The 56,467-nt window shown below is 63.2% G+C and carries 50 protein-coding genes, 2 tRNA genes and 1 pseudogene (2 of these 53 cut by a window edge); 16 read left to right on the forward strand and 37 right to left on the reverse strand.

Going from position 1 to position 56,467, the window contains the following annotated elements; genetic code table 11:
- The 4 genes in view from GGR23_RS10735 to yajC are tightly spaced (at most 51 nt apart) and all read right to left on the reverse strand, a layout consistent with a single transcriptional unit that may run on beyond the window.
- A protein-coding gene (locus tag GGR23_RS10735) for a phytoene/squalene synthase family protein (RefSeq protein WP_183366260.1) crosses the window boundary here: on the reverse strand, positions 1-521 show its 5' portion. Its footprint begins 334 nt before the window's first position; the window shows 521 of its 855 coding nt (coding positions 1-521); the start codon lies at positions 519-521; its stop codon lies off the left edge, out of view.
- Positions 522-524: 3 nt separating this feature from the next.
- Positions 525-911 carry an Mth938-like domain-containing protein gene (locus GGR23_RS10740; protein WP_183366261.1) on the reverse strand — a complete coding sequence of 129 codons (387 nt, stop codon included), beginning with the start codon at positions 909-911 and terminating at the stop codon, positions 525-527.
- The gene (gene secDF / locus GGR23_RS10745) at positions 911-3,463 is read right to left on the reverse strand and encodes a protein translocase subunit SecDF (RefSeq protein ID WP_183366262.1); all 2,553 of its coding nucleotides are present in this window, start codon (positions 3,461-3,463) and stop codon (positions 911-913) included. Before secDF ends, GGR23_RS10740 begins: the two co-directional genes overlap by 1 nt.
- Before the next feature lie 51 nt (positions 3,464-3,514).
- Positions 3,515-3,859, reverse strand: a complete 345-nt coding sequence (yajC, locus tag GGR23_RS10750; protein WP_183366263.1) for a preprotein translocase subunit YajC — start codon at positions 3,857-3,859, stop codon at positions 3,515-3,517.
- A gap of 218 nt (positions 3,860-4,077) precedes the next feature.
- Between yajC and GGR23_RS10755 the strand changes: the two genes are divergently transcribed.
- Positions 4,078-4,950 (forward strand): ATP-binding protein, encoded by an 873-nt coding sequence (locus GGR23_RS10755; protein WP_183366264.1) that lies wholly within the window; start codon positions 4,078-4,080, stop codon positions 4,948-4,950.
- A gap of 61 nt (positions 4,951-5,011) precedes the next feature.
- On the opposite strand, the gene GGR23_RS10760 is transcribed toward GGR23_RS10755, so the two are convergent.
- The 14 genes from GGR23_RS10760 to GGR23_RS10825 all read right to left on the reverse strand — a co-directional run bounded on the left by GGR23_RS10760 (position 5,012) and on the right by GGR23_RS10825 (position 21,618).
- Positions 5,012-6,577 (reverse strand): peptidoglycan DD-metalloendopeptidase family protein, encoded by a 1,566-nt coding sequence (locus tag GGR23_RS10760; protein WP_183366265.1) that lies wholly within the window; start codon positions 6,575-6,577, stop codon positions 5,012-5,014.
- 234 nt (positions 6,578-6,811) lie between these two features.
- Positions 6,812-7,465 carry a protein-L-isoaspartate(D-aspartate) O-methyltransferase gene (locus tag GGR23_RS10765; RefSeq protein ID WP_183366266.1) on the reverse strand — a complete coding sequence of 218 codons (654 nt, stop codon included), beginning with the start codon at positions 7,463-7,465 and terminating at the stop codon, positions 6,812-6,814.
- A complete protein-coding gene (gene surE, locus GGR23_RS10770; protein WP_183366267.1) occupies positions 7,462-8,232 on the reverse strand; it encodes a 5'/3'-nucleotidase SurE in 771 nt (256 codons plus the stop codon). Before surE ends, GGR23_RS10765 begins: the two co-directional genes overlap by 4 nt.
- Positions 8,233-8,256: 24 nt before the next feature.
- A complete protein-coding gene (serS, locus tag GGR23_RS10775; protein WP_183366268.1) occupies positions 8,257-9,540 on the reverse strand; it encodes a serine--tRNA ligase in 1,284 nt (427 codons plus the stop codon).
- A 111-nt stretch (positions 9,541-9,651) separates the two neighbouring features.
- On the reverse strand, positions 9,652-10,467 hold the full coding sequence (gene tatC, locus GGR23_RS10780; protein ID WP_183366269.1) for a twin-arginine translocase subunit TatC: 816 nt from the start codon (positions 10,465-10,467) through the stop codon (positions 9,652-9,654).
- A complete protein-coding gene (tatB, locus tag GGR23_RS10785; RefSeq protein ID WP_183366270.1) occupies positions 10,464-11,126 on the reverse strand; it encodes a Sec-independent protein translocase protein TatB in 663 nt (220 codons plus the stop codon). The genes tatC and tatB overlap by 4 nt, the downstream gene beginning before the upstream one ends.
- 135 nt (positions 11,127-11,261) lie before the next feature.
- The gene (locus GGR23_RS10790; RefSeq protein WP_183366271.1) at positions 11,262-11,456 is read right to left on the reverse strand and encodes a twin-arginine translocase TatA/TatE family subunit; all 195 of its coding nucleotides are present in this window, start codon (positions 11,454-11,456) and stop codon (positions 11,262-11,264) included.
- Between the two features lie 13 nt (positions 11,457-11,469).
- Positions 11,470-12,600 (reverse strand): ABC transporter ATP-binding protein, encoded by a 1,131-nt coding sequence (locus tag GGR23_RS10795; protein ID WP_183366272.1) that lies wholly within the window; start codon positions 12,598-12,600, stop codon positions 11,470-11,472.
- Positions 12,601-12,673: 73 nt separating this feature from the next.
- Positions 12,674-13,396 (reverse strand): SMC-Scp complex subunit ScpB, encoded by a 723-nt coding sequence (gene scpB, locus GGR23_RS10800; RefSeq protein WP_246365210.1) that lies wholly within the window; start codon positions 13,394-13,396, stop codon positions 12,674-12,676.
- The gene (locus GGR23_RS10805; RefSeq protein WP_183366273.1) at positions 13,380-14,240 is read right to left on the reverse strand and encodes a segregation and condensation protein A; all 861 of its coding nucleotides are present in this window, start codon (positions 14,238-14,240) and stop codon (positions 13,380-13,382) included. Before GGR23_RS10805 ends, scpB begins: the two co-directional genes overlap by 17 nt.
- A gap of 12 nt (positions 14,241-14,252) precedes the next feature.
- A complete protein-coding gene (nagZ, locus tag GGR23_RS10810) occupies positions 14,253-15,266 on the reverse strand; it encodes a beta-N-acetylhexosaminidase (protein ID WP_183366274.1) in 1,014 nt (337 codons plus the stop codon).
- 129 nt (positions 15,267-15,395) lie between these two features.
- The gene (locus GGR23_RS10815) at positions 15,396-18,515 is read right to left on the reverse strand and encodes an SPOR domain-containing protein (protein WP_183366275.1); all 3,120 of its coding nucleotides are present in this window, start codon (positions 18,513-18,515) and stop codon (positions 15,396-15,398) included.
- Between the two features lie 60 nt (positions 18,516-18,575).
- Entirely contained in the window at positions 18,576-20,336 is a 1,761-nt protein-coding gene (gene argS / locus GGR23_RS10820) for an arginine--tRNA ligase (protein ID WP_183366276.1), read from the reverse strand.
- Positions 20,337-20,400: 64 nt separating this feature from the next.
- A complete protein-coding gene (locus GGR23_RS10825; protein ID WP_183366277.1) occupies positions 20,401-21,618 on the reverse strand; it encodes a deoxyguanosinetriphosphate triphosphohydrolase in 1,218 nt (405 codons plus the stop codon).
- Positions 21,619-21,824: 206 nt separating this feature from the next.
- Between GGR23_RS10825 and erpA the strand changes: the two genes are divergently transcribed.
- Together erpA and xth are read left to right on the forward strand one after the other, a co-directional pair.
- Positions 21,825-22,160, forward strand: a complete 336-nt coding sequence (gene erpA, locus GGR23_RS10830) for an iron-sulfur cluster insertion protein ErpA (RefSeq protein ID WP_183366278.1) — start codon at positions 21,825-21,827, stop codon at positions 22,158-22,160.
- Between the two features lie 113 nt (positions 22,161-22,273).
- Positions 22,274-23,056 carry an exodeoxyribonuclease III gene (gene xth, locus GGR23_RS10835; protein ID WP_183366391.1) on the forward strand — a complete coding sequence of 261 codons (783 nt, stop codon included), beginning with the start codon at positions 22,274-22,276 and terminating at the stop codon, positions 23,054-23,056.
- 201 nt (positions 23,057-23,257) lie between these two features.
- Here the strand turns inward: xth and exoR are convergent.
- From exoR to GGR23_RS10875, 8 genes and pseudogenes are all read right to left on the reverse strand, one after another.
- Positions 23,258-24,034, reverse strand: a pseudogene (gene exoR, locus GGR23_RS10840) (exopolysaccharide production regulator ExoR); the annotation flags it as partial.
- A 462-nt stretch (positions 24,035-24,496) separates the two neighbouring features.
- Positions 24,497-25,675 (reverse strand): OmpP1/FadL family transporter, encoded by a 1,179-nt coding sequence (locus GGR23_RS10845; RefSeq protein WP_343066671.1) that lies wholly within the window; start codon positions 25,673-25,675, stop codon positions 24,497-24,499.
- Between the two features lie 143 nt (positions 25,676-25,818).
- Complete coding sequence (locus tag GGR23_RS10850) at positions 25,819-26,085, reverse strand: hypothetical protein (protein WP_183366280.1); 267 nt, start codon at positions 26,083-26,085, stop codon at positions 25,819-25,821.
- 20 nt (positions 26,086-26,105) lie between these two features.
- Complete coding sequence (locus tag GGR23_RS10855) at positions 26,106-28,946, reverse strand: valine--tRNA ligase (protein WP_183366281.1); 2,841 nt, start codon at positions 28,944-28,946, stop codon at positions 26,106-26,108.
- A 97-nt stretch (positions 28,947-29,043) separates the two neighbouring features.
- Positions 29,044-29,220 (reverse strand): hypothetical protein, encoded by a 177-nt coding sequence (locus tag GGR23_RS10860; RefSeq protein WP_183366282.1) that lies wholly within the window; start codon positions 29,218-29,220, stop codon positions 29,044-29,046.
- A gap of 340 nt (positions 29,221-29,560) precedes the next feature.
- A complete protein-coding gene (locus GGR23_RS10865) occupies positions 29,561-30,454 on the reverse strand; it encodes a DUF2497 domain-containing protein (protein ID WP_343066672.1) in 894 nt (297 codons plus the stop codon).
- Between the two features lie 270 nt (positions 30,455-30,724).
- The gene (locus GGR23_RS10870) at positions 30,725-32,113 is read right to left on the reverse strand and encodes a TolC family outer membrane protein (protein ID WP_343066673.1); all 1,389 of its coding nucleotides are present in this window, start codon (positions 32,111-32,113) and stop codon (positions 30,725-30,727) included.
- A 200-nt stretch (positions 32,114-32,313) separates the two neighbouring features.
- Positions 32,314-32,958, reverse strand: a complete 645-nt coding sequence (locus GGR23_RS10875; RefSeq protein WP_183366393.1) for a protein-L-isoaspartate O-methyltransferase family protein — start codon at positions 32,956-32,958, stop codon at positions 32,314-32,316.
- A gap of 341 nt (positions 32,959-33,299) precedes the next feature.
- Here GGR23_RS10875 and GGR23_RS10880 point away from each other — a divergent pair, with 341 nt between their 5' ends.
- Positions 33,300-33,836 carry a heme NO-binding domain-containing protein gene (locus GGR23_RS10880; RefSeq protein WP_183366285.1) on the forward strand — a complete coding sequence of 179 codons (537 nt, stop codon included), beginning with the start codon at positions 33,300-33,302 and terminating at the stop codon, positions 33,834-33,836.
- Complete coding sequence (locus GGR23_RS10885; protein ID WP_183366286.1) at positions 33,833-35,854, forward strand: putative bifunctional diguanylate cyclase/phosphodiesterase; 2,022 nt, start codon at positions 33,833-33,835, stop codon at positions 35,852-35,854. The genes GGR23_RS10880 and GGR23_RS10885 overlap by 4 nt, the downstream gene beginning before the upstream one ends.
- A 114-nt stretch (positions 35,855-35,968) precedes the next feature.
- Here GGR23_RS10885 and GGR23_RS10890 read toward each other — a convergent pair whose 3' ends face one another.
- The 3 genes from GGR23_RS10890 to GGR23_RS10900 all read right to left on the reverse strand — a co-directional run bounded on the left by GGR23_RS10890 (position 35,969) and on the right by GGR23_RS10900 (position 37,013).
- The gene (locus GGR23_RS10890; RefSeq protein ID WP_183366287.1) at positions 35,969-36,319 is read right to left on the reverse strand and encodes a hypothetical protein; all 351 of its coding nucleotides are present in this window, start codon (positions 36,317-36,319) and stop codon (positions 35,969-35,971) included.
- A gap of 263 nt (positions 36,320-36,582) precedes the next feature.
- Positions 36,583-36,656 (reverse strand) — tRNA-Cys (locus tag GGR23_RS10895).
- Positions 36,657-36,779: 123 nt separating this feature from the next.
- Positions 36,780-37,013: a hypothetical protein gene (locus GGR23_RS10900; RefSeq protein ID WP_183366394.1), complete on the reverse strand. Its 234-nt coding sequence runs from the start codon at positions 37,011-37,013 to the stop codon at positions 36,780-36,782.
- A gap of 202 nt (positions 37,014-37,215) precedes the next feature.
- Between GGR23_RS10900 and GGR23_RS10905 the strand changes: the two genes are divergently transcribed.
- A tRNA-Asn gene (locus GGR23_RS10905) sits at positions 37,216-37,290 on the forward strand.
- Between the two features lie 64 nt (positions 37,291-37,354).
- Here GGR23_RS10905 and GGR23_RS10910 read toward each other — a convergent pair.
- Together GGR23_RS10910 and GGR23_RS23205 are read right to left on the reverse strand one after the other, a co-directional pair.
- Positions 37,355-40,102 carry a cadherin-like domain-containing protein gene (locus GGR23_RS10910; protein ID WP_343066676.1) on the reverse strand — a complete coding sequence of 916 codons (2,748 nt, stop codon included), beginning with the start codon at positions 40,100-40,102 and terminating at the stop codon, positions 37,355-37,357.
- 10 nt (positions 40,103-40,112) lie between these two features.
- Complete coding sequence (locus GGR23_RS23205; RefSeq protein ID WP_246365213.1) at positions 40,113-40,826, reverse strand: cadherin-like domain-containing protein; 714 nt, start codon at positions 40,824-40,826, stop codon at positions 40,113-40,115.
- 187 nt (positions 40,827-41,013) lie between these two features.
- On the opposite strand from GGR23_RS23205, the gene GGR23_RS10915 reads away from it, so the two are divergent.
- The 4 genes from GGR23_RS10915 to GGR23_RS10930 all read left to right on the forward strand — a co-directional run bounded on the left by GGR23_RS10915 (position 41,014) and on the right by GGR23_RS10930 (position 46,129).
- The gene (locus GGR23_RS10915) at positions 41,014-42,489 is read left to right on the forward strand and encodes a cryptochrome/photolyase family protein (protein ID WP_183366289.1); all 1,476 of its coding nucleotides are present in this window, start codon (positions 41,014-41,016) and stop codon (positions 42,487-42,489) included.
- Between the two features lie 89 nt (positions 42,490-42,578).
- On the forward strand, positions 42,579-43,928 hold the full coding sequence (locus GGR23_RS10920; protein WP_183366290.1) for an NAD(P)/FAD-dependent oxidoreductase: 1,350 nt from the start codon (positions 42,579-42,581) through the stop codon (positions 43,926-43,928).
- A complete protein-coding gene (locus GGR23_RS10925; RefSeq protein ID WP_183366291.1) occupies positions 43,925-44,851 on the forward strand; it encodes a DUF1365 domain-containing protein in 927 nt (308 codons plus the stop codon). Before GGR23_RS10920 ends, GGR23_RS10925 begins: the two co-directional genes overlap by 4 nt.
- An 18-nt stretch (positions 44,852-44,869) precedes the next feature.
- The gene (locus GGR23_RS10930) at positions 44,870-46,129 is read left to right on the forward strand and encodes an SAM-dependent methyltransferase (RefSeq protein WP_183366292.1); all 1,260 of its coding nucleotides are present in this window, start codon (positions 44,870-44,872) and stop codon (positions 46,127-46,129) included.
- A gap of 60 nt (positions 46,130-46,189) precedes the next feature.
- Here GGR23_RS10930 and GGR23_RS10935 read toward each other — a convergent pair whose 3' ends face one another.
- A complete protein-coding gene (locus tag GGR23_RS10935; protein WP_183366293.1) occupies positions 46,190-46,969 on the reverse strand; it encodes an SDR family NAD(P)-dependent oxidoreductase in 780 nt (259 codons plus the stop codon).
- A 239-nt stretch (positions 46,970-47,208) separates the two neighbouring features.
- Between GGR23_RS10935 and GGR23_RS10940 the strand changes: the two genes are divergently transcribed.
- Genes GGR23_RS10940 through GGR23_RS10955 form a run of 4 tightly spaced genes read left to right on the forward strand, consistent with a single transcriptional unit; the run spans position 47,209 to position 50,479 of the window.
- Positions 47,209-48,246: a cysteine synthase A gene (locus GGR23_RS10940; RefSeq protein ID WP_183366294.1), complete on the forward strand. Its 1,038-nt coding sequence runs from the start codon at positions 47,209-47,211 to the stop codon at positions 48,244-48,246.
- Between the two features lie 14 nt (positions 48,247-48,260).
- Positions 48,261-48,992, forward strand: coding sequence for an alanyl-tRNA editing protein (locus tag GGR23_RS10945; protein ID WP_183366295.1), 732 nt, complete (start codon positions 48,261-48,263; stop codon positions 48,990-48,992).
- A 36-nt stretch (positions 48,993-49,028) separates the two neighbouring features.
- Positions 49,029-49,880 carry a 3-mercaptopyruvate sulfurtransferase gene (gene sseA, locus GGR23_RS10950; protein WP_246365217.1) on the forward strand — a complete coding sequence of 284 codons (852 nt, stop codon included), beginning with the start codon at positions 49,029-49,031 and terminating at the stop codon, positions 49,878-49,880.
- A gap of 8 nt (positions 49,881-49,888) precedes the next feature.
- Complete coding sequence (locus GGR23_RS10955; RefSeq protein WP_183366297.1) at positions 49,889-50,479, forward strand: GNAT family N-acetyltransferase; 591 nt, start codon at positions 49,889-49,891, stop codon at positions 50,477-50,479.
- A gap of 18 nt (positions 50,480-50,497) precedes the next feature.
- Here the strand turns inward: GGR23_RS10955 and GGR23_RS10960 are convergent, their stop codons facing one another.
- On the reverse strand, positions 50,498-51,418 hold the full coding sequence (locus tag GGR23_RS10960) for a DUF4344 domain-containing metallopeptidase (RefSeq protein ID WP_183366298.1): 921 nt from the start codon (positions 51,416-51,418) through the stop codon (positions 50,498-50,500).
- A 185-nt stretch (positions 51,419-51,603) separates the two neighbouring features.
- Between GGR23_RS10960 and GGR23_RS10965 the strand changes: the two genes are divergently transcribed.
- Positions 51,604-52,635, forward strand: coding sequence for a trans-3-hydroxy-L-proline dehydratase (locus GGR23_RS10965; RefSeq protein WP_183366299.1), 1,032 nt, complete (start codon positions 51,604-51,606; stop codon positions 52,633-52,635).
- A 56-nt stretch (positions 52,636-52,691) separates the two neighbouring features.
- Here GGR23_RS10965 and GGR23_RS10970 read toward each other — a convergent pair whose 3' ends face one another.
- Both GGR23_RS10970 and ald read right to left on the reverse strand, forming a co-directional pair.
- Positions 52,692-53,552, reverse strand: a complete 861-nt coding sequence (locus GGR23_RS10970) for a DUF4344 domain-containing metallopeptidase (protein ID WP_183366300.1) — start codon at positions 53,550-53,552, stop codon at positions 52,692-52,694.
- Positions 53,553-53,697: 145 nt separating this feature from the next.
- The gene (gene ald, locus GGR23_RS10975; RefSeq protein ID WP_183366301.1) at positions 53,698-54,807 is read right to left on the reverse strand and encodes an alanine dehydrogenase; all 1,110 of its coding nucleotides are present in this window, start codon (positions 54,805-54,807) and stop codon (positions 53,698-53,700) included.
- Between the two features lie 159 nt (positions 54,808-54,966).
- Here ald and GGR23_RS10980 point away from each other — a divergent pair, with 159 nt between their 5' ends.
- Positions 54,967-55,428 (forward strand): Lrp/AsnC family transcriptional regulator, encoded by a 462-nt coding sequence (locus GGR23_RS10980; protein ID WP_183366302.1) that lies wholly within the window; start codon positions 54,967-54,969, stop codon positions 55,426-55,428.
- A gap of 3 nt (positions 55,429-55,431) precedes the next feature.
- Here GGR23_RS10980 and GGR23_RS10985 read toward each other — a convergent pair whose 3' ends face one another.
- Together GGR23_RS10985 and ilvA are read right to left on the reverse strand one after the other, a co-directional pair.
- Entirely contained in the window at positions 55,432-55,755 is a 324-nt protein-coding gene (locus GGR23_RS10985; protein ID WP_183366303.1) for an HlyU family transcriptional regulator, read from the reverse strand.
- 98 nt (positions 55,756-55,853) lie between these two features.
- Positions 55,854-56,467, reverse strand: the 3' portion of a protein-coding gene (gene ilvA / locus GGR23_RS10990; protein WP_183366304.1) for a threonine ammonia-lyase. 631 nt of this gene lie beyond the right edge of the window; the window shows 614 of its 1,245 coding nt (coding positions 632-1,245); its start codon lies off the right edge, out of view — the gene reads right to left on this strand; its stop codon occupies positions 55,854-55,856.

A 56,467-nucleotide genomic window follows, 5' to 3' on the forward strand; every position in this document is an offset into this window, starting at 1 on the left:
TGAACCGGCAGCAGCAGCAGGGCGCCGGCCACCGCCTGTGCGACCCCCGCATGCCCGGCCGTTTCCGCCTGACCCAGAGCCGCTTCCGGATCGAGGACCAGGCTTACCAGCTGGATGAGCGCCGAAGCCGTTTCCCCCGCATAGCCTTCGAAGGCCTGAACGCTTTCCATCGGGTCGTCGTAGAGGTCGAAGATGCGCGCCTCGCTCATGGCAACCAGCGGGGCGACGGGAAGCTTGTAGGTGCGGACGGCTTCGAGAAGTTCGGCTGCGAGGGGGTTCGCCTCGCTGGAGCCATGGGCGCTGCCCTCGAGCAGATCGCGCCAGTATTGCAGGCGCACCTCTCCCGGAAGAGGTTCCCGGACCAGATCCCTCACCCGCGCCAGTTCGGCATGATAGGCATAGAGTGCGGCGAGCGGCCGTCTCTTGTCCTCCGGCGACAGGAGAACCGCCAGATAGCGGTCGACATCCGTCTCCCTGAGACCGGCAAGGGTGATGGCGGCGTTGTCCGATGGCTCTGCCATCGCTCACACCGCAATCAGCGCGGCGGCCACCGCGCGGGATTCGGCCAGCATGATGTTGTAGGTGCGCACCGCCGCCCCCGTGCTCATGGGGTCGCTGCCGATGCCCTTTTCCCGCAGCGCCGCCTTCAGCGCCGCAGGAAGAGGCACGAGGCTCCTGCCGGTTCCCACCAGCAGCACCTCGATGCCCTCGGCTTCCGCAATCACGCGGGCGAAAAGGTCCGGTGTCAGAGCGGCCCCCTCCTCGGCGTCCCAGCCATGGATGCCGGACGGCAGGCACAGGATCGATCCCCGGTGCGACATGTCGGCAAAGCGGAAACCGCCATTGCCATAGGCATCTATCGGTGCACGGCCCGGAAAGTGAGCCTGCCGGATTTCGATCCCCCGCGCCATCAGACCGCCGCTTCGCCGACATCGGGCGTCTTGGCGTCCTCTTCCTTCTGGAAGACATCAGGACGGAGCCGGAAGGCGATGAGCACCGGCGCCGCGATGTAGATGGAGGAGAAAGTGCCAACGGCCACGCCGAAGAGCATTGCGAAGGTGAACGAGCGGATAACCTCGCCGCCGAAGAGATAGAGCCCCAGAAGAGCGATCAGGGTCGTTGCCGACGTGAGGATGGTACGCGACAGCGTGGTGTTGATCGACGTGTCGATCAGCACCGGAAGCGGCATCTTCTTGAACCGGCGCAGGTTCTCGCGCATGCGGTCATACACCACCACCGTGTCGTTCAGCGAATAGCCGACGATGGTCAGGATGGCCGCGATACTGGTGAGATTGAATTCCGCGCCCGTGAAGACGAAGAGGCCGAGGGTCAGGATCACGTCGTGCAGCGTGGCGATGATCGCGCCCAGCGCAAACTGCCACTCGAAGCGCACCCAGATGTAGATCAGGATGGCCGCCAGCGACGCCAGAACGCCCAGCGTTGCCATGGTGGTCAGCTCGCCCGAAACGGACGGTCCGACGACCTCCACGCGACGGAACTCGTAGGTATCCTCGAGTTCGCTGCGGATCAGGTTCACGGCCGATTGCTCGGCGTTCTCCCCGCCCTCCTGGGCCTGGACGCGAACCAGCGCACTTGCCGGATCGCCGAAACCCTGGGCCTGGATTTCGCCGAGGTTGAGCTCGCTCAGGCGCTCGCGGATGTCGCCCAGATCGGCGTCGCCCTGCTTCGCCTTCAGCTCGATGATCGAACCGCCCTTGAAGTCGATGCCGAGATTGAGGCCAATCGTTGCAAAGCCCACGACCGAGGCCAGCGAGAGCACCGCCGTCACGATGAAGGTGTAGCGGCGGAAGCCCATGAAGCCGATGTTGGTTCCGTCGAACATGCCGGTGCGTACGCCCTTCGGCAGGTGCTTGGGACGGCTGCGCCGAACCCAGAAGGCCACCATGCCGCGGCTGAGGCTGTAAGCGGCGAAAACGGTCGTGATGATACCGATGGACAGCGTCACGGCAAAGCCGCGGACGGGGCCGGTGCCCATGTAGAACAGGATCACGGCAGCAATCAGCGTGGTGACGTTGGCGTCGATGATGGTGCCCCAGGCACGTTCGAAGCCGATGTCGAGAGCCTGGACGAAACTGCGGCCATTGCGCACTTCTTCGCGAACGCGCTCGTAGATCAGAACGTTGGAGTCCACCGCCTGACCCATGGTCAGAACGATGCCGGCGATGCCTGGCAGCGTCAGCGTCGCTCCGATCATGCTCAGCAGGGCCATGATCAGCAGCAGGTTCGCGATGAGCGCGATGTTGGCGATCAGGCCGAGGAAGCCATAGAAGAAGAACATGAAGAGGAATACGGCAACCGCCGAGATGATCGACGCCACGAGCCCTGCCGAAATGGAGTCGGCGCCGAGGCTCGGGCCAACGGTGCGTTCTTCCACGACGGTCAGCGTGGCCGGGAGTGCACCCGCGCGCAGAAGCACGGCGAGGTCGTTGGCGGTTTCAACCGTGAAGTTGCCCGAGATCTGGCCCGAGCCGCCGATGATCGGTTCGTTGATGCGCGGAGCGGAAATGACCTGGTTGTCGAGAATGATGGCGAAGGGCTTGCCGACATTCTGCTGAGTCGCCTCGGCAAAGCGCAGTGCCCCCTTCGAGTTGAAGCGGAAGCTGACGACCGGTTCGCTGTTCTGCTGGTTGATGCTGGCCTGCGCATCGACAAGATCTTCGCCCGAGACCAGGACCCGCTTCTCGACCACATAGGGCACCGGCGGATCGTCCTGAGAGTAAAGCACCTCGGTTCCGGCCGGCGGGCGGCCATTGATGGCCTCCTGCACCGGGACGGAGAGGTCCACCATGCGGAAGGTCAGCTTGGCCGTCTGGTTCAGCAGCGCCTTGAGGCGCTGGGGATCCTGAAGGCCGGGCACCTGAACGATGATGCGGTCCTGACCCTGCCGCTGGATCAGGGGCTCGGTCGTGCCGAGTTCGTCGACGCGGCGGCGCACCACTTCGATGGACTGCGTGACGGCGGAGGTGATGCGATAATTGATGCCGTCATCGGTGATGTTGATCTTGAGAAGACCGTCCTGGCCCTCCTCGAGCGTCGCCTCCTGAATGGACCCGCCGGTGAGGCCACCGACGCTCACCAGCGCGGTCAGGGGCTTCAGGGCCTCCTTCGCGGCCTCCACCTGGTTCACGTCGCTGATCCGCACCTGGACCGCCTGCCCCACACCGGCAAGCCCGGTGTAGCGGATGTTGGCCTGCCGAAGGTTCTGACGCACATCGCCTACCGTCTGCTCAAGGCGCTCCTTGATGATGTCGGCGCGCTCGAGCTTGAGCATGATGTGCGATCCGCCCTGCAGATCGAGACCCAGCGTAACGCGCTTGTGCGGCAGGAAGGACGGGAAGCGCGCCAGGAAATCGTCGCTGACCATGTTGGGCAGCACGACAACCAGGCTGGCAATCATCGTGAGCCAAATGGCGATGGTTTTCCACCGGGAGAAGTAAAGCATGTGTGTCTCGATTTCTTGACGCGTACGAAGGCCGACCGGAGGAGCGGCCCGTTATTCCGACTTGACGGGTTCGCCCTTGACGCGGACGTCGGCGACGAAGGAGCGCACGATGCGCACGCGGACGCCATCGGCGATCTCGACTTCCAGTTCGTTGTCGTCGACGACCTTGGTGACCTTGCCCACCACGCCGCCGCCGGTGACGACCTGATCGCCGCGGCGGATGTTCTTCAGCGTTTCCTCGCGGCGCTTGCGCTGCTGGGTCTGCGGCCGGATGAGAAGGAAGTACCATACGACCATCAGCGGCACGAAGAGCACAAACATTTCCATGCCCGAGCCGAATACGCTCGAGGTGGCATCGCCGGCTGCAGTCTGGGCATAGGCTTCGGTGATAAACATCAAAAAGCTCCTGAATTCTTCCATTGGCGCGTGGCTGCCGCACCCGCGCGGGACCGGCGGAATATAGCTGCGAACGCCGTGAATACAACTGGGGACGCCCCGCAGCCGTACCGTTTCCAGCGCTCTTAGCCTTTTCGCTTCGGAAAGATCATGGTAGCGGGGTTCGAAGTGGCGAAATAAATCGCCTTTTCCCTGCATATCCGCCCGGAGAACGCGCCATGGACGAAGGCAAACTGGACCTGTTGCTGAAAGAACTTCGCCGTCTGGCGGAAGCGACCGAACGCCTGGCAGGACCTGCGCCCGCCGAAAACGACCTGTCGGCCGCCGACTGTTTCGTCTGGTCTCCCGCAACCCGCTTTCTGCAGCCGGTTCCCCGGCCGAACCGCATCGCCCTCAAGCTGATCCGCGGTGTCGATCACGTGCGCGACATCCTCCACGAAAACACCATCCGCTTTGCGGAGGGTTTCGCGGCAAACAATGTCCTTCTCTGGGGTGCCCGCGGCATGGGCAAGTCGTCTCTGGTCAAGTCGGTCCATGCCGATGTGCGCAGCGCAGTCGCGCCGGACCTGAAGCTGGTCGAGGTTCACCGGGAGGACATCTCCACCCTCCCCGCCTTCCTCGACATCCTGAAGTCGAGGCCGGAGCGGTTCATCCTGTTCTGCGACGACCTGTCCTTCGACCATGACGATACGGCCTACAAGTCGCTCAAGGCCGCGCTCGACGGCGGCGTTGAAGGCCGGCCCGACAATGTGGTCTTTTACGCCACGTCCAACAGGCGCCACCTGCTTCCACGCAACATGATCGAGAACGAGCAATCGACCGCCATCAATCCCTCGGAGGCGGTTGAGGAAAAGGTCTCCCTGTCGGATCGTTTCGGCCTGTGGCTCGGCTTCCACAAGTGCAGCCAGGACGACTATCTCGCCATGATCGACGGCTATGCAGCCCACTATGCACTCGAGCTTGCGCCGGATGAGCTCCACCGCGAAGCGCTGGAATGGGCAACGACGCGTGGCGGTCGCTCCGGACGCGTGGCCTGGCAGTATATTCAGGACCTCGCCGGGCGGCAGAGAAAGCCGATGAATCGGGATTGATCCCGTCACAGCAAAAACCCGGCCTGGAGCCGGGTTTTTTTTGTTTCGGGCGGCTAGCCTGTCAGTTGAGATAGGTCATCGGGTTGACCGGGGTCGCATCCTTGCGAACCTCGAAGTGGACCTGCGGACGCTTGGCGTTGCCGCTCATGCCGGACGAGGCCAGCGTCTGGCCGCGCTGTACCTTCTGGCCGCGGGTTACGTTGAGACTGTCAGCATTGCCGTAGACGGTCACCGTGCCGTCGTCGTGGCGGACGAGGACAGTGTTGCCGAGCTCCTTCAGGCCGTTGCCGGCATAGATGACCACGCCGTTTTCGGCTGCCTTGATCGGCGTTCCGGCCGGCACCGAGATGTCGATGCCGTCGTTGCGGTTGCCCTCGACGTTGCTGCCGTAACCGGCAATCACGGCGCCGCGAACCGGCCAGCGATATTTGCCGATGCCGGTCTGGTCCGGCGCTTCCGTATCGTCCGCCTTGGCGGCGGCCTCGGTTACGGTTTCCTTCGCAACCGGCGGCTTGTAGGCCTCCGGCTGGGCAGCGGGCTTGGCAATGGCTGCGGTTGCCGCGGGAGCAGCGGCCTCCTTCGCGGAGATGGATGCCGTCTTCACGGAATCGGCGGCCTCGGCCGGTGCACCGCCCTTGCCGGGCAGCTTCAGCACCTGGCCGACGCGAATAGCGGAGGCGGTCAGGCCGTTGGCGGCCTTGAGCTCGTCGATATGGGTCCCGGTTACGCGTGCAATCTTGGCCAGCGAATCGCCGGGCTTCACGGTGTAGGTACCGCCTTCACCGCCGCCGGCAGCAGGCTGGGGAAGCTTCGTCCCGTCTGCAAGCTGCTTGTTGCGCAGCGTGCCGCCGGAAGGCAGCGTTGCCACCTCGTTTGTGGGCTCCTTGGCCGGCATGGGCAGCTTGCCCGTGGGAAGATCCGCAACCTGGGCGGAACCCTTGGCGGCATTCGGCGCACGGCCGAAGGTAGGAATGATGATCTGCTGACCGACGGTTACCTGACCGGCGGAGGCAAGGCCGTTCACCCGCAGGATTTCCTTCTCCGGAACGCCGTAGCGGCGGGAAAGACCGGCGATGGTTTCGCCGGGGCGCAGCGTCACCGAAGGCGCGCCGTTGGCGCTCCATCCGGACTTCGAAGGAAGCTCGGCGAGCTTGGGTGCAGACGGGATCTTCGCGGGCATCGGCTGGGCAAGCGCGACCTTGCCAGCGGCAGAACCGGGGGCGGACAGCGTGGAGCGTTCGACGGCAACGGGCGTGGAGGCAAGACGGGCCTGGGAAACCGAGGTCGTGCCGGTGGTCACGCCGTCATAGGGTTTGCCGGGGAATGGCTGATTGAGGGCGGCGGTGCGGGTTGCTGCCGCGTTCGCGGGCTGCTGATAGACACCCGCATTCGCAGTCTGCGCGCCATAGCCGCCGATGTCCTGCTGCGGAATGGGGGCATCGCCTGCGAGACCCGTAATGTTCCGGTGAGGAATGGAGTTCGTGGTCATCTGGTCCGTGTTGGACGAAAACAACCCGCCAAACCGGCTTACGTCAGAACTGCAGCCTGCCGCAGATCCGGCCAGCAACATGGCAAACAACGCTTTTGCGGTCGATTTGCCGACCCTTCCCGATACCCAAACACGCATGACTCGCACCCACCAATAACGCGAACTCTTGGATATGATTAAAGCGCGTTAGTGTTACCATGCGGTTAAGGAGGCGTCGCGAAAGCCCGGTTTTTGGGCAAGTTTTTGATTATGAGCCATACCCAACCCCCTGAAACGCAACGGAAACCGGGCAGGATGCGGTTAAGGAAGCGTTGCCTCGTGCAGCGAATATTAGCAAGAACCTGCGCACGGAAGACGCGAGTGCACGCTCTGCTAAAGATAGGACGAGAGACGGGGTACGATCGGGAGATAAGGCGCGTCGAACAGGATTTCCGTTTCGAAGCGGCTGCCCACCTTTGTCAGCCTCGCCATCTGGCAACGGTCCTCTCCGACGAGAAGCGGCGCGATCATCGAACCGCCGGAAACCAGCTGCTCCGCATAGAACCGCGGCATGGAGGGAAAGGCATTGGTGACCAGAATGCGGTCGAAGGTGCCGTCTCCCTGAAGCCCGGCGCTGCCATCCGCGTGACGGACGATGATGTTCCGCAGGCCCAGCTGGTCGAAGCGTTTCTGTGCTTCGGTGGTCAGGGTCCTGTAGCGGTCTATCGTCAGCACGCGCTCGACGAGCCGTGCCATGACGGCAGCCGTAAAGCCGCTGCCCGTGCCGACCTCCAGAATGCGGTGGCCGGACTTGAGCTTGAGGCGGTCGATGATGCGCACCGCAAGATCCACACCCTCCATGAACGCGCCGCACTCGATCGGGATCGTACGTGACGAATAGGCGGAGGCGGCATACTGGGACGGAACGAACTGGGTTCGCGGCGTCTGCTCGACGGCGGTCAGAAGGTCGATGTCGTTGATGCCCTCTGCCCGCAGCCGCAGGACCAGACCGGCAAAACCTTCCTTCTCGCCGAGACGGGCATTCATGCATGCCCTCCCAGATCCAGCGCCTTCACGATTTTCGCCTGCGCTTCGTAATCGGTCAGGTCAAGCTTGAGCGGGGTGACGGAAATCTTGCCATTCCGCAGCGCATGAATGTCCGTGCCCTCCTCGAAGGCGCCACGACGCTCACCGAAGCGCAGCCAGTAGTAGGGAAATCCGCGCCCGTCTGCCCGCTCCTCGATGACAAGGCCGTGGTCGAGCTTGCCCTGTCGGGTTACGGCGACGCCCTTCACCTCATCCGGCGGGCAATAGGGGAAATTGATGTTCACGAGCGTACCCGGGCTGGGGCCGGCATCCAGAAGCTGCTGGAGGATCTCGGGCGCAAACTTCTCGGTCGTTTTCCAGGAAATCGTGCGTCCGGAGTTCGGAATATAGGCTTGCGACAACGCAAACGAGGGAATGCCAAGCAGGGTCCCCTCGATGGCGCCGGCAACCGTGCCGGAATAGGTGACATCATCAGCCACGTTGGAGCCGCAGTTGACACCGGAGAGGATGAGATCGGGTGGGCTGTCGAGCACCTCCCGGACGCCCATGATGACGCAGTCGGTGGGCGTACCCTTGAGGGCGAACCGCGTGGGGCCTGCCTTGCGCAGCCGCAGCGGCTCGGAAAGCGTCAGCGAGTGGGCAAGGCCGCTCTGATCGGTTTCCGGTGCCACCACCCAGACGTCGTCGGTGAACTGACGGGCAATCCGCTCCAGAACGGCGAGGCCCTCCGCATGGATTCCGTCATCGTTCGTCAGAAGAATTCTCATCCGCCAGTCCTCGACACGCCGCCATCAGACGGCTTTGGTGATCACCTTCATGCCGCCCATGTAGGGCACCAGAACATCGGGAACAGTCACGGAGCCATCGGGGTTCTGGTAGTTTTCCAGCACGGCGATCAGCGCCCGGCCGACGGCCACGCCGGAGCCGTTGAGGGTATGGACGAAGCGCGTTGCCTTGTCGTCCTTCCCGCGGTAGCGCGCATTCATGCGGCGGCCCTGGAAGTCTCCGCAAACCGAGCAGGAGGAAATCTCGCGGTAAGCATCCTGCCCCGGAAGCCACACCTCGATATCGTAGGTCTTGCGCGCGCCGAAGCCCATGTCGCCGGTGCAAAGGGTCATGGTGCGGAAATGCAGGCCGAGGCGCTTGAGAACTTCTTCCGCGGCCGCCGTCATGCGCTCATGCTCCGCAATCGCGGTGTCCGCATCGGTGATCGACACGAGCTCGCACTTCATGAACTGGTGCTGACGAAGCATGCCACGCGTATCGCGGCCCGCAGAGCCGGCTTCCGAACGGAAGCAGGGCGTGAGCGCGGTGAAGCGGAGCGGCAGCTTGTCCTGATCCAGGATATCGCCCGAAACCAGGTTGGTCAGCGGCACCTCGGCCGTCGGAATGAGCCAGCGTCCGTCGGTGGTCTGGAAGAGGTCCTCCGAGAATTTCGGCAGCTGGCCGGTCCCGTACATCGCATCGTCGCGCACCATCAGAGGCGGATTGACCTCGGTATAGCCGTGCTCGGTGGTGTGAACATCGACCATGAACTGGCCGAGCGCGCGCTCGAGCCGCGCGAGCGGCCCCATCAGGACGGTGAAGCGGGCCCCGGAGAGCTTTGCCGCCCCCTCGAAGTTCATGTAACCGAGCCCCTCGCCGATCTCGAAGTGCTCGAGTGGCTTGTAGGCGAAGCCGGGCTTCTCGCCGTGGGTACGGGCAACGACGTTGTCGTGCTCGTCCTTGCCGACAGGCACATCGTCCAGCGGCACGTTGGGGATGCGCGAAAGAGCATCGTTGAGCGCTGCCGTCAGCTGCCGCTCTTCCTCTTCCATGGCCGGCATGGAGGTCTTGAACTCCGCGACCTCCGCCTTCAGGGCTTCGGCCCGCGCGGCGTCCTTCTGCGCCATTGCCAACCCGATTTCCTTCGAGGCGGCATTGCGGCGGGACTGCATGTCCTGGAGACCCTGCACGGCGGCGCGGCGCTTCTCGTCAAGCGCAATCAGCTCCGCCGCCTGCGGCTCGGCACCCCGCTTTGCCAGCGCGGCATCCAGTTCGGCAGCGTTTTCGCGAATCCATTTGATATCAAGCATGGTCGTTCCAGATAGTTCGACTGTGGGCCGGACACGGCAAAGGCGGCGCCAGCATGGGAGACCGCCTCGCACTGTGCAGGACAGGTGGGAAAAGCCACGCCGAACGCGGCTTCAGGGGGTCTCTTCCGCCTCGGCGGCCGCCTTGGCGAGGGCTTCCCTGCTCCTGTTCCGCTCGATGAGTCGGGCGGTATAGATGGAGATTTCGTAGAGAAGGATCGCAGGCAGTGCAAGACCGATCTGGGACATCGGATCCGGCGGGGTGAGGACTGCGGCGACAACGAAGGCGATGACGACCGCATACTTCCGCTTCTCGGCAAGCCCCTGTGCCGTCACGATGCCGACGCGCGCCAGCAGCGATGTGACGACCGGCAGCTGGAAGACCAACCCGAAGGAAAAGACCAGCGTCATGATGAGGCTGAGATATTCCGAGACCTTCGGCATCAGCGAGATCGCGACCTGGCCCTGCTCCGGCGCCTGCTGCATGGCGAGGAAGAACCACATCACCATCGGCGTGAAGAAGAAATAGACCAGTGCCCCGCCGAGCAGGAACAGCAGGGGCGACGCTATCAGAAAGGGCAGGAAGGCCGCGCGTTCGTTCTTGTAGAGGCCCGGAGCCACGAACTTGTAGATCTGCGAGGCAATCACCGGAAAGGCAATGACCATCGCCGAGAACATCGCAACCTTCACCTGCGTGAAGAAGAATTCCTGCGGCGCGGTGTAGATCAGCTCGGATTTCGCGATGTCGAGCCCGGCCCACTGGACTGCCCATTTGTAGGGATAGACCAGATAATTGAAGATGTGCTTGGCAAAGTAGAAGCTCACCAGGAAGGCAAGGAAAAACGCGCCGAGCGACCAGATCAGGCGACGGCGGAGCTCGATCAGATGCTCAAGCAGCGGCTGGGGCTTGTCCTCGTAGTCGCCGATCATGCCTTGTCCTTCTTCGTGGCGGTGGTCTTCTTGCGGGGCTTCTCGGCGGGCATCGCAACCTCTGCCGCCGGGGCCGCCTTCTTGCGGGAGGCCGGCTTCGGCGCATCGGCGGAAACTTCGGCCTTCGCGCTACGCTTGGCGCGGGGCTTCGGCGTAACCACCTCTGCGACTGGAGCCACCGGCAGGGATGCGGCAAGCGCTGCAGTCGAAACCACAGGCGCCGCCTCGCCGGGGACGACGGTCTTGCCCGGTTCCGGCACGACGGCAGGCGGTGCTGCATCGAGCGCGACCGGTGGAGCCGGTATGGTTACGGCGGAGGCATCGGCAGAAGGCGCGGCAGCCGAGGCGGGATTGGCCTCGACCGTCTTCTTGATATCGGAGCGGATGTCCTCGGCGGCCTGGCGCAGAGGAGTCATGGCTTCCCGTATGGTGTTGACGGGATGCAGACGCTGAACATCGGTGATCGTCTGACGCAGATCGCCCATGTCTGCCTCGTTGAGGGCGTCATCGAACTGCTTGCGGAACTCGCCTGCCATGGACGAGAACTTGCGGGACATGCGCCCGAATGCGCGAAGCATGGGCGGGAGGTCCTTCGGACCCACCACCACAATCAGAACAACCGCGATAACGAGCAGTTCGGACCAGCCGACATCAAGCATGGAATGAGGCTCCTGAGGCCCTTGATGCTTTAGGCCGCGCGCCAGAAGGGCGCGCATTGCCTGACCGGAGTATGAATATGCCGACCCTTCCCGCCCCGGCCATGGGAAAGGAGCCCGCCGCCCGGATCCGGCGCCTTACTTGACCTCGTCGGCCTTGTGCTCGACGGTCTTCGACGGCTCTGCCGGAGCGTCGTCGTCCGCCATGCCCTTCTTGAAGCTCTTGATGCCCTTCGCAACGTCGCCCATGAGTTCCGGGATCTTGCCGCGGCCGAACATGAGCAACACGATCGCCAGCACGATCAACCAATGCCAAATGCTGAAAGAACCCATGATGCACTCCCTCTTATGACGTAGATTTCATGTATGATGTTTGGGTGTCTTTTTCAAACACCAAAATGGCCTGCGGATTTACATCCACTGTCACGTCCCGGATGCCCTGCGGCAGGAGGTCCGCGCGGATGCGTGCGCGCACCGGCTGCTCGCTGCCCGGAACTGCCAGACTGAGCAGCTCGACGACACCCAGAAAGCGCCTTGCCAGAATGCGGGCCGGAATGGCACCGCCCTCCTCGCGCACCGAAACGCCGGAAAGCCGGACCGCGACGGAGACGGCCGCCCCTTCAGGCAGATGGCCGGCCTCGGCGGGACCAAGCGGGGTCTCGACCACGCCTCGCTTCACCGCGCCTTCGAACTCGTTGATCTCCGAGAAGAAGGCAGCCGTGAAGAGATCCCTCGGGCGACGGTAGAGATCATCCGCCGTTCCGGCCTGAACCAGTCGTCCATCCTTCAGCAGGGCAATCCGGTCCCCCATCCGCATCGCCTCCTCGGCATCATGCGTCACGACGATGGCGGTTGCGCGGGTTTCCCGCAGGATGGCCAGCGTATCGGCCCTGATCGTATCCTTTAGACGGGAATCAAGGCCTGAAAATGGCTCGTCCATCAGGAGAACGCCGGGTCGCGGGGCCAGAGCACGGGCCAGCGCCACGCGCTGCTGTTCGCCGCCGGACAGCACGTGCGGGTAGCTCTCGGCATATCGTGACAGACCGACGCGCTCGAGCGCCGCCATGGCCTCCTGTACCGCCTCGCGGGCCGGAAGCGCCGTCAGGCCGAAGCGGACATTGTCGAGAATGGTCATGTGCGGGAACAGCGCGAAATCCTGGAACATCAGGCCGATGCCGCGCTTCTCCGGAGGAAGGAACTGGTTTGGTCCCGCCACCTCCTGACCGTTCAGCACGAGACGTCCGTGGCTCTGTGCCTCGATGCCTGCGGCAATGCGAAGCAGGGTGGTCTTTCCCGAACCCGATGGCCCGAGAAGACAAAGCACCTCGCCCGGCTCTGCCGTCAGCGACACGCCCTTGATGGTCTCCTTGCCGTGATAGCTGTGCCTGATGTCCTCGAAGGACAGGCGTGCGGCGAATGTGACACCCGCAGTCCTCTTCGACTGGGTGCCTTGCGCCATCTGTCCGTCAGGAACCATTCCCGCTTGCTCACTCATACAGGCCGCGACACGCCAGCGGCATGATGAAAGCGGCAAATCAAAAAACCTGAATTTATTGGTCCGGTTCTCCACCCGGTGTCAAGAGCCCCAGCTCTTCCAGATCCAGTTGAGTGATGGGATCCTCGTCTTCGGTGAGTTCTTCCTGCATCAGCGGCAGCGGCACCTGGAAATTGGCCGGTATGCGGCTGGAGAGCAGCCCTGCCCCGCGCAGCTCTTCGAGGCCGGGCAGATCCTTGAGCTCCTCCAGTCCGAAATGATCCAGAAAATCCGTTGTGGTGCCAAGGGTCACGGGCCGACCGGGCGTGCGGCGACGGCCCCGGAACCGTATCCAGCCCGCCTCGAGAAGCACGTCCAGCGTTCCGCGCGAGGTCGCGACCCCGCGGATCTCCTCGATCTCCGCCCGGGTCACCGGCTGGTGATAGGCGATGATGGCGAGCACTTCCAGCGCTGCGCGCGACAGCTTCCTCGGCTCTTCCTGATCCGTGCGGATGTAGAAGGACAGATCGCCCGCTGTGCGAAAGGCCCAGTTGTCGCCCACCTGAACCAGGTTGACGCCCCGTCCCGCATAATCCGCCTTCAGCGACCCCATCACGACGCGCACGTCGAGGTCGCGCGGAAGACGGTCCTGGAGGTAGGCTTCCGAAACGGGCTGGGCGGAGGCGAAGACCAGCGCCTCGGCGATGCGCCTGGCCTCCGCCAGGGCAGGATGAATGCGGGGCGTTTCCGGACGAACCGGACCTTCGGCGGAAGAGCTGTCGTCAGCCGACATCGCCATCTCCCTCCTCCGGAAGCACGCCCGAGCGCTGGCCTCGGCGCATGTAGATCGGCTGGAAGGCGCCCTCTTGCCGGATTTCCAGGCTCCCCTCCCGGACCATTTCCAGCGAGGCGGCGAAGGCACTGGCAATCGCCGTCACCCGGTCTGCCGGCTGCACGAGATACTTCAGCAGATAGGTATCGAGTGCCGTCCAGTCCGCCATCTCGCCCACAAGCCGGTTCAGAATGCCGCGCGCATCGGCGAGCGACCAGACCCGCCGCTTCTCGATGGTCACCTGCGTGATGGCCTGCCGCTGGCGCAGCGCCGCATAGGCCGTCAGCAGGTCGTAGAGCGAGGCATCGTAGGAGGACCGACGCACTTCGGGAATGTGCTCGGGCGCTCCCCGGGCAAAGACATCGCGGCCCAGCCTGTCGCGATTGATGAGGCGTTCGGCGGCATGACGCATGGCCTCGAGCCGTTTCAGACGGAAGGCGAGCGTTGCCGCCATCTCCTCGCCGCTCGGTCCATCGTCCTTTGCCTGTTGCGGGATGAGCAGCCGGGACTTCAGGAAGGCGAGCCAGGCGGCCATGACGAGATAGTCCGCCGCCAGTTCGATGCGCACCTTGCGGGCGCTCTCGACGAATTCGAGATATTGCTCGGCCAGTGCCAGAACGGAAATCCGTGCCAGATCGACCTTCTGGCTCCGGGCCAGATGGAGCAGCAGGTCGAGCGGCCCCTCGAACCCCGCCACATCGATGATCAGCGCCGGGTCTCCCGTCGCGCGGTCGTCTTCGGCATCCGTCCAGAAGCGCTCCAGCGGAGCGCTGGCCGTTGCCGCATCCGTCCTGCCCTTCGAGACCACCATGGCTTTTCCCCGTCAGGCGACCGGCAACATTGCATTGAATTCGGCGCGCAACATCTCCTCGGAAGAGCCGTCCGGCGCCTTCAGCGAAGCCAGCGCGTTCGCCGCACGTTCGGCAGACTTGCCCGCAAGCGGCCTTGCCTCCGCAACCACGGCCTTCATTTCTTCCATAAGTCCGTTGCAGTGCAGGACGATGTCGATGCCGCTTGCCGCAATGGCGCGGGCGCGCTCCGCGAGATTGCCCTTGAGCGCATTCATGGAGCTGTCGTCCGAGATCAGCAGACCGTCGAACCCGATATGTCCGCGGATCACCTCCTCGATGACGGTGCGGGAGGTGGTCGCCGGATTTTCCGCGTCATAGGCGGAGAAAACCACATGGCAGCTCATGCCGCAGGCTTCGTCCTTCAGTGCCCGGAAAGGCGCGAAGTCGTGTGCCTCGAGTTCCGCCCGGGAAGCATTGACCACCGGCAATTCATGATGGGAATCCGCCATGCCGCGCCCGTGTCCCGGCATGTGCTTCATGCAGGGCAGCATGCCGCCCGCCTTCAGGCCCTCTGCCGCGGCCCGGCCCATTTCAGTTACAGTAACCGGGTCGAAGCCATAGGCACGGTTGCCGATCACGTTGCTGGCGCCTTCCACCGGCACGTCGAGAACCGGGAGGCAATCCATGGTGAAGCCAAGCTTCCGCAGGTCGAAGGCGTGCAGGCGGGACATCAGCCAGGCGGCGCGCAAGCCCCTCTCCCGGTCCTGACGGTAGATGTCGCCCAGCACCTGCGCAGAGGGATAGGCCTGCAGGATCGGCGGCTTGATGCGCTGGACGCGTCCGCCTTCCTGGTCGATCAGCACCGGTGCTTCCCAACCCACGCAGTCGCGCATGGAAGCGATCAGGTCCGAGATCTGGCCGGCATCGCCGATGTTGCGGCCGAACAAGATGAAGCCCCAGGGGCGATGGTCGCGGTAGAAGGCTTTCTCGTCCGCGGTGAGGGTCAGGCCGGAACAGCCCAGGATCAGTGCTTTTGATTCGCTCATGGTCGAATCATACGGCCGGTTTCGCCAATGGCGATAAGGTCAAGGCGCATTTCACAGTTTTCCTTCCCATAAACGCGAAAGCGGCGGGATCGACCCGCCGCATTCCTGTTCCTGTTGCAGTGACGGAAATCACTTCGAGACGAGGCAGCTGCCGCCCGCAGCCTTCAGCTTGGTGCAGAGGGCAATGGCGTCTTCCTTGGAGCCGACATCCACGCGCAGGCGGTAATAGGTGCCCTTGTTCGGAATGTTGGCCTGGCGGATGCCGATCGGCCGGCCACCGAGAACATTGCCGAACTTTGCCGCCATCTTCGGGATGGATGCCTTTGCATCGGCCTCGCTCGGCAGCGATGCAATCTGGACACCGTAGCTGCCGGCCGGCGGCTGGGGAGCGGCGGCGGCCTGATCGATGGACGCAGTCTCCTGCTGCGGCTGCGCTTCTTCGGGCTGACCCGGCTTCACCTTGCCGTTTTCCGTCACTGTGCTGGTCACGTTCACCGGCTGATCCGCCGGGCGGGCCGCCGGAACGGGCGTCGGGCTCGCGAGCTTGCTGGTCTTCACCGGATTGACGGGCACTTCGCTGGCAACCGGCGTGTTCGCCACCGTCGCGAGCGCATCTGCCGAAGCGGGTGTCTCGGCGTTCGACGGAGCGGCCGCCTCCCCGGCGGGCGTCAGCCGATCGGACGGAAGGGCAGCGGTCGTTTCCTGGGCAGGCGCCTGTGTTGCGGCGGCAGCCGTTGCGGGCTGCGCTGCCTGTTCTGCAACGGCAGGCTCTTCCTCCCGCGGCACCAGCGTGCCATCGGGCTTCACGATCATCGTGCGGACCTTGCGGACCTGCACGCCGCCGGGCGCATTCGCGACCGCGTCGCTGTTGCCCTGGGCCTGCGCCGTCGGCAGAAGCCGTGCGTCCTGCGTGTCCTCGACGGGCGTGGGCGTTGCTGCCGGCAGGCCGGCAGGCATGTCATCGCCGCTCTCGGGCATCAGGGTCTTCTGCACCACATCGACCGGTTCCTCTTCGGAGGTCACGAGAGCCCCCTGCTTGACCACATCCGCCTCGTTTCCAGCGACGCGATCATAAACTGCCTTGTCCTGGTTGGGCACGGTCACGCCGCCCTTGTTTTCGGGGACGACCTTCACCGGACCCTTGTCGGCCAGGATGATCTTCGGCTCGCCGGAGGCGATCACGCCGCCCTTGCCGGTGAGCACCATGTAGCCGCCGAAGCCGACCAGCGCCACAACACCCGTCGCACAGGCGGCAAGCAGAATGGAACGCAGATTGTTGCGGCGAGGCGCCTGTACCGAAAGCACCTGCGGATGAAGATGCGGCTCGTCGGCCTGCCCCAGGGGCTGGGTGAGCATCGAGCGGAAATCTTCTTCGAGTGCCTTTTCGAACTCGTCGAAGGTGTCCACCGGCGCCGGGGCCTTCTGGCGCGGCGGCTGGGATGCGGGCGCAAAGGCGTAGCCTGCAGGCTCCGCGGGCCGAGCGGGCTGGGCCGGCTGAGCTGCTACGGGCGGCAGGTTTCCGAAGAGGTTCGCCATCTCTGCATCGATATCCAGATCGTAATCCGGAACGACGACGGCGGGCTCCTCGGGCTCGGGCATCTTCAGCTCGGGAACATCGATTTCGGCGACGGCCTCGACAGGATCCTCCGCCTCCGAAAGGAGGGCGGGATCGAAGACGCCGTTGTCGGCCGGAACCGCCTCGGCTGCATAGGAAGGCGTTGCCGGCTGGTAGGTTTCCTCGACGGGAACGCGCGGCATCTGCGGAGCGGCGGCCTCGACGGAGGGGCTGCGCATTTCGTGATCAGGCTCCGGCTGCCGGAAGACCGGCATCTCGAAGACCGGTTCACGGGGAGCGGCCGGCGCTTCCATCCGCACAGGCTGGGCAGCGGTTTCAGGCACGAAGTCGGCAAAGGGACGCTTCGGTTCGGCAATCGCTGCCGCCTTCGGAGCCTGGGCGACAGCGGGCTCGTCAAAATTCAGCTCCGTCAGCTGCTGCTCGAACTCCTCGATATCGAGCTCGAAATCACCGGCGCCGAAGAGGTCGTCGAAGTCCGGCTCATCCGCATCGGCCGAAGACGCAGGAGCGGCCTTCACTTCCGGGAACGCGGGATGGGCCATTTCCTGGCGGGCAGGCTGCGCGGAGACATCGACCGCAGGCGCACGCTCGAACGGAGTGGCCACCGTGGACAGGGCCGCGATGGCCGCGTCGAAAGCCGGCTCCTGCCGGGACGCAGACGCCGTGCGGGCCACGGGAAGCTCATAGCGGGAAACGCCGTCCAGCAGATCGTCCATCGACGCATCCGCCTTGCGGGGCGGTTGCGGAGCCGCTGCGACCGGAGGCTCGAGCGCCACAACATCTTCCGAACCGACGCCGGGAAGTTCCCAGTTGATCTCGGGCTCATGCGACACGGGCGCGGCGGCGGGCTCGATGGCTGCGGGTGCAGCGGCAACGGGCTCTGTCCTTGGCGGCTCCTGGCGCTGCGCCACGTGGAAATTGGCGAGAGGCATGCGGAAACCGGTACGTGCAGCAGCGCCGACGGCCTCTGCAGGGCGCGGAGCCTCAGCGGGTGCAGGCGCGGCAACTGGGGCCCGAACCATGGAGGCGGCAGACATGGGTGCTTCGGCAGCCCAATCCAGCTCTGCCTCGTCAAGCGACTGAATGAGTTCGGCCTCGAGAAGCTCGACCGAGAAATCCGGACCTTCGGGCGCGGCAGCCTCGACGGCAGGAGCGGCCGGCTCGATGCGCTCGGAAGCGGGCCGGGCGGCCGGGCTGATGCCGGATGCGGGCGGAGAAACGGGCGCAGGCCGGGCCGCCGGCGCCATCACGCTTTCGGAACGCGCAACCACGGCGGCCAGTGCCGCGAAGGGATCCTGATCCTCATCGATATCGGAAACGGGAGCGGATGCCGGGACGGGCTCGACCCTGACAGTCTCCGCCCTCACTTCGCCGGAGACCTCCGCAGCCGCAGCTTCCGCACGCGGGCTATCGTAGGTCTCGAAAGCACGAAGCAATTCATCCTCGAGGTCGGCCACGGGATTGGCACCGGCAGGTGCTGCAGGGCTCGCCTGAGCGGCGGGCCCCGGGAATTCTGCGACGACAGGTTCGCGACGGTCTTCATCCCGAGACGGGGAGCGGACGTCCGGCCGATCCTGGAAACCGACGATCCGGGCAAGCTCCGCCAAGGGATCATCGTCCTCCTGGAAGCCTGCGCTACGCGAAGCGCCGAGGGCGAACTGTTTTTCTGCCATTACGTTCCACTCACAACTGTCAACGGTTCATTGCCAGTGCATTGTGGGTAATTGGTGGCGCTACCGCATTTCTTCCTTGGCTTCCGCTCCAACGATCAGGAGACCAGACTTCAGCACCGAAGCGACAGCGTACACCAGCCCAAGTCTGGCAAGGCTCAATTCTCGGTTTTTATCGTTAACAAAGCGTAACTCAGGCTGATCCTTACCTTTATTCCAGTGCGCATGGAAGGCACTGGCCAGGTCATACAGATAAAATGCCAGCCGATGCGGCTCCTGGGCCTGTGCCGACTGCTCGATCACACGCGGATATTCCGCAAGCTTCGCCGCCAGCTGCATTTCGCTGGGGTCCTCCAGCCGTCCGGCCACTGCATCCGCAAGGATTTTCGAATCAGTGTCGAGGTCGGTGAAGGCCTCCCTCGCCTGCCGGAAGACGGACATGCAGCGGGCGTGGGCGTACTGCACGTAGAAGACCGGGTTATCCTTCGACTGCTCCGTCACCTTGGCAAAATCGAAATCGAGCGGCTCGGAATTCTTCCGGTAGAGCATCATGAAGCGGACCGGGTCCCGACCGACTTCCTCCACCACGTCGCGCAGCGTGACGAAATCGCCGGAGCGCTTCGACATCTTCACGGGTTCGCCGTTGCGGTACAGCTTCACCAGCTGGCACAGCAGCACCGTCAGCTTCGCCTTGCCGCCGGAGACCGCACGCGCCACGGCCTCAAGCCGCTTGACGTAGCCACCGTGGTCGGCGCCGAGCACATAGATCATCTCGTCGAAGCCGCGATCGAACTTGTCCTTGAAGTAGGCGACGTCGGCCGCGAAATAGGTGTAGCTCCCGTCCGACTTGATCAGCGGCCGGTCGATGTCGTCGCCCACTTCCGTGGAGCGGAACAGCACCTGCTCGCGGTCTTCCCAGTCCTCCGGCAGCTGCCCCTTCGGCGGCGGCAGCGTGCCCTTGTAGACATGGCCCTTGAAGGTGAGGTCATTGATGGCGGTGCGGATGGCGGTTGCGCCATCGGCGTGCAGGCTCCGCTCGGAGTAGAACACCTCGTGTGTCACGTTGAGGGCGGCAAGATCCTCGCGGATCATGCCCATCATTGCGTCGATGGCGCGATCCTTGACGATCGGCAGCCACTGGTCTTCCGGCATGGCACGGAGCCGGGTGCCGAATTCCGCCTTCAGCGCCTCGCCCACGGGCACGAGATAATCGCCCGGATAGAGACCGGCCGGGATGTCCCCGATGCTCTCGCCGAGTGCCTCGCGGTAACGCAGGAACACCGAGCGCGCGAGAACGTCGATCTGCGAGCCGGCATCGTTGATGTAGTATTCCTTGGTGACCTCATAGCCCGCAAATCCGAGGAGATTGGCGAGCGCATCGCCCACCACGGCGCCGCGGCAATGCCCCACATGCATGGGGCCGGTCGGATTGGCCGATACGTATTCGACATTCACCTTGCGCCCGCCACCGACGTCGGAACGACCGAAATCCGTCCCGAGCTCGATCATCCGCGCGATCAGCCGCTGCCAGTAGGCTTTCGAGAGGCGCACGTTGATGAACCCGGGACCGGCGACCGACACGTCGCTGATATCGGGGTCCTGGCGCAGTTTTTCGCAGATGAGCTCGGCAAGCGCACGGGGATTGGTACCCAGCGGCTTGCTGAGAACCATGGCGGCATTGGTGGCCACATCACCGTGGGCGCTGTCGCGGGGCGGCTCGGCATTCACGCGTCCGAAATCCAGCTCGGATCGCTTTTCCTTGACGATTTCAAGGCTTTCCAAAGCGTTCTTAATTCTGTCTTCGAAATCGGTGAAGAGGTTCATCGCTACCATCCAGGCAAGGGAAAGGGGCCGCTGCAGGCGCAAACGGCCATGTCAAGGGCGCTGCCTAGCGCAATTCGGGTGTACGGTCAAACAGGCGCTGGTGGGCGCGGATGGCATAGGTGTCCGTCATACCGGCCAGAAAATCACCGACATGGCGGGCCTTGGCGCCGTCGTTGAGGCCGGCGATGTGATCCACCCAGTAGTGGCTTTCCATCAGCGCCGGGTCGTTCATGTAGGCCTTGAAGAGATCGGTGACGATCTGGGCCGCACCCGCGCGAACCCGCATGATGTCGGGATGTCGATAGATGTTCTTGAACAGCATGCCCTTGATCTGCCGGTCGGTCTCGGCCATTTCCGCAGAGAAGGTTGCGGTTACCTGGCTCGCGTTGCGGATATCCTGTGCCGACTGCGGTTTCAGCGCCTGAAGCCGCTGCTGGGTAACGGCAATGACATCCTCCACCATCCGGGTGATCTGGCGCCGCATGATCTCATGGGTGAAGCGGGATGGCTCGAGATGAGGATAGCGCGCCCTCACCTCCGCCATCAGGCCAGCAAGGAAGGGAATTTCTTCCAGCATGTCGAAGGTGAGATAGCCGGAGCGAAGGCCATCGTCGATGTCATGCGTGTTGTAGGCGATATCATCGGCAATGGCGGCAACCTGGGCTTCGAGGCTCGCGAAGCTAGCGAGTTCCAGATCGTGCAGCTCGCAATAATCGAGGATCGGCTGGGGAACGGGGCCACGCGTTCCCTGCCCGTCCCGGGTCATCAGCGGACCGTTGTGCTTCACGAGTCCTTCGAGCGATTCCCAGGTGAGGTTGAGACCGTCGAACTCTGCATAACGGCGCTCGAGCTTCGTGACGATGCGCAGCGACTGGGCGTTGTGATCGAACCCACCGAACGGCAGCAGAACCTCGTGCAGGGCATCCTCTCCGGTATGACCGAAGGGCGTGTGGCCGAAATCGTGCACCAGCGCCACCCCCTCGGCGAGATCCTCATCCAGACGGAGTGCGCGGGCGAGCGCACGGGCGATCTGGGCCACCTCTATCGTGTGGGTCAGGCGCGTCCGGTAGTGGTCGCTGTCGGGACCGATGAAGACCTGCGTCTTGTGCTTCAGCCTGCGGAAGGCCGTGGTGTGGACGATGCGGTCGCGGTCCCGCTGGAACTCTGAGCGCGTCAGGCTGGGGGCTTCCGGATAGAAGCGCCCGCGCGTGGTCCATGGGTCGGTGGCATAGATGGCGCGCTCCCCGCTGCCGAAACCCAGTGCTCGCGTATCGATCGTCATTCGCATTCCTTTTCGACGTCCGCATTGACGCCGCTTCGCCGCATTCATACCTATAGTATCCGTGACGGCAAAGCGTTCCACGACGACACGTCCAGGCGCAGCAGCCGCACAGCATGTCGAATACAAGTAATATCAAAAGCTTGTGCCGACATGACGCGAACGAACAGACCGACTCTCCGGACCTTGAACCCGGCAGGAGACAGAGAATGAGCGAACAGACAGTCAGCCTTTCCGAAAGCGCAGCCAAGCGAATCGCCGAGATCCTTGCTTCCGAACCCGGCAAGAACGCCATGCGGGTATCCGTCGAAGGCGGAGGGTGCTCCGGTTTTTCCTACAAGTTCGACCTCGTTGACGGCGCATCGACCGATGACGACGTCGTCATTGCCCGCGATCAAGCCAAGGTGCTGATCGACCAGCTCTCGCTGGTCTACATGGCGGGGTCCGAGATCGACTTCGTCGACAACCTGCTTGGCCAGTCCTTCCAGATCCGCAATCCCAATGCGGTGGCAAGCTGCGGCTGCGGCACCAGCTTCTCCATCTGAACGGACTTTCCGGGATAACGCCGTTTGGCGGTGGCGCGCATGCGCGGGAGAGGCTAACACTGGCCTCTCATTATCGCCGGCAAGGCAGTCGACCGACGAAAGGCACGGGCATGATCAGGATCGCGACCTGGAACATCAACGGCGTGAAGGCGCGCATCGAAAACCTCTGCCAGTGGCTGAAGGACGCGAGCCCGGACATTGCCTGCCTTCAGGAGATCAAGTCTGTCGACGAGGCCTTCCCCCGCGGCGAGATCGAGGCGCTCGGCTATCACGTGGAGACCCACGGACAGAAGGGTTTCAACGGCGTTGCCCTGCTTTCCAGGATGCGCCCCGACGAGATCAATCGCGGTTTGCCGGGCGATGAAACCGATGAACAGGCCCGCTTCATCGAGGGCGTCTTCACGATCGGCCCGCGCGCGATCCGCGTCTGCTCCCTCTACCTGCCAAACGGCAATCCCATCGATACGGAGAAATATCCTTACAAGCTCCGCTGGATGGACCGGTTGCGGACCTTTGCAACAGGGCGCCTGCAGCTTGAGGAGCCGCTCATTCTCGCTGGCGACTACAACGTCATCCCGGAACCGATCGACTGCCATGACCCGGCTGTATGGGCGAATGACGCGCTCTTCCTGCCTCAGACGCGCTCCGCGTTTCGTGAACAGGAGAACCTCGGCCTGACGGACGCGCTGCGCGCCACCACGGCGGCAGCAAAAATCTACACGTTCTGGGATTATCAGGCGGGCGCCTGGCAGAAGAACAACGGCATTCGCATCGATCACCTCCTGCTTTCGCCGGAGGCAGCGGACCGGCTTCTGTCCGTTGCGGTGGACAAGCATGTCCGGGCCTGGGAAAAGCCTTCGGACCATGTACCCGTCATCGGCAGCTTCGATTTCTGAGAGGCGCGCCGGCCTTTCTTACTGAACCGGGCCTTCGAGCGTGCCGGCTTCCGGCGGAGACGGAACATCGCTGGCACCGATGTCACCGCTGGATACTTCGGAGCCCATGGAAAGTCCCGAGCCGTCCCGGCCCGCGACCGGTTCCGCAGGCACGGCAACCGCAGATTCGGAACTGAGGGAAGCACCGCCCATTGCAGATGCTATCTGCTGCGCCATCTGGATCGCGGAGCGCCGGTCGTCCTCGCTGGCCATGGAGAAGGCCTGTTCCTGGAGGTCCTGGATCCACGGCCGGTCCTTGGGCGAACAGTGATCGAGGGCAGCGGTCATGTAGCCGAGCCCGCGGGCCGTCTGGCCTTCCTGGAAGAGCAGGCTGCCAAAGATGCCCATGGCACCTGCATGGCCGTTCTTGCGCGCACGGTTCAGCCATTTCTTGGCCTGCTCCACGTTGCGCGACCCACCTTCACCCTTCAGCATCATGCGGGCGAGCTGGTACTGGGCCTCCGGCACGCCGAAGGTCGAGGCCGCCTGGAAATAGAGCTGCCGCGCCTGGCCGAGATCCACCTTGATGGGGCTGTTGGCGATGCCGTGGCGGTAATATTCCGCCAGCGCCATCAGCGCATTGACGAAGAAGCCGGTATCTTCCGAGCCTGGCTCGATACCCTGCCCGGCAATCTCGTTATAGATCTTGAAGGCTTCGAAATCGCTCTGGGCAACACCGTCGCCATAGGCATACATGTTTGCTAGCGCCCAGCGGGAGCCCGTATGGCCCTTCTCGGCGGCATATCGGTAGGCTTCGACCGCATCCTGTTTCTGACCGCTCTTGTAGGCCTTGAACCCGAACTTGAAGAGGTCGAAGGGACCGGATTCCTTCGTCACACCGGCATTGATGTCGAAGGCCTGCGCAGCGCCGCAGCAGGAGAATGCTAGGCCGAGGCCGAGCATCATCGCCTTCACAGAGAGGTACTCAACATTCACCATTTTACCCGGTTTCCCTGGACACTGCCGCCGAGCCGCAAGACGAGCGCTCTGGCCGGCAGAACCGTCAGACCTTGTTTCTAATCTCTGTTGATGGCGATTAAGAGGCGGCTTATCGAGGCTGTCCCGCTCCCCACGGTGCCTGACGATGGAGAGACCATCCCACCGGTGGCAAGACCGGGGAATTTCAGGCACGACAGCACTGCCGCCTGCCCGTCCCAACGCCAATAAACCCAAGACCCGTTCGCTCATTCTTATCCTGAAGACGCGGCGGGCCCCTGCCCGTGCGTCATGAAGTGGGACGCTGCGCTCGCTTTGTGGCAGGAAATGGACACAATTTGCCAGGTGGAGAGGCGGCACATTCAAGTTTTTTAGATGTTGCGGAATCGTCACATTCGAAAGGCTGCAAACGCAAAAGGCCCCGGGGATGAATCCGGGGCCCTTTGTCAGATGCGCTGGCGCATATCAGAACTTGATGGTGTACGAGCCGCCGAAGGCATAGGCCCAGTCGCCGCCGGCCGTGGCATCGAAGGATGCACCGTCGGAGACCGACTGGCTGCCGGAGGTCAGGTAGGACACGGCGCCGCCGAGACGCAGTGCGCCCGGGCCTGCCTTGATCTGCGTGCCGGCGCCGACCGTCCAGGTGTCGGTCATGATGTCGGCACCCGTGCCCACGCCACGGTCCCAGGTCAGGCTGACGGTACCGGAGATGTCGTCGGTGAAGGCATGGCCAATACCGCCCTGCACCGTCCAGCCGTCACGCCAGAAGAAGTCCTTGGTGTTGGGGCCGATGCCCGTGATCGTGTAGTCCAGGGTCTGGAGCACGCTCCAGTCCGTCCACTTGACCGAGCCGTATGCCAGCCAGCCGGGCGCGATGCCGCTCTGCAGGCTCAGTTCGACCGACTGCGGCAGCGCACCCGAGCCCGTGGACGCGAAGGGCGTGCCGACCGGCACGAAAACGCCGGGGATCGGGGTGGGCAGCGGAACCGCATTGCGGAAGGTGCCTTCGGCATCGATATCGATCTGCGACCGGTACATCAGTTCTGCGCGAAGTGCGTATTCCGGGATCTCGTAAGCCGCACCGATACGGTAGCCGGCGGCGCCCTTGTCACGCAGGTTCAGCGTGCCGAGCGTCTTGACTTCGGTGTAGTCGAAGTCCTGCACGAAAACGCCACCGAGCAGCCAGGCCTTGCCGCTGCCGGCTTCCATGTTGACGCCGCAGGTCGCGCCATATTCGTTGGTTTCGAAACCGGCGCTCTTCACGGCATTCGGGGTGCGGCCGCTGGCGATATCAACCATGATGTCGGCCATCTGCGACTGCGGACCGTAATCCGACGATGCGCCGAAGGGCTGCGTGTAGCTGCCGACGCACGAGAAGCGGTCGGAGACGCGAAGCTTGGCCCCGAAGGACGGAATGCCGTAATTGTTGGTGTAGTCGCTATCGGTGGCAGCTGCGCCGCCGATGGTGTCGAAGCCGCGGTGCGGCACGACATAGAGAACGCCGGTGCGCATGTTGAATGCGCCGTCCTCATAGATCAGATCGGTATCCGCATCTCCCCGCGAAAATCCGCCTGCAAACGCAGTGCCAGCCAGACCAGCAACGATCGCCAGCGCCAGAATGCCCTTAGTAGCCACTTGAGACACGATGAAACTCCCCCCAAATCAGGATCAACCCATGAACCGGAGTTTATGCAGCTCCGGCTTGAGCGCAACTTGGCCCTTGCGCCGGGCAAAGGGGGAAATCGATGAAAGATTTACGTAAAAAAATGAACGTCGGGTGACGTTTTTTAGCCGTCCGCAACAATTTTGCTCAGCAAGCGGCAATTTCCACCCATCTTGAGAAAATCATACCATTCCCCGCGAGGCCTGTTGCAGATTTGAGACATTTCCTGAATCTGACGCAAACCACCATAAAAGGTCATTTCGCGCTCACTTTTCGCCGTGATTGCCGGTTCCCGCCACATTATTGCCCGCTTCGCCAGAATCCCGCCCGGCGTAACCCCTTGGCAGGAAAAGAAAAATCGCCCGCCTTTGCAGGCGGACGATTCTTGCATGTCAAAGACAACCTTTAGCTTTATTCCGCTTCACTGACCCGCGCAAGCGCAGCCAGAAGGTTAGAGCGCTGGGTCAGAAGCTCTTCGTGCCGGGCGCGTTCGGCGGCAACCACCTCGGGATTGGCATTGGCGACGAACTTTTCGTTCGAAAGCTTGCCGGCAATGCGCCCCATTTCCTGGTCGACCTTGGCGAGGGCCTTTTCGAGGCGCGCCTTTTCTGCGGCGACGTCGATCAGGGCGCCGAGGGGCAGGCAGGCGGTCGCCTCGCCGACGACGATCTGGGCGGAGCCCTTCGGCGCGGCGTCGGCAAAGGAGATGCCGTCGATGCGGGCGAGACGCTTGATGGCTGCTTCATGCCGGTCGAGGCGCTCGCGCACGATGCCGTGCGCCCCCACCATGACCAGCGGCGAGATGGCTGCGGGTGGGACATTCATTTCGGCCCGCGCCGAACGGATACCGGATACCAGGTCGATCAGCCAGTTGATCTCGTCGGCAGCCGCATCGTCGGCGAAGGACGGTGCCGGCCAGTCGGCATGGCAGAGCAGCGTCGGGCGAATGGCGCCCTCGCCTGCCGTGTGCGCCCACAGCTCTTCCGTCATGAAAGGCATGAAGGGGTGGAGAAGCTTGTAGGTTTCCTCGAGCACATAGGCCGCGCAGGCCTGCGCTTCGGCCTTGGCCGTCTCGTCCTCGCCGCCGAAGACGGGCTTCAGAAGTTCGAGATACCAGTCGCAGAACTGGTTCCAGACGAAGCGGTAGAGGGCACCGGCGGCATCGTTGAAGCGATGCGTCTCGATGGCTTCCGTTACGTCACGTTCCGTACGGGCAAGCTCCGTCAGGATCCAGCGGTTGATGGTCAGCCGCGTGCTGTCGGGGTTGAAGTGCGGATCGCGCTTCACGCCGTTCATCTCGGCAAACCGGGTGGCATTCCAGAGCTTGGTGCCGAAATTGCGGTAGCCGGCGATGCGGGCCGGATCGAGCTTCACGTCGCGGCCCTGGGCGGCCATGATCGCAAGCGTGAAGCGCAGGGCATCCGCGCCGTATTCGTCGATCAGTTCCAGCGGGTCGATGACGTTGCCCTTGGACTTCGACATCTTCTGCCCGTTCTTGTCGCGCACCAGCGCATGGACGTAGACGGTGTGGAAGGGCTCGACCGGATTGCCGTCCTCATCCTTCATGAAGTGCAGCGCCATCATCATCATGCGGGCGACCCAGAAGAAGATGATGTCGAAGCCGGTCACCAGCACGTCGGTCTGGTAGTATTTCGCCAGTTCCGGCGTCTCGTCCGGCCAGCCGAGCGTGGAGAAGGGCCACAGCGCGGAGGAGAACCAGGTGTCGAGCACGTCCTCGTCGCGGGTCAGGATCTCGCCCGGCTGGAAATTCTCGAGCTTTTCCTGAACCCAGGCCTTCCACGGGCCCTCATGGGCCAGATAGTGCTGGACGGCGGCGTCGAGTGCCTCTTCCTCGGTCTTCTCGACGAAGACCTGCCCATCGGGACCATACCAGGCGGGAATCTGGTGACCCCACCAGAGCTGGCGCGAAATGCACCACGGCTGGATGTTTTCCATCCATTCGTAATAGGTCTTCTCCCAGTTCTTCGGCACGAACTTGGTGCGGCCTTCGCGGACGGAAGCGATTGCCGGTTGGGCGAGCGTCTTCGCATCCACATACCACTGCTCGGTGAGCCTCGGCTCGATCGGCACGCCCCCGCGGTCGCCATGGGGGACCATGTGCTTGTGCGGCTCGATGCGGTCGACGAGCTCCCGCTCCTCCAGAAGCTCGACGATGCGCTTGCGGGCGGCAAAGCGGTCCATGCCGTCGAGTTCGTTCCAGATGGTCGCGTGCTCGGCGCTTGCCTCCAGGCCTTCGAGGAAATCCTCGTTGCCCAGAATGGCGATGCGGCCCTCGATGCTGAGAATGTTGATCTGGCGCAGGCCCGCGCGCTTGCCGACCTCGAAGTCGTTGAAGTCATGGGCGGGCGTCATCTTGACGGCGCCGGTGCCCGCGGTGGGATCCGGATACTCGTCCGCAACGATCGGAATGCGGCGGCCGGTCAGCGGCAGGACGACATGCTTGCCGACGATGGCCTTGTAGCGCTTGTCGTCGGGATGGACGGCAACGCCCGTATCGCCCAGCATGGTTTCCGGGCGGGTGGTTGCGACGACCAGATAGTCGCGCGTCTCGTATTCGGTCGGGTTGCCTTCCTCGTCGAAGGCGACCGGGTGCTGGTAGGTCACGCCCGATTCCAGCGGATAGCGCAGATGCCACAGGTTGCCGTTGACCTCGACCTGCTCCACCTCGAGGTCGGAAATGGCGGTCAGCAGCTTCGGATCCCAGTTGACCAGCCGCTTGTCCTTGTAGATCAGGCCTTCCTTGTAGAGCTGCACGAAGACGTCGAGCACGGCGCGGGACAGGCCCTCATCCATGGTGAAGCGTTCGCGCGACCAGTCGCAGGAAGCGCCGAGCCGCTTGAGCTGGTTGAAGATCAGGCCACCGGATTCGGCTTTCCACTCCCATACCTTGTCGATGAAGGCTTCGCGGCCCATGTCGCGGCGGTGCTGCTGCCGTTCCATGAGCTTGCGCTCGACCACCATCTGGGTGGCGATGCCGGCATGGTCCATGCCCGGCTGCCAGAGAACGTCCTTGCCGCGCATCCGCTCGAAGCGGACCATGATGTCCTGCAGCGTGTTGTTCAGCGCATGGCCCATGTGCAGCGAGCCCGTCACGTTCGGCGGCGGGATCACCACGCAGAAGGTTTCCGCACCCGGCTTGGCGTTCGCGCCGGCGCGAAACGCGTCGTTTTCGTCCCAGGCCTTGGCGATCTTCGGTTCAACGGTGGCGGAATCGTAAGTCTTGTCGAGCATTTGGCAGACCATGCGTGAGGGAAAATACGGGCCTCAGGGTAAATAGGATGGCTCTGCCCGAGTCAATAAAAAAGCCGCCCCCGCGCGGGGCACCGGGCTACCGGTCCGCGGCTGCCGCGCTCCGTTCCCCGGCGGAAAGGCGCCGCATCTCCACCCGGTATCGAAGCACGATGCCTGTCATGGCAACGGCAAAGAAGGGGATCGAAAGAACCCACACGGCCTTCACCCAGTCGGGCGAGGAACGGTAGAAATCGAGGATCGAAATGCTGTCCATGCGTCAGACCTCCTGAAAAGGTCCGCCAGGGCGGGATGCCCTGGCGGCCGGGGAGTTCAAACGTCGCACAACGACGACCGCCCTGCCCTTTACACTCGCGAGAATGCTGGACATGCGACAGGGCCTCCCCGGCCATGACTGGCTAGGGCTGTTGTAGCCGGGTATTGTCATATTCGACAATAGCCGTGTTGCGCGGGAAGTTTGAAGTCCCGGCCCGAACGATCGGTTCAGGCGCACCTACATTAGCATGGACTTCTTTTTGCGAAAGTCCCCGAGAGGGAGGCAGCCAACAAAAAAGGGGGCCGAGGCCCCCTTCGCGAATCGACGACGCCGTCAGGTTTCAACGGCGCGGGCCACGGGCCACGCGCTCGATCTCCTCGCGCACGAGACGCTCCACCAGCGTCGGGAGGTTGTCATCGAGCCATTCCTGCAGCATGGGGCGGAGCAGGTCCTGGGCGATTTCATCGAGAGAGCGCTGTGCGGTGAGGTTCACCATTTCCGCCAGTTCGTGGAAGGAGCGTGCGACCTGTTCACCGGTTTCGCGCGAAACCAGAGAGGTAACCTGTTCCTGAAGGTCGACCTTGGGCGCCTCGAACGGCCTTTCCTCGGCTGTGACCGGCTCATCCATAAGGGCGGCCGCGGCTTCGGCCAGACTGTCGATCTGCGGCGCTGCGGCCGGTTCTTCGCTCCGGGTTTCGCGAAGCTCTTCCGCTGCGGGCTGTGCCGGAGCGGAAGTTGGACGGGCGATGGCCTCCACGGGGCGGATGACAGGTGCGGCGCGCAGTTCAACGGCGCGTGCGGTTTCGGGCTCCGGCGCAGGCGGCGCGACGCGGGCCGTCTCCGTGCGTTCGGAAGCGGCGCGGACACGGGCGGCGACATCCGCCAGCGAGATGGAGCGGGCTTCCTCCTCACGGCGCGGCGCAGGGGGCTGCTCTGCCGGCGAATTGGCTGCAAGCGGCGGAGAAACGGCAGCGGCCGGCTGCGGACGAACCTGGGAAACGGCCACCGGGCGTTCCACCGGCTGGTTCTGGGGAGCGGCCTGAGGCGCCGGACGCGCAGCAGGCACGAAGGACGGAAGCTCGTCCTCGATCGTCAGGCGGATCTCGTCAACCAGCGCCGCACCCTGATCTTCCTCGACCACATCCATGGAAGCCAGACGCGCCAGCTCGGAATTGGCCTGATCGGGCTCGTTGCTTTCGATGATCCGGCGGATGGAGGCCAGAATTTCTTCCATGGAGGGTTCACGCGCTACACTTGGCTGAGCCATAACATTCCCCGTTTCAATCCTCGTTCCGCATGCCCGGAAACAGAAAGCCGGAAAGGCACCTGCCCTGGTGGCCGCGATATCGCCAGCGCTACGGACAAACAACAGTCGTCAGCCATCCGTTCCGCTTCGATTACCCCGAAGACTACGGGAAACCCGAACGGAAAAAAACAGCGTGAATCAACAATTAAGGATGATGCACAGGATTTATGGCCGCGCGGTGGCGGCCATGAACGCGATTTACTTGATGTCGACGGTGCGAAGGCCGAACCACTTGTCCTTGACGGCCTCGTAGTGGTCGTTGGAGCGGTATTCCGCGACCTGAAGACCCTGGTCGGCCACAGTCAGGCGACCCATCGCAGCGAGTGCGGAATAGCTGGCGACCACGGCATTGCGGCCGGACTGGGCGAGGCTTTCCTTGGCGTTCAACACCTGCTGCTGTGCATTCAGCACATCCAGCGTGGTTGCCTGTCCGACATTGCGCTCCTCGATCACGCCCTCAAGCGCGAGCTTGGCGGCATTGAGCTGCTGCTGGTTGGCGCTGATGGCGGCCTGTGCGGCCTCCAGCTGGGCATAGGCCGACACGACCATCTGCTGGATCTGCGCGCGGACGGAGTCGACGCGGATCTGCTGTGCACCCAGATTTTCCTTGGCCTGGCGAATGCGGCCATATTCGGCGCCGCCCTGGTAGATCGGGATCGTCACCTGCGCGGTGATGGAACCGGCCGTGCTGTCATTGCCGGCGGAGGAGAGGAAGCCCCCCTCCAGATCGGAGCCGGAGCGGCCGACGGTGCCCTTCAGGGAAACGCCGGGCAGAAGCGTGCCGTTTGCCTCATCGACCTGATAGCCGGCGGCATCCACCGCGTGTAGCGCGGCCTTGACCGAGGGGTGCTGGGTCATCGCAACCTGGACGGCGCTGTCCAGCTGGCGCGGCAGGCCGCTGGAAGCGGGAGCCGGCTGGCGGATGTCGCGCGGCTCTTCGCCGACGATCTGGACATAGGTGGCGCGGCTGATCTTCAGCTGGGCAACGGCAGCGGCAAGCAGCGCCTTGCCGGCGGCAAGCTGCGCTTCCGCCTGGCTGACATCGGTGCGGGTGCCCTCACCCACGTCGAGGCGGGTCTTGGCGGCGTTCAGCTGCTCGTTGAGGAAGGCGAGGTTCTGCTTGCGGATGGCGACGACCTGCTGGTCGCGCGCGATATCCGCATAGGCCTGGACCGCGGACAGCAGGATCTGGATCTCGTTGGCCTTCAGGTTTTCCTGCCCGGCATAAACGCCCGATTCGGCCGAGCGAACCCTGCTCAGTGTCTGAAATCCGTCGAAAATGACCTGGGTGATGGAGATGCCGACTTCGCCGGAACGGTAGGTGTAATCATCCGCACCCGAGCTCATGTCCCGCACGTTGGTGACGGTGCCCGACGCGGAGGCGCCGATCTGGGGCCGGTAGCCGGCCTTGGCGATCGTGACGTTTTCATCCGTGGCGCGCAGGGCGGCCCGGGCGGAGTTCAGATCGGGATTGTTGGCATATGCCTTTGCAAGGGCGCCTTTCAGGCTCTCTGCCGAGACAGGCGCCGCGGTGGCGAAAACCAGGGGAAGCGCGACTGCGGCCAGCAAAATCTTACGAAATGACACTGTCAATCTCCAAATCCGAAATCCGGGGAAGGGCAGCGATTGCCCCGGAACCCCGTCCCGCTGCGGCTCAACATGGAGACGCCGACGGTTTACCACAATGAGTTTGTTTACGAAAAAAAAGCGATTTGTATCGTGCTATCGCGCTTGTTGCCCGGACGCAACAGAAAGCTTCGCTTCGTTCCGTAAACCTGCATCCTTGCTCAGAACTGGAATTCAACGGCCTTGCGGAAACCGGGCAAGGGCTTCACGGCGGTGTTGAATTCGGGCGTGCCGCCGATGGTGCCGCGTTCCTTGACGAAGAGATGGGCGCGCGAGGCATTGCCGTAACCGATGACCGCAATCAGGCGCCCGCCATCCTTCATCTGCTGGAACAGCTGTTCCGGGATCTCCTCGACCGCGCCATTGAGGAAGACGAGATCATAGGGACCGTCCGACGCAGCCCCCTTCTCGAGGTCGCCGGAAACGATCTTGACGTTTTCCGAGGAAGAAAGGTTCTTCCGCGCGGTGTCGGCGAGCGCGGCATCACTCTCCACGGAGACGACCGAACCGGCCAGCAGCGCCAGCAGCGCGGTCACGTAACCGGTGCCGGTGCCGATCTCCAGCACGCGATCTTCCCGCGATACGGCAGCGAGCTGCAGGAGCTTTGCCACCGGCGAGGCGTGGGTCAGATAGCGCCCCGGGGCAAGCTCGATGTCCTTGTCCACGTAGGCGAGAGCCTTGAGATGCTCGGGCACGAAGTTTTCGCGCGGAACCGTCAGGAACGCCGAAAGAACGGAGTGCGAGGTGACATCGGTCGTGCGCACCTGATTATCCACCATCTTCACGCGCTGGGCTTCGTAGTCCATCAGTTTCCCCATTTCCATGCGCTGCCGTCCCGGCGCGCAGCCATTTCGATTGAACCCATCAGTTCGATTGACTCGTCATATCCGTGCCGGCCAAAGCTTTCAAGGCTTGCTGCGGCTGTGTAAACAGAAACCGGCCTTGTTGCCATCTTGCGACAGCACACCCTGAGCTGTCCATGGAAATTGCGCGTTACCCCCGGCAAACGGGACGCAGCGCATTGCCGCAGCCCGCCACCAGACGTCCGTGGCGCCGCGATTTTCGATATTCCTACATTTTTATCGTACAATATTAGACCTCTTTAAATGGTTGCAACCTAAAACGTTATTTCGAACGGGGGTGACCGATGAAAGGCGTAATCTTCAATCTCTTGGAAAAAGTCGTCAGCGACGAGTTCGGGCCTGATGTGTGGGACGACCTGATCGAGGCGTCCGGTGCCAGCGGCGCCTACACCTCGCTCGGCAATTACGACGATGCCGAAATCGAGGCGCTGGTCGCTGCGGCTTCGCGCAAGCTCGGCCTCAGCCGTGCCGATATCCTGCACTGGTTCGGGGTAAAGGCAATTCCCATCCTGCGGCAGCTCTACCCTGCCCTTTTCGACGGTCACCAGACCTCGCGGGATTTCGTGCTCTCGGTCAACGAGATCATCCATCCGGAGGTCCTGAAGCTTTATCCGCAGGCGGCCTGCCCGTTCTTCCACATGCAGCGCCGCGACGGCGAGACCGTGGAGCTGAATTACGAATCCCGCCGTGACCTGATCGACCTTGCCCATGGCTTCATCGATGGCGCCGCAAGCGTCTACGGTGACCGGGTGTCGGTGGAACACGGCGTTCCCACCGAGGAAGGCCGCGTCGAAAGCCTCACGGTGCGGTGGCAGACATGACTGGCGAGGGGAGCACTGCCCTCGCCCCCGAGGACCAGATCCGCCGTCTGGAGCGGAGGCTCGAGCGCGAGCGCACGGCAAGACAGGAAGCCGAACGCACGGCAGAATATGGCCTGCGCATGCTCTACGACAAGCAGCGGGATGCGGAGCTTCTGGGCAAGATTGCCTCCCGCGCCAACGATACGCGCACGACAGCCGAAGTATTCGACTTTGCCCTGACGGCGGTTCTGGACCGGACCGGCTGGGCGCTCGGCGCAGCCTATATGGTTGAGGCCGAGAGCGAGAGCCTGCAGCCGCTCTGCGTCAAGGGAGCGAAGGATCCGGCCATTCTTCCCCTGCTGGAGCACGTCCGGGACAATCCCGTTCCCGCAGCCGACGATCACCTGACCCATGCCTGGTGGAGCCACGAGCCGGCGCTTGCCGAAAGCCTTGCAACCGCGCCGATGATCGAGGCGCGGCGGACGCGGGCGCTCGCCGCCGGGCTTCGCTCTGCTGTCGCCATTCCCGTGCTTTCGGGCGAGCGGGTCGTGGCTCTGATGGAATTCATGGCGCCTATCGAGGGCCGCCCGCGCGAGGGGCTGATCGACGTTCTGGTCCAGGTCGCGGCCCAGGCAGCCCGCGTGCACGAGCGGGAGGAGATGGCGCGCCGGCTGCTGCACGACGCCCTTCACGATACGCTGACAGGCCTGCCCAACCGCAAGCTCTTCGCCGAGCGGCTGGACCGCGCGGTGGCCACCTACAACCGTCATCGCTCCAGCTTTTCCGTGCTGTTCATCGACCTCGACCGGTTCAAGGCGGTGAACGACACGCTGGGCCATGCGGTCGGCGATACGCTGCTGAAGGAAGTCGCGACCATTCTCAAGGCCGCCGCCGCCGCGAGGCGCGCAACCGCCAAGGCCACCATCGCCCGCATGGGCGGAGACGAATTCTGCATCCTCATCGAGGACGAACATTCGCTGGGCATGGCGGAAGGACTGGCAAACGACATCATCCGCGAAGTGCGCCGGACGATGACAATCCAGGGGCACCCGGTCCGGATCGGGGCGAGCGTGGGAATAGCGGCCGCGCACCGCAGCTACGCCAACGGATCGGAGCTGCTCCGCGATGCCGATACCGCCATGTACGAGGCGAAGGCCTCGGGGCGGGGTCAGGTGAAGATCTTCAGCACGCTGCCGAAGGATCGCAACTTCAGGCGCGAAAAGCTGATACAAGACCTCGTCGAAGCTGCCGCTGGCGATTTTGCCGGTTTTTCTCTGGTCTTCCAGCCGGTGGTTTCGCTGAAGGACGGCGGCATCCGCGGCTTCGAGGCGCTGGCCCGCTGGCAGACCCCCGATGGCGAGGACGTGCCGCCGACGGAATTCGTCGGAATAGCTGAAAACTGCGGTCAGATCGCAGCCCTCGGCAACTGGATCCTCGACCGGGCGCTCGCGGCGCTGGCCGAGTTGCAGGCCGCATCGCCCTCCCCGCTCAGCATGAGCGTCAACATCTCCCAGAAACAGCTGACGCCCGAATTTGTCGGGACGATCGCGGCGTCGCTCGCCCGCCATGGACTGAACGCCCGTGACCTGTGTCTGGAGCTGAAGGAAGGCGTCGCCGTGGGGCTGGAGCCGCAGGCGGCACGGCTGATTGCCAGCATCAAGCAGATGGGCGTTTCCCTCGTGGTGGACGATTTCGGCTCCGCCTACTCCGCCTTTGCCAATGTCCGGCGCTTCCCGGCGGAAACGCTGAAGATCGACAGTGCCTTCGTCCGCGCCATTGCAGAGGATCCGGGTGGCATCGAGATCGCCCGGGCGCTGGTGGCGATGGCCCATGACCTCGGCATCACCGTTTCTGCCGGCGGAACGGAAACGGCAAGGCAAGTGGAAACGCTGGGCGAAATCGGGTGCGACGAGGCGCAGGGCAACTTCTTTTCCCGGCCCATGGACATGGAGACCGCACGCACCATCCTCGCCCCGGTTCCTGTCGCGACGGAGAGTGCCGACAGGGCACGCCCTGCAAGCCGCCCCCTGGCCGGCTGAACAGCGCGGACCAATCGCCATCCCCCCGGCGCGTCCTTCGCGACCTGCCCCACCAAATGCCCTGCTGCGGAGAAGCGGGTCCCTGCTTCTCCCGGGCGGCAGGCTCAGCCGCCTTCAGCCAAAAAGATCGCGAAAAAGAATGACCAGCCGGCGGGGCTTCCCGTCCCGCCCGAACTCCGCATGGCTCTCTGCCTCGGTGACCGTCTCACCCTCTCCCACGGCAGCGAGCCTGATGCGACGGGTTCCCCACACCGGCCGCTCGAACATTTCACCGAGCATGAGCCGATCCTGAAAATGCGCAGCGCCAAGCAGCCGCTCCAGCGTGACCGGCCCTTCCGCCAGTCCGAAGATCGCCCGGACGCCCTCTGTAAAGCTCAGCGTGCCGGCCTCCATGTCCCGAATGGCCGCCCCGTAAACAGTTTCCAACCTGTCATCGAGAGGAGCCGCGAAATGTGCGCGCGTCATGAATACCCCAGTCACGTCTGATTGGCAGGATGACTAGGAGCCAAATCTCAATGCGGCATGAAGGCGATCGCGTGCATTTTAACGATCCGAGTTATATCAAAGTCTAATTTCCGGATGTCCAGACATAAGACCGGATCGGCATGGATAAACGGCGCACCAGGCGTCCTTCGGGCCATGAATGGTGGCTAGAACCGGCAATCACCGGTCAAGCATTGCGGGGCGTTACCGAGAAGCGGAAAGATCTTTATTTCAGGGGGGAAGGATGGAGGCCTCGCCGAGAATCGAACTCGGGTGCAAGGATTTGCAGTCCTCTGCGTCACCACTCCGCCACGAGGCCATCCGGAGGTATTTGCGTGTGGTGGCCGGGTGTTAGAGGAATCGTCCGTGAAAGGCAAGAGCCTGTTTCCGCATGGCTTCGCTTTTCATCATTTTTGATGCGGGGCGAAAAACGCAGGAAGGCTCAACCCCGGTTTCGCCTCGCCTGTCGGCGCCTGAGCCACCACAGCTCGGTTCGCCTGCGAAACCGGCGCACCCAGGGAATGTCCTGCGAAAGCACGAGTACACCCACCGGCACCATCCAGAAGCCGAGGACCGGAAGGAAGCCGAGAAATCCGCCGATCACCAGTCCGACTCCCATGCCGATGCGGGCCCACCGGGCACGCGGCAGCCTGAACGACCAGTTGCCGAGCTTCATCTGTTTTTCCACAGGCGTATCCTCTGCCTTGTTGTTCGCGCGTCGCACCGTGCTGATTTCCCTGTCTTGCCGGCCGCCCCGCCCCCTTCCATATGGGGTGTCGCCGGCGGTTAAACAGTGATCGATGATTTTTTTTGAAAAAAGCGCTTGGCAAATCGGAAAAGCATTTGTATTACCCCGCTCACACCGCGGCGAGCGGTGATCCCTGGTAGCTCAGCGGTAGAGCACTCGACTGTTAATCGATAGGTCGCCGGTTCGAATCCGGCCCGGGGAGCCAGTTTCAAGAAGGGGCCGCGCCTGAATGGCAGCGGCCCCTTTCTCTTTTTCCCGCCTGTTTCGCTTCAGACGAAAACGAAGTCCCCTGCCCACAGGGATTTGACATTCTGAAGGGTTGCGATGGCAATTGCGGCGGCCTTGCCCGTGCCGTCCGGATCGTGGAAAAGCGTCTGGCTTGCGGGATCGAAGAAGAATTGCGCTGCCTTGCCCACCGGCGCCTTGCCCGGGTGAAACTGGCTTGCATTGAGAAGCGCGCCCGCCTTGAAACCGTACTCGCGGCCGATGAACTCCAGCTTGTCGACCCGGGATACGAAATCGGTCAGGGTGTCGCGGCCGTTCGACGCCGGGCCCGCGAAGCGGAAGAAATCCTGCCCCTTCCCGCCTGTCAGCAGATCGTTGCCTGCTTCACCGAACAGGCGGTCGGCACCGTCGCCCCCATTGATCCGGTCGTTGCCGGCGCCGCCGAACAGGGAATCGTTCTCCGCCGTACCCCACAATACGTCCGGCTTCGCGGTCCCCCTGATGGTCGGACTGACATCGCTCACCCGCAGGCTCACCGTCTTGTCGAAGCTCAGGCCGGTGGAATCGGTGACCCGTATCGTTATGGGAACGGTCGCCGCCCGCTCGTAATCGAGAGTCGCTCCCGTCTTCACCATCAGCCGGTTGCCGACGATCTCGAAAGACCGGGATGCGTCCTTCACCAGACTGTAGGTCAGCCTCGCGGTCTCGTCCGCATCGACACCCGTCAGCAAGGCCACCAGCGTTCCTGCCTTCGCGTTTTCGGGGACGACGACGGCGGAGAGGCGGATGTCCGTCGGCGCAAGGGGCCTTGCCGTCACCGATGTCGAAAGACTGACGGCAAGATCGCCGCCCTTTCCATCGGATACCGTGTAGCTCAGCACCAGAGGGCCCGTGTAACCGCCCTCTGCCGTGAGGCTGTATGTGCCATTGGCGTTCTTCGTCACCGTCGCGTGGTCGGCCCTGAGCCCGCTGACCGTGAGTTGGTCCCGGTCCGGATCCGTTATCCCGGCCAGCAGATCCGTCGCAGAAACGGTGACGCTTTTCCCCTGCTCCACCTTCGGCAGGATCGCCCTCGTGCCTGTTACTTCGGGAGCCCGGTTGGCGGCAGCCACTTCGACCGTCAGCACCGCGCGTATTTGCCCGCCGTTGCGGTCCGTCACCGTGTAGGTGATGTTGAGAGTGCCGACATAGCCGGAATCGGGCGTAACGATCACGCTGCCATCGTTATTGAACTGGAGCCCGGCGTGATCGGCCTGCATTTCCTTTATCGCCAGCGAGTCGCCGTCCGCGTCCGTTATCCCGGCCAGCATATCCGCGAGCGATATCTTCAGAGTTTCACCTTTGGCCAGGCGATAGGGGCCCGGCCTCTGGCCGGTCACGGCAGGCGCATCGTTGACGGCGTTCACGGTGTAGGTCGCAGTCGCATCCACTTGTCCGCCCCGGCCATCCGTCACCACGAAGGAAAGCGTCATCGTACCGGCGAAATCCGGCTCCGGCGTCACCGTGAAGCTTCCGTCCCTGTTCCGCTGGACCAGGCCATGATCGGCGCGAACATTCGCGAGCGAGAGGGCGTCGCCGTCGGCATCGAAGAAGCCGGCAAGAAGATCGGAGGCAAGCACGGTGAAGGCGCTGTCCTCGTTTGCCGCAGACAGCGCCGGTCGCGGTCCTTTCAGGATCGGTGCATCATTGACCGCATCGACCGTGATCGTGCGATTCACGGTCAGAAAACCAAATCCGTCACTGACGATATAGCGGAACGTCAGGGCTCCGTTGACATTGTCGTTGAACGTGATGCGGTAGTTCCCGTTGGCGTCCGCCACCACGCTTCCGTTCTGGACGGTCAGCGAGGTGATCGAAAGCTGGTCCCCGTCTGCGTCGGTAATGCCTTCGAGCAGCTTCTCCTTGGTCAGAGTGAGCACGGTGTCTTCGGTGCCGCGAGGAAGCGGCGACTGGGCTCCGGTAACCGCAGGCGTGCTGTTGGTCACGGTTATGCGTGCGGTGCTCTTGGTCTCGTAATCGACGTGGAAGGTCTTTGCCTTCACGCTGTTGTAGCTGGAATCCCCGAGGGTCGCGCTCTGGTCGTCCCAGGTGACGACGAAATCGCCGTTCTTCAGCACCGTGATGTCGGGCACTGTCTGGTTCTTGGTGGTGTTGGTGTTGACGAGGAACTCCCTGCCCACCTTGCGTCCCGACGCATCGAAGATCTGTGCCTTGATGCTCGCCGTGTTGTAATCGGAATTGAGGTCTCCGACCTCGCTGGCCCAGGCGGCAACGAAGAACCCGTATTTCAGTGCTGCGACCGAGACGGAATACTGGTTTCCGGCCACCACACTGTTTACCAGGAACTCCAGGCCGACCTTTTCTCCCTTGGCATTGAATATCTGCGCCCGGATACCGCTACCCGCCACTTCCCCATTGGTTCCGCTGGCATCGGTCCACATCACGACAAAGTTGCCATTGGAAAGACCGGCAATGTCGGCGCCGCTTTGCCGTCCAGCACTCGTGGTGTTGACGAGGAACTCCCCTCCCAGCTTGACACCCTTGTCGGTGAACATCTGCGCCTTGATGCCTTCGCCGCTGTCATCTCCGCGCTGATCCATCCAGACGGCGATCAGTTTGCCGTCCGCGAGGCGGCCCAGCGACGGATATTCCTGATTGCCCGCCCACTGGCTATTGATCAGGAACTCGCCCCCGACGGGTTTTCCGGCGGCGTCGAAGAGCTGGCCGCTGATGCTGGTACTGTTGATGTCTCCCCAGGAGGGGGTATCGTTCTTGGTGTGCCAGGTGACCATGAATCCGCCGTCAAGGAGTCCGATCACCTTCGGCGCCCACTGCGAATTCAGGAGATAGGAATTGATCGTGAACTGGCTGCCGATCTTGTTTCCTTTCCCGTCCAGCAACTGCCCGGCAGTCTCGCTGCTCCCGTTCTGGCCGCTGAAATCCACCCAGACGACGATCAGGTTTCCATTGGCCAGGCGGGTGACGGACGGCACTAGCTGGTTGCCGCTTGTCAGGGTGTTGATCAGGAACTCGGTGCCATTCTTCTGGCCCGACGGGACCCTTGATGCCGGTGTTGCTGGCATCGCCGCCCTTGCCGCTGAAGTCCGTCCAGACGACGAAGAATCCACCGTCGTCCAGCTCCGTTATGGCAGGCGTTCCCTGCGTCAGCTCGGTTTCCGTATTGACGAGAAACTCGTCGGTTGCCACCTCGACGACATGCACCTGCTTGTCGGAAACCGTGTATTCGAGCTCCACGGGCCCGCGATAGCCTTCCTTGGGAACGAAGGTGAAGGAACCGTCCGGCATCCAATCGATCGTCCCGAGGCCCGACTTGATCACTACGTCGGTCACGACAAGTCCGTCCCTTTCGGCGTCGGTGTCGTTGGCAAGCAGGCCGGCGGCGGCGGAGACGACCAGCTTGCTGCCTGGCGGGACCGTGAAGTAATCGGCAGTTCCCACCGGAACCTGATTGGACGATACCACGGGCCGCTTTTCGGTGTTGACAAATATATCCATGGACGGGCACCCCTCTTATCCAGACAGGCCGTCAGGGTAGAATGAATTATTCGTTAACTCTAATATTTAAACGGACTAGTCCGTCGCTCCCGAGACCGACAAAGCTTGAAACTTTCCCACCGCCTGTTCCGTCATCCGCCCGGCGGGCGGATGGCTCGCATCGAGTGCATTCAGAAAGGGCCTTGTCTTGGCATCCTCCTCTCCCCTCATTCTCTGGTTCCGCAAGGACCTTCGGCTTGACGACCACATCGCGCTGATCAAGGCGGCCAGGAGTGGCAGGCCGGTCATCCCGGTCTTCATCCTCGCCGACGAGGGATCGCCCTACGCGCCCCTTGGCGCAGCACAGCGCTGGTGGCTCAACCATTCCCTCGAGGCGCTCGCTAGATCGCTCGAGCAAAAGGGCAGCAGGCTGGTTCTGAGGCGCGGCGCTCCGGAAACGGTGCTTGCGGCCCTTGCAGCCGAAACGGGGGCAAATGTAGTTGCCGTGACAGACCTGCCGGACCCGGCCGGCCGGAAGGAAGACGAACGCATCGCGGGCGTCCTGGAGGAAAGGGGTGTCGCGCTCCACGGTTTCGGCGGGCTGCTGCTGCACGATCCGGAAAAGCTCCGCACCGGCAGCGGGGGCGGTTTTCGCGTCTACACCCCTTTCTGGCGCGCCCTGAACCAGCAGGCAGCCCCTGCCCCGCCGCGGCCTGCGCCGGATGCATGGACCCACCCCGCACGATGGCCGGAGAGCGAGCCGCTGACGTCCTTTGATCTCCTTCCCCGCAAGCCGGACTGGGCTAGGGAATTCGGGTCGCATTGGACACCGGGGGAAAAGGGAGCGCTGGACCGGCTGCACCGCTTCACGGAGGGCGCGCTCAAGGGATATGCTGTGAACCGCGACCGGCCCGGCATCGATGGCACATCGGGCATGTCTCCCCATCTGGCGATGGGTGAAGTTTCCCCCCGGCGCATCTGGGCTGCGGTCGAGGAACGCCGGGAGGGCGAAAGGAACGGCCCCGATGGCGAGGATATCGAGCGCTACCAGAAGGAGCTCGTCTGGCGGGAGTTTTCCTATCATCTGCTGCACCATTTCCCCGAGCTTGCCACCCGCAACTGGACCCCGGCCTTCGATTCCTTCTCCTGGGTGGACGATCCGGCGGGGCTCGAGGCATGGAAGCGCGGGCTTACCGGCTATCCGATCGTGGATGCAGGCATGCGCCAGCTCTGGCGGCACGGCTGGATGCACAATCGCGTGCGGATGATCGTCGCGTCCTTTCTCATCAAGGACCTGCTGATCGACTGGCGCGTGGGGGAAAAGTGGTTTCGCGACACGCTGGTCGACGCCGATCCAGGCTCGAATGCGGCGAGCTGGCAGTGGGTGGCCGGTTCGGGCGCCGATGCCTCCCCCTTCTTCCGGATCTTCAATCCGATCCTGCAGGGGGAAAAGTTCGATCCGGACGGCACCTACGTCAGAACCTTCGTTCCGGAGCTTTCGCGCCTGCCGACCAAGCTCATCCATCGCCCCTTCGAAGCATCGCTGGTCGAGTTGCGCGCCGCAGGCATAAGCCTCGGCAGCACCTATCCGCGGCCGGTGGTGGATCACCGTTTTGCCCGCGACCGGGCGCTCGCGGCGCTGGCCGAACTGAAGGCGGAGAAGGGTCAGCCGATAAAAAAGTAAGGAATGACTGAAACTTCGCAATGGCGCGGTCCGTCTCTGATATGATCCAACCGCCCGCTTGGGGGCCAACAGACGTTTCAGGGGGTTTTATGAACGCAACCTTTCAGACCTATACCAGAGGGCCGGGCTTCAACCGGCCCCGGTTGAAGATTGCGATCATCGGGTCGGGGATCTCGGGCGCTTCGGCAGCCTGGGCTCTCCATCCGCATCACGATGTCATTCTGTATGAAAAGAGCAGCCGGCCGGGGGGCCATACGGCGACAGCGGACATCGATTACAACGGCAAGGCCATCTCGGTGGATACGGGGTTCATCGTCTATAACGAGGCCACCTATCCCAATCTCGCCGCCCTCTTCGCGGAGCTGGAGGTGGACACCCATGCCAGCGACATGAGCTTTGCCCTTTCGCTGGACCACGGGCGCCTCGAATGGGCGGGCGACGGCCTGTCGACGCTCTTTGCGCAGAAGCGCAATCTTTTTCGCCCGTCTTTCCTGCTGATGATCCGCGAGATCCTGCGCTTCAACCGCCAGTGCCTCGCCGACCGCGCGGCGGGCCATCTCAGCCGGCTGTCGATCGGAGATTACCTGAACTGGCGCGGTTTCTCGCCCGGCTTTACCAACAATTACCTCGTGCCGATGGCGGCGGCGATCTGGTCCAGTCCGGCGGCGCGCCTTCTCGATTTCCCCGCCGAACAGTTCGTCAATTTCTTCGACAACCACCGGCTCATCTACCTCAAGCCGCACCAGTGGCGGACGGTGTCCGGCGGCAGCAGGAACTACCTGGCAAAGCTTCTCGCGCCGCTCGGCCCGCGTCTCAGGCTGGATTGCGGGATAGCCGAGGTGCGCCGGGTGGGCGGTCAGGTCGCGGTGCGCGACGTCACCGGCACGGAAACCCTGTTCGACAAGGTGATCTTCGCAAGCCACAGCGACCAGACGCTGGCCATGCTGAAGGATGCCAATGCCGAAGAGCGGCGCCTGCTTTCGGCCATCCCCTACCAGCCGAACCATGTCGTCCTGCACCGGGACGAGAGCCTGATGCCGACCCGGCGCAAGGTGTGGGCATCCTGGAACTATCTGCGCTCCAGCAGGAGCGACTCGAAGGCCGCCACGGTCACCTACTGGATGAACCGGCTGCAGGGCATCGACAACCGTTACCCGCTGTTCGTCACCCTCAACCCAGACCGGGAGATCGACCGGTCGAAGATCTTCGCGGAATATGTCTACGAGCATCCGCTCTTCGATGCCCGGGCGATGGCGGCCCAGGCGGAGCTTCCCGGCATTCAGGGGAAGAACAACTGCTACTTCACCGGCGCATGGACCGCCTACGGCTTCCATGAGGACGGTCTTCGCTCCGGCCTGATGGCGGCTGCGGATCTGGGAGCGCATGTTCCGTGGATGACGCCCGCGCGTCCGCAAAACCCTGTTCAGGTGGCGGCATGACCGCCCTGCCCGACAAAGGCATAAGGCTCTCACGGAACGGCCCGGCGCCGTCCGTGGCGGCCTGCATCTACGAAGGGCAGGTCATGCACCAGCGGCTGAAGCCCTTCGGCCATCGCTTCAACTACCGCGTCTTCTCCCTGATGATCGATCTCGACCGCCTGGAGGAGGCCGACGGGCTCGCAAGGGGCTTCTCGGTCAACCGGTTCAACTGGGTGGCCTTCCACGAGCGCGACCATCTGGACGAGGGCGAGACAGACCTTGCCCGGACGGCGCGCCGGCGCTTTCGCGAAGGGGGCGTCACCGAGCCCCTCGCCCGTATCCTGCTGGTTTCCTATCCGCGGGTGCTGGGCAAGGTGTTCAATCCGCTGGCGGTCTATTACGGCTACGATGCGGAGGGCGAGCTGCGTGGCATGACCTACGAGGTGCGCAACACCTTTGGCGGGCTGCACCGCTATGTCTGCCCCGTTGTGCCCGGCGCGATGAGCGAGGCGGGGCTTCGCCAGCAGGCCGACAAGATCTTCCGCGTGTCGCCCTTCGTCGAGATGAACATGCGCTACCACTTCCGGATGCTGCCGCCCGGCGAGGAGGTGCGCTGGCGGATTCTCGAAACCGATCCGGAAGGCCCGCTGCTCTCGGCCACTTTTGCCGGCAGCCGGCGCCCTCTCGATGCCGCTACCCTGTTGCGCGTTCTCGCCCGTGTTCCGCTGCTTCCCATAACAGTTTTGGGCGGAATCCACTGGGAAGCCCTCAAGATCTGGCTCAAGGGCGCCAAATTCATACCTGAATCAAAAAAAGTCACCAATGCCACCGATTCGTCACAATTGCCGTCCGCCAATTTCCATCCTAGACTGGAACCGGATGCGGCAGGTTCCCGTTCGACATCTGGCGATGGGCACGGGTTGCGGCTGCAGCTCAAGCGATGATTGCTGGAGATAGGTTCTATGTCGAACTCGCATGTTTTGAATGGGTCGGCTGGCAAGGCCGTCGAGCATGTTTCGGTCGAAAATATTTCGCGCATATTGAAGGGCCTTCCGGCGAAGGCCCAGATGGTCCTGAAAAGCCTCGTCCAGATGGACAAGGGCACCCTGCAGCTCACCATACCCGACGGACGGACGCTGGCCATCAAGGGCCGAGAGCCGGGCCCGGCGGCATCGGTCACGCTTCACAACTGGAACCTGCCGCAGCGGGCCATCACGGGCGGGACCATCGCGGTGGCCGAGAGCTACATGGACGGAGACTGGGACAGCCCCGATGTCGGCGCCTTCCTCGAGCTCTTTTTGGCCAACCGGCATATCGGTGACCGGTTCTCCAATGGCGCCCGCGGTCTTTTCCGGCTGATCGAGCGGTTCCGCCACTGGCTGAACCGCAACACCAAGGAAGGCTCGAAGCGCAACATCTCCGCCCACTACGATCTCGGAAACGCCTTCTACCGGGAGTGGCTCGACAGCACGATGACCTACTCGTCGGCGCTCTACGAGGAGGGCGTCACGGATCTCGCGACCGCACAGACGGCGAAATACCGCGCCCTCGCCCGCGCCGCCGGCATCGGTCCCGGTGACCACGTGCTGGAAATCGGATGCGGCTGGGGCGGCTTCGCCGAGTTCGCCGCGCGGGAGATCGGCTGCCGGGTGACCGGGTTGACGATCAGCCGGGAGCAACTTGCCTTTGCCCGCGAGCGCATCGCCAAGGCGGGGCTGGAGGACAAGGTTACCTTCAAGTTCCAGGATTACCGCGACGAGCGGGAGCAGTATGACCGGATCATTTCCATCGAGATGTTCGAGGCGGTGGGCGAGCAATACTGGCCGGTCTATTTCGACAAGCTCAGCCAGTGCCTGAAGCCCGGGGGCCGTGCGGGGCTTCAGATCATCACGATCAAGCCGGAATCCTACAGGGAATACCGCTCCAATCCCGATTTCATCCAGAAATACGTCTTCCCTGGCGGCATGCTGCCGACGGAAGAGCATCTGACGGAACTGGCAGCCGCTGTGGGCTTGCGTGAAACCGGCAACTTCGGCTTCGGTCAGGATTATGCGCGGACGCTGGCCGAATGGCGGGTTCGCTTCTGGGCCGTGTGGGAGAAGGTCAAGCCGCTCGGCTTCGACGAGCGCTTCAAGCGGCTCTGGGAATTCTACTTCTACTATTGCGAGGCAGGCTTCCGCGACGGAAACATCGACGTTCGCCAGATCGTGCTCCAGAAATAGGAGCATCCGCTCCCCGATAACGAGACGGCCGCGCATCGAGCGGCCGTTTTGCTTTGCGCGTCACCAGCGGGTGACACGCCGGACGATCGGGAAATAGAGGCTGTAGGGCAGGAATTTCAGCAATTTCAGCGGCCAGGTGAAACGCTTCGGGAAGGTGATCTCGAAACTGTCCGAGCGAAGCCCCTCATGGATGGCCTCCGCCGCCGCTCCGGCGGTTTGCAGGGCCGGCATGTGGAACTTGTTCTTTGCCGTCGCGGCCGTCTCCACGAAGCCGGGATTGATCACCTGCAGCTTTATGTTCATCCGGTCGAGGTCGAATTTCAGGCTCTCCGCCATGTTGATGAGCGCGGCCTTCGTCGCACCATAGGCCGCGGATGTGGGCAGGCCGCCGTAACCGGTGACGGAGGAAACGATGGCGATCTGCCCCCTGCCCCTCGTCTTCATCGCCGAGATCGCGGGCACCAGGCAATTGACCACACCCGTCAGATTGACCGCGAAGGTGCGCTCGAAGTCCCGGAGATGCAGGTCATGTCCCCGCACGGGGACATAGATGCCGGCATTGAGCACGCAGAGCGACAGCGGCCCGTGATCGTATTCGATGGACGCAAGCACCCGGGTCATGTCGTCCGCAGACGTCACGTCGCCCTCCAGCACGATGATGCTGCCCGTAGCGCCCGCTGCCTCCCGCTGGAGATCGTAGAGCGCATCGTGGGAGCGGGCCGTGACCGCGACGCGATATCCGGACCCGGCAAGCCTCAAGGCCAGCGCCCTGCCGATGCCGGAGCTCGCTCCGGTGATCCAGACGATCCCCTCTTCGGGGGACATCATCCCTTTCTTCATGCGCGGCATCCTTTCCTTGCAGAGCGCCAGCAACGCCCACCATTCCCCGCCAAGGCGGAGATTTGAGGGCGATGAAGCGGAGTTTTCGCGCCCATTGACGCAGGCTACGGATGGAAAGTTGCTGAAACTGCTCAAATTTTGTTCCTTCCCCTGCCGACTTGGAAGATATTTTCTTGTCTTGCCGAGCTTGTGGTCGGAAAAGTCACTTCCTATTCTGAGACCAACCAAAGAGAGATTCCATGTCCGTCCGTCAGTCTGTCCTGGATGCCATCGGCAACACGCCCCTGATCCACCTGAAGGGTCCTTCGGAGGCAACCGGCTGCACGATTCTCGGCAAGGCGGAGTTTCTCAATCCCGGTCAGTCGGTGAAGGATCGCGCGGCTCTTTCCATCATCCGTCATGCGGAGAAGAGCGGCGCCCTGAAGCCCGGCGGCGTCATCGTGGAAGGCACGGCGGGCAATACCGGCATCGGCCTTGCGCTGGTTGCCAATGCCCTCGGCTATCGCACCGTCATCGTGATTCCGGAAACGCAGAGCCAGGAAAAGAAGGACGCGCTGCGCCTTCTCGGCGCGGAGCTGGTGGAAGTGCCGGCAGCCCCTTACAAGAATCCCAACAATTACGTGCGCCTGTCGGGCCGCCTCGCCGCGGAGCTGGCGGCCAGGGAACCCAATGGCGCCATCTGGGCAAACCAGTTCGACAACGTCGCCAACCGGGAAGCCCATATCGAGACGACGGCACCGGAAATCTGGCGCGATACGGATGGCAAGGTGGACGGTTTCATCTGCGCCGTGGGTTCGGGTGGCACGCTTGCGGGCGTTGCGGCCGGGCTTCGCGCCCGCAATCCCGACATCAAGATCGGCCTTGCCGATCCTGAAGGCGCGGCGCTTTTCGAATATTACACGAACGGCGAGCTGAAATCGTCCGGCGGGTCCATCACCGAGGGCATCGGCCAGGGCCGCATCACCGCCAATCTCGAAGGCTTCCGCCCGGACTATGCCTACCAGATCCCGGACAGCGAGGCGCTGCCGATCGTCTTCGATCTGGTGCAGAAGGAAGGCCTCTGCCTCGGCGGCTCCTCCGGCATCAACATCGCCGGCGCCATGCGCCTCGCGCGCGATCTTGGCCCGGGCCACACGATCGTGACCATCCTGTGCGATTACGGCAATCGCTATCAGTCCAAGCTTTTCAACCCGGACTTCCTCCAGTCGAAGAACCTGCCGGTTCCCGGCTGGCTGACGGAAAAGCCGGGCATTACCCCGCCCTTCGAACCCGTCTGAGATATCGATCCTCCATGAGCACGCACGCCCTCTATCGTGAAGACTTCTATCTTTCCACAGCAGAGGGCGTCGTGACCGCACTGCACGACGACGGCAGCATCGAGCTCGACCAGACCTGTTTCTACGCCGCATCCGGCGGTCAGCCGGGCGATACCGGCTTCCTGGAACGCGCGGACGGTTCGAAGATCAGGCTCGGCGAAACCCATCATGGAGCCACCAAGGACATTATCCTGCACAAGCCGCTGGAGGGCGAGGCGCGCCCGGAGATCGGCGAGAAACTCACCCTTCACATCGACTGGGCGCGCCGCTACCGGCTTATGCGGATGCACACCGCCTGCCACCTGCTTTCCGTGGTGCTGCCCTACCCGATCACGGGAGCGGCCGTCGGCGAGGAGGAATCGCGCGTCGACTTCGATCTGCCGGAGCAGGTGGAGAAGGAGGACGTGACGGCGCGTCTCATGGCGCTGGTCAACCAGAACCACCCCGTCTACGTGCAGTGGATCACCGATGAGGAGCTGCAGGCCAATCCGGGCATCGTGAAGTCCAAGAATGTCCGCCCGCCCATGGGTCTCGGTCGGGTAAGCCTCGTGGCAATCGGTGAAAATGCATCGGTGGACAGCCAGCCGTGCGGTGGTACACATGTATCGGAAACGCAGGAAGTGGGTATGATCCACATTTCCAGGATCGAGAAGAAGGGCAAGGAGAACCGCCGCCTGAGAATTCGCTTCGGCGAGGCAAGCGCCTGAACTTCGATCCGCCACCCGTGCAAGGACATGACCGACATGAGCGAGAAAAGCCGCTACACCGTGACCCCGGACTGGGTCGAGAAGCAACTCGGCGCGCCCGAATTCCGCATCGTCGATGCTTCCTGGTATTTACCGGCCCAGGGGCGCAATGGCGCGCTGGAATATAGCGAGGGGCATATCCCCGGGGCGATCTTCTTCGATCAGGATGCCATTGCCGATCACTCCACCGGTCTGCCGCACACCATCCCCTCCCCGGAGGCCTTTGCCGAAGCCGTCGGCAAACTCGGCATCCGCGAAACGGATACAATCGTGGTCTATGACGGTCCGGGCTTCGTCACCGCTCCGCGCGTGTGGTGGCTGTTCCGTGTGATGGGCGCAGAGCGGGTCTTTGTGATGGACGGCGGCATCGACGGCTGGAAGAAGGAGGGCCGGCCGCTGGAAACAGACCTGCCGGAACCTGCGCCGGTCATCTTCACGCCCCGTTTCGCCGCGGAGCGCGTGACCTTCATCGCGGGCATGCGCGGAATCGTGGCCGAAGGCAAGGTGCAGATCGCCGATGCCCGCAGCCCCGGACGCTTCACGGGCAAGGACCCCGAGCCGCGCGCCGGGCTGCGCGGCGGCCACATGCCGGGCGCGCGCAACGTGCCCGTCCTGACCCTTTCGGAAAACGGCCGCCTCAAGGATCTCCCGGCGCTTCGCCAGCTGTTTGCGGACGCCGGCATCGATCTTGCCCGTCCCGTCGTGACCACCTGCGGATCGGGCGTGACGGCTGCGGCGATCACCTTCGCCCTTCAGTCGCTCGGCCATGAGGAGAACACGCTTTTCGACGGCTCCTGGTCCGAATGGGGATCCTTGCCCGACACGCCCGTCGCTTCGGGCGAGGCGTGAGGCCGGCGATGAGCGAGCAAAGCGAAGAAGAAGTTCCGGCCGAAAAGGTCCAGGTGACGGAGCTTGAGATGACGTCGGCTCCGAAGGTTTTCCTTCCGGTGCCGGTCAACCTGCAGACTGCCCTCATCCGGGCCGTCAAGATCCCGCTGCCCTATTACCGCTATCTCTACAGCCAGGTCGGTCACCGCTGGATGTGGGTGGATCGCCTGAGAATGCCCGACGAGGAACTGGAGGCCATCCTCCACGACGAGCGCACCAATGTGACAGTGCTTTACGTGCAGGGCGCTCCGGCCGGCTTCTTCGAGCTGTTTCGGGTGGATGACGAGGTTGTGGAGCTGAGCTATTTCGGGCTGATGAACCATGCGCTCGGCATGGGGATCGGCAAGTGGTTCCTGCTGCAGGCACTCTATGCTGCGTGGATGTCCAATCCGCTGCGCGTCAAGGTGAGCACCAACAGCAAGGACCACCCGCGAGCCCTTCAGCTCTATCAGCGCTTCGGATTTTCCCCGACCGGTACGCATGAGGCGGAGGTCCGGCCCCTCGATGACGAGGAGATCCTCCGCTTTGCGCGCCGCGACCTGTCCGTGACGGATCGATAGCGGCGCGCCGCCTTCGTCTCACTGGCTGCTGACGGAGGCGCCCTTCTGCTGGTCGTCGGTGCTCTGCTCGTCTTCGCTGCCCTGCTGGTCGCTGCTGCTCTGCTGGTCGTCGCCGTTCTCACGGTTTTCCACCAGCCACTTGCTGATCAGCTGGTCATGATAGGAAGCGAGCTCGTAGCAGTAGACGAGCTTGCGCTCCGAGGGCACCCAGAAGGCGTTCGGCTGTCCGCAGGTCGTCGCGACGAACTGGATTCCGTCATTCAGCTTGTAGAGGCCGGCAAAGGACTCGGAGATGGTCTCCAGCAGTTTGGCGTCCTTCATCATCTGCGCGTAGGGCTGAAGCTCTTCGGCCGGCTCCTCGTAGGTCACCTTGATCGTGTTCTTGCCCCCATCCGGCATGGCATGCGGCGTGAGCAGGCCAGACCAGCTTGAGAGCGTCTTTTCGTATTCGTACTTGCACTCCTCCCGGCGCTCCTGAGGAAAGTCGAGGGAATCGGCAAATTCCTTGAAGCCGTCGGCATCCTGCCCCACCATGAGGCAGACCATCTGATAGGCGCGCTGCTTGTCGAGCGCGTGGGCATCCCAGAAGGCCTGTTCGCCGCCTGCCTTCTCCCGCTCCTGATCGGACAGGAACCAGCCATCGGCGGAATCGGTGATGGCGGTGTCGAGGGTCTCGTCCCGCGCCTCGAGCAGAAGGATCGTGGACAGGGCGTCGACCGCATCCTCTTCCCGTCCGAGCACCGGCAGCTGCAGCTCCGAAATGAACATGTGGCCCACTTCATGGAGAAGCACGAAAATCGCATTTCCGTAGATGAACTGGACCGCTTCCTTCACCTCGTCTTCGGTGAGGCTGTTCGGGTCCTCTGCCCGCGCGGTTCCCCCCAGTGCCGAAACCATCAGCGTTGCCGCAAGCAGTGCCTGCGTCAGTGTCTTGCGCATATCCGTCCCCCGATATCGATCGCATGTTTTTCCCGCATGATATCACGCTCAGCGGGATATGCGCACAAGGTTCTTTTTTGGGTGGAAAACAACGCCTCGCTTGCCAAATGCCAAAAAATCGCAACGCCTGGCGGGGGCAAGCTGATATATCTGTTGGCCACTGGAATTCGGGAACGAGGAAAATCATGCGCACGAGCAAGACAATCCACATTGTCGGCTGTCATGCCGAGGGAGAAGTGGGCGACGTGATCGTCGGCGGCGTCGCGCCACCGCCCGGTGACACGTTGTGGGAGCAATCGCGCTTTATCGCCAGGGACGAGACGCTGCGCAATTTCGTGCTGCGCGAACCGCGCGGCGGCGTCTTCCGGCACATCAACCTGCTCGTGCCGCCGAAGAACCCGAAGGCGGCGGTCGGCTGGATCATCATGGAGCCGGAGGACACGCCGCCGATGTCCGGTTCCAATTCCATCTGCGTTGCGACCGTGGTGCTCGATACGGGTATCGTGCCCATGGTGGAGCCGGTGACGCATTTCTTCATGGAAGCGCCGGGCGGTCTCGTCGAGGTCCATGCGGAATGCGCGGGCGGTAAGGCGGAACGCATCACGGTGCGGAACGTCCCGAGCTTTGCCGGCAAGCTCTCCGTGCCGCTCGAGGTCGAGGGACTTGGCACGCTGACGGTCGATACGGCCTATGGCGGCGACAGCTTCGTGATCGTCGATGCGGAAGCGCTGGGTTTCCGCATTGCGCCCGACGAGGCACGGGATCTGGCCGAGACCGGAATCCGCATCACCAATGCGGCCAACGAACAGCTGGGCTTTCACCATCCGGCCAATCCCGACTGGAAGCATATTTCCTTCTGCCAGATCGCCGCGCCCGTGCGAATGGTGGACGGCGTGATGACCGGCGCCAATGCGGTGGCCATCCAGCCCGGCAAGATCGACCGCTCCCCCACCGGCACGGGGTGCTCGGCGCGCATGGCGGTGCTGCACGCGCGCGGCCAGCTGAAGGTGGGCGACCGCTTCGTCGGCGAGTCGATCATCGGCTCGCGGTTCTTCTGCAAGATAGAGGACACCGCCGATATCGCCGGGACGCCGGCCATCATCCCCTCGCTCTCCGGTCGCGCCTGGATCACCGGCATCCGCCAGGACATGCTCGATCCGTCGGATCCCTGGCCGTCTGGCTACAAGCTTTCGGACACGTGGCCGAACAAGATGTGAGAACGAAAAAGGGGCCCGAGGGGCCCCTTTCGTACCTGTCCAATCAGGTGTTGCCGTTATTGCCCTTCGGACGAGCTGTCCGCGCTTTCATCACTGCTTTCGGGTCCATAGTTTTCCGCATACATCTGGGCATAGCTCTGCGCGTCCTCGTAGCAGTAGGTCAGTTCGCGCGCTTCCGGATCCCAATAGGCGTTGGCCTCCCCGCAGACATTGGCAGTCAGCTTGATGCCGTCCTTCAGCTTGACCAGCCCGGAGAAGGTGTCGCGAAGCATTTCCAGCGCGCCGAATTCCTTGAGGATCGAACGGTAGAAATCCAGGTCGTTGTTCTTTGTCTTGTAATAGGCGAGCTTGAACTTCACCTTGTCATTGTCGTCGGCCATGTAGGGGTTGAGCACGGTAAACCAGCTTTCCCGCGCCTTCTGGTACTCGCCCTCGCACTCGTCCCGGCGCTCCTGGGGAATCTCCAGGTTGTCGGCCATGTCCTTGAAGCGCTTCTGGTCCTGACCGATCATCATGCAGGCGATGTTGTAGGCCCGCTGCTTCGAAAGGCCATGGGTGTCCATGAAATCCTCTTCGGAGACCTCATAGGCGTCGCCGAGATTGTACCAGCTCTCGACGCTGTCGCGCAGCGCCTGATCGAGCGCCTCGTCCTTCGCCTCGAGCAGCAGCACCGTGGAAAGCGTGTCCACCGCATCCTCCTCGCGGCCGAGAACCGGAAGGTTAAGCTCCGAGATCAGCATGTGCCCGGATTCGTGGAACAGGACATAGATGACGTTGCCGGTCATGAATGTCACGGAGCTGGTGACGCCCTCCTCGTCAAGCCCGGCGATTTCCTTCGGCACATGGTTGTCGGCCGCCGAGGCAGGCTGAAGCAGGGCCGCCGCCGCCAGAAGAAGTCCCCCGATATATCTGCGCATTTCCCCTCCGGTGAGAATCGAAAAAGGCGGTTCTCATCCGTTGCCCCCGGAATCCCGCCCGATAGGTCATTATCATATACAAGCAAAGACGGCCCGGACAATTGTCCGGGCCGCCTCACTGGAACCAATAATAGTCGATACGGGATCAGAGAACCGAAAGCGGCTCGTGCATCTCGTAGCCGAGGCTGTCGGCCACCGGCTTGTTCGTGATCTTGCCCTTGTGCACGTTGAGGCCGTTCTGCAGGTGCTTGTCCTTGCGGATGGCTTCGAGGCCGTGGTCGGCGAGCGCAAGGCCATGGGCCAGCGTCGCGTTGTTCAGGGCATGGGCAGAGGTGATCGGAACGGCGCCCGGCATGTTCGCCACGCAATAGTGGATGATGCCGTCGACTTCGTAGGTCGGGTCGGAATGGGTCGTCGCGTGCGAGGTCTCGAAGCAGCCGCCCTGGTCGATGGCGACGTCGACGATGACGGCGCCCTTCTTCATGCCGCCGAGCATCTTCTTGGTGACGAGCTTGGGAGCGGCAGCGCCCGGGATGAGGACGGCGCCGATGACGAGATCGGCGGCAAAGACTTCCTGCTCCAGCGCGTCGATGGTCGAGAAGCGAGTGTGAACGCGGCCGTTGAAGATGTCGTCCAGCTGGCGCAGGCGCGGGATCGAGCGATCGAGGATGGTGACGTCGGCGCCCAGACCGACAGCCATCTTCGCTGCATGGAGGCCGACCACGCCACCGCCGATGACGGCGACCTTGGCAGGGGTCACGCCGGGAACGCCGCCGAGCAGGATGCCGCGGCCGCCATTGGCCTTCTGCAGCGAGAAGGCGCCCGCCTGGATCGACAGGCGACCGGCCACTTCGGACATCGGGGCCAGCAGCGGCAGGCCGCCGCGCTCGTCGGTCACGGTTTCATAGGCAACCGCGGTGACGCCGGAAGCGATCAGGCCCTTGGTCTGTTCCGGATCCGGAGCCAGGTGCAGGTAGGTGTAGAGGATCTGGCCTTCGCGCAGCTGCACCCACTCGGAGGGCTGCGGTTCCTTCACCTTCACGATCATGTCGGAATTGTCGAAGACTTCCTTGGCGGTTGCGGCGATCTTGGCGCCGGCGGCCACATAGGCCGCATCATCGGCACCGATGCCGGCGCCGGCATTGGTTTCGATCAGGACGGAATGGCCATGCGCCACATATTCCCGCACTGCGCCGGGCGTCAGGCCGACGCGGTATTCATGGTTCTTGATTTCCTTGGGGCAACCTACGCGCATGGATGTCTTTCTCTCTCCTCTGGCGGCTCTCCCAGCGAGCCGGCGAATGGCGCATATCCAAGCAAAGGAATCGGGAAATGTCCTTGCAAAGAGAATATGAAAGGAGCATCAAGTTCGCAGATTCTTGCGTGGAAACCGAAATTTTCGAAGGAAATTCGAATGGCCGACCTGGACAAGATGGATGTTGCGATCCTCAGGGCGCTCCAGCAGAACGGACGAATGTCAAATGCGGATCTCGCGGCAAAGGTTGGCCTGAGTGCGTCCGCCTGCTCCCGACGCCTCGACCAGCTGGAAAAGAGCGGCATCATCAGTGGCTATCACGCGCGCCTTTCGAATGCCGCGCTCGATTACAAGATGATGGTGATCGTGCACATCTCGCTGTCCGGCCAGTTTGCAAAGACGCTCGCGGAATTCGAGGCGGCGGTGAAGAAATGCCCGAACGTGCTGGTCTGCTACCTCATGTCGGGGGAGTACGATTACATCCTGCGCGTCGCGGCGAAGGACCTCGCGGATTACGAGCGCATCCACCGGGACTGGCTTTCCGCCCTGCCCCATGTGGTGAAGATCAATTCGAGCTTTGCGCTGCGCGAGATCATCGACAAGCCGAATGTCGGCCTGTGAGCATCAGACGCGACCGTCCGGCTCGCCATCGGCAAAGAGAGTGTTCCCGTGCTGGTCGACGATCTGCCGCGCCTTGCGGAGCGTGAACTCCACCGCTTCCTTCTCGCCGTTGAAGACATCCGCGCGGATGAACTGGCGCACCAGGATGCGCTCGCCGTCCTTCTTCTCGATCCGGCCGGCAATGCGGAACTGGTTGCCGTCCCGCATCGGCTGGGCCACCAGCGTCACGTCCTTGTAGGCCTCGCGGCTTTCGGAAGACGGTGCCGGAGCGGCAGCGGACGCATTCCCTCCGAGGAAGGACAGAATCTTGGAAACGAAACCCGTCATGATCTCTCTTCGTTGTCTTGGGCGGATCGGCCCCGCCCGATGTCGGTGCCATCTTAAGATGGAAGCGCCCAGGATGACAGGGGGCTAATTCGCCGTCCTCAGATAATGAGGTTGGCGATGATCTCGTTGTCGGTGATGTCTTCGTAGCCCAGCCCGGCATCCTCGAAGCGGGCGGTCAGGGCGTCGAAATTCTCCCGCGCCTTCGTCTCGATGCCGATCAGGATGGAGCCGAAATTGCGCGCCGATTTCTTCAGGTATTCGAAGCGGGCGATGTCGTCCTCGGGGCCGAGCAGGTTCAGGAAATCCTTCAGCGCGCCCGGGCGCTGTGCCAGGCGGAGGATGTAGTATTTCTTCAGGCCCGCATGGCGCATGGCCCTTTCCTTTACGTCGGGCAGCCGCTCGAAATCGAAGTTGCCGCCCGAGACGACGGCGACGACCGTCTTGCCCTTCAGCCGCGCCTTGCCGAGCGCCTCCAGCGCCGCAATGGAAAGCGCACCCGCCGGCTCCAGAACGACGCCTTCCACGTTCAGCATGTCCACCATCGTCACGCAGATGGCGTTTTCCTTGATGAGAAGCACCTGATCCGGCTCGAAGGAGCGGAGGGCCGCAAAATTGAGGTCGCCGATCCGCGCGACGGCCGCCCCATCGACGAAATTGTCCACCTTCTGCAAGGTCACCGGATGCCCTGCCTCGAGGCTGCGCTTGAGGCTCG

Origin of the sequence: Gellertiella hungarica (assembly GCF_014197145.1) — a bacterium.
In the GTDB taxonomy this organism is placed as follows: domain Bacteria; phylum Pseudomonadota; class Alphaproteobacteria; order Rhizobiales; family Rhizobiaceae; genus Gellertiella; species Gellertiella hungarica.

What these genes read in the sequence shown, in the direction of transcription:
- GGR23_RS10805 (WP_183366273.1), bottom strand. Translation starts at nt 14,240, where the DNA reads ATGGTGGTCTCGAAGGGCAGGACGGATGCGGCAACGGCCAGCGCTCCG.
- argS (WP_183366276.1), bottom strand. Translation starts at nt 20,336, where the DNA reads ATGAACCTCTTCACCGATTTCGAAGACAGAATTAAGAACGCTTTGGAA.
- GGR23_RS10970 (WP_183366300.1), bottom strand. Translation starts at nt 53,552, where the DNA reads ATGCGCAGATATATCGGGGGACTTCTTCTGGCGGCGGCGGCCCTGCTT.
- erpA (WP_183366278.1), top strand. Translation starts at nt 21,825, where the DNA reads ATGAGCGAACAGACAGTCAGCCTTTCCGAAAGCGCAGCCAAGCGAATC.
- GGR23_RS10825 (WP_183366277.1), bottom strand. Translation starts at nt 21,618, where the DNA reads ATGACGATCGATACGCGAGCACTGGGTTTCGGCAGCGGGGAGCGCGCC.
- nagZ (WP_183366274.1), bottom strand. Translation starts at nt 15,266, where the DNA reads ATGAGCGAATCAAAAGCACTGATCCTGGGCTGTTCCGGCCTGACCCTC.
- GGR23_RS10795 (WP_183366272.1), bottom strand. Translation starts at nt 12,600, where the DNA reads ATGGTTCCTGACGGACAGATGGCGCAAGGCACCCAGTCGAAGAGGACT.
- GGR23_RS10850 (WP_183366280.1), bottom strand. Translation starts at nt 26,085, where the DNA reads ATGCAAGAATCGTCCGCCTGCAAAGGCGGGCGATTTTTCTTTTCCTGC.
- yajC (WP_183366263.1), bottom strand. Translation starts at nt 3,859, where the DNA reads ATGTTTATCACCGAAGCCTATGCCCAGACTGCAGCCGGCGATGCCACC.
- GGR23_RS10790 (WP_183366271.1), bottom strand. Translation starts at nt 11,456, where the DNA reads ATGGGTTCTTTCAGCATTTGGCATTGGTTGATCGTGCTGGCGATCGTG.
- GGR23_RS10985 (WP_183366303.1), bottom strand. Translation starts at nt 55,755, where the DNA reads ATGACGGGTTTCGTTTCCAAGATTCTGTCCTTCCTCGGAGGGAATGCG.
- tatB (WP_183366270.1), bottom strand. Translation starts at nt 11,126, where the DNA reads ATGCTTGATGTCGGCTGGTCCGAACTGCTCGTTATCGCGGTTGTTCTG.
- GGR23_RS10740 (WP_183366261.1), bottom strand. Translation starts at nt 911, where the DNA reads ATGGCGCGGGGGATCGAAATCCGGCAGGCTCACTTTCCGGGCCGTGCA.
- GGR23_RS10930 (WP_183366292.1), top strand. Translation starts at nt 44,870, where the DNA reads ATGTCGAACTCGCATGTTTTGAATGGGTCGGCTGGCAAGGCCGTCGAG.
- GGR23_RS10765 (WP_183366266.1), bottom strand. Translation starts at nt 7,465, where the DNA reads ATGAATGCCCGTCTCGGCGAGAAGGAAGGTTTTGCCGGTCTGGTCCTG.
- GGR23_RS10980 (WP_183366302.1), top strand. Translation starts at nt 54,967, where the DNA reads ATGGCCGACCTGGACAAGATGGATGTTGCGATCCTCAGGGCGCTCCAG.
- GGR23_RS10940 (WP_183366294.1), top strand. Translation starts at nt 47,209, where the DNA reads ATGTCCGTCCGTCAGTCTGTCCTGGATGCCATCGGCAACACGCCCCTG.
- surE (WP_183366267.1), bottom strand. Translation starts at nt 8,232, where the DNA reads ATGAGAATTCTTCTGACGAACGATGACGGAATCCATGCGGAGGGCCTC.
- ald (WP_183366301.1), bottom strand. Translation starts at nt 54,807, where the DNA reads ATGCGCGTAGGTTGCCCCAAGGAAATCAAGAACCATGAATACCGCGTC.
- GGR23_RS10890 (WP_183366287.1), bottom strand. Translation starts at nt 36,319, where the DNA reads ATGACGCGCGCACATTTCGCGGCTCCTCTCGATGACAGGTTGGAAACT.
- tatC (WP_183366269.1), bottom strand. Translation starts at nt 10,467, where the DNA reads ATGATCGGCGACTACGAGGACAAGCCCCAGCCGCTGCTTGAGCATCTG.
- GGR23_RS10815 (WP_183366275.1), bottom strand. Translation starts at nt 18,515, where the DNA reads ATGGCAGAAAAACAGTTCGCCCTCGGCGCTTCGCGTAGCGCAGGCTTC.
- GGR23_RS10925 (WP_183366291.1), top strand. Translation starts at nt 43,925, where the DNA reads ATGACCGCCCTGCCCGACAAAGGCATAAGGCTCTCACGGAACGGCCCG.
- GGR23_RS10885 (WP_183366286.1), top strand. Translation starts at nt 33,833, where the DNA reads ATGACTGGCGAGGGGAGCACTGCCCTCGCCCCCGAGGACCAGATCCGC.
- sseA (WP_246365217.1), top strand. Translation starts at nt 49,029, where the DNA reads ATGAGCGAGAAAAGCCGCTACACCGTGACCCCGGACTGGGTCGAGAAG.
- GGR23_RS10960 (WP_183366298.1), bottom strand. Translation starts at nt 51,418, where the DNA reads ATGCGCAAGACACTGACGCAGGCACTGCTTGCGGCAACGCTGATGGTT.
- GGR23_RS10880 (WP_183366285.1), top strand. Translation starts at nt 33,300, where the DNA reads ATGAAAGGCGTAATCTTCAATCTCTTGGAAAAAGTCGTCAGCGACGAG.
- GGR23_RS10860 (WP_183366282.1), bottom strand. Translation starts at nt 29,220, where the DNA reads ATGGACAGCATTTCGATCCTCGATTTCTACCGTTCCTCGCCCGACTGG.
- GGR23_RS10955 (WP_183366297.1), top strand. Translation starts at nt 49,889, where the DNA reads ATGAGCGAGCAAAGCGAAGAAGAAGTTCCGGCCGAAAAGGTCCAGGTG.
- GGR23_RS10945 (WP_183366295.1), top strand. Translation starts at nt 48,261, where the DNA reads ATGAGCACGCACGCCCTCTATCGTGAAGACTTCTATCTTTCCACAGCA.
- GGR23_RS23205 (WP_246365213.1), bottom strand. Translation starts at nt 40,826, where the DNA reads ATGGATATATTTGTCAACACCGAAAAGCGGCCCGTGGTATCGTCCAAT.
- GGR23_RS10865 (WP_343066672.1), bottom strand. Translation starts at nt 30,454, where the DNA reads ATGGAAGAAATTCTGGCCTCCATCCGCCGGATCATCGAAAGCAACGAG.
- GGR23_RS10900 (WP_183366394.1), bottom strand. Translation starts at nt 37,013, where the DNA reads ATGAAGCTCGGCAACTGGTCGTTCAGGCTGCCGCGTGCCCGGTGGGCC.
- GGR23_RS10910 (WP_343066676.1), bottom strand. Translation starts at nt 40,102, where the DNA reads ATGGTCACCTGGCACACCAAGAACGATACCCCCTCCTGGGGAGACATC.
- GGR23_RS10755 (WP_183366264.1), top strand. Translation starts at nt 4,078, where the DNA reads ATGGACGAAGGCAAACTGGACCTGTTGCTGAAAGAACTTCGCCGTCTG.
- GGR23_RS10875 (WP_183366393.1), bottom strand. Translation starts at nt 32,958, where the DNA reads ATGGACTACGAAGCCCAGCGCGTGAAGATGGTGGATAATCAGGTGCGC.
- GGR23_RS10760 (WP_183366265.1), bottom strand. Translation starts at nt 6,577, where the DNA reads ATGCGTGTTTGGGTATCGGGAAGGGTCGGCAAATCGACCGCAAAAGCG.
- serS (WP_183366268.1), bottom strand. Translation starts at nt 9,540, where the DNA reads ATGCTTGATATCAAATGGATTCGCGAAAACGCTGCCGAACTGGATGCC.
- GGR23_RS10920 (WP_183366290.1), top strand. Translation starts at nt 42,579, where the DNA reads ATGAACGCAACCTTTCAGACCTATACCAGAGGGCCGGGCTTCAACCGG.
- GGR23_RS10965 (WP_183366299.1), top strand. Translation starts at nt 51,604, where the DNA reads ATGCGCACGAGCAAGACAATCCACATTGTCGGCTGTCATGCCGAGGGA.
- GGR23_RS10855 (WP_183366281.1), bottom strand. Translation starts at nt 28,946, where the DNA reads ATGCTCGACAAGACTTACGATTCCGCCACCGTTGAACCGAAGATCGCC.
- secDF (WP_183366262.1), bottom strand. Translation starts at nt 3,463, where the DNA reads ATGCTTTACTTCTCCCGGTGGAAAACCATCGCCATTTGGCTCACGATG.
- scpB (WP_246365210.1), bottom strand. Translation starts at nt 13,396, where the DNA reads ATGGCGATGTCGGCTGACGACAGCTCTTCCGCCGAAGGTCCGGTTCGT.
- GGR23_RS10935 (WP_183366293.1), bottom strand. Translation starts at nt 46,969, where the DNA reads ATGAAGAAAGGGATGATGTCCCCCGAAGAGGGGATCGTCTGGATCACC.